At 62.7% G+C, this 57671-nt stretch carries 48 protein-coding genes and 1 pseudogene (2 of these 49 cut by a window edge); 32 read left to right on the forward strand and 17 right to left on the reverse strand.

Annotation, left to right across the window (positions count from 1 at the left end; genetic code table 11):
- The 6 genes from rseP to ACFOOL_RS13780 all read left to right on the forward strand — a co-directional run.
- Positions 1-677: the 3' portion of an RIP metalloprotease RseP gene (rseP, locus tag ACFOOL_RS13755; protein ID WP_380097772.1), read on the forward strand. 460 nt of this gene lie to the left of the window's left edge; only the last 677 of its 1137 coding nucleotides appear in the window; its start codon lies beyond the left edge, outside the window; its stop codon occupies positions 675-677.
- Positions 678-860: 183 nt separating this feature from the next.
- On the forward strand, positions 861-3026 hold the full coding sequence (gene bamA / locus ACFOOL_RS13760) for an outer membrane protein assembly factor BamA (protein WP_380097774.1): 2166 nt from the start codon (positions 861-863) through the stop codon (positions 3024-3026).
- A gap of 71 nt (positions 3027-3097) precedes the next feature.
- Positions 3098-4129 carry a UDP-3-O-(3-hydroxymyristoyl)glucosamine N-acyltransferase gene (lpxD, locus tag ACFOOL_RS13765; RefSeq protein ID WP_380097775.1) on the forward strand — a complete coding sequence of 344 codons (1032 nt, stop codon included), beginning with the start codon at positions 3098-3100 and terminating at the stop codon, positions 4127-4129.
- Entirely contained in the window at positions 4126-4602 is a 477-nt protein-coding gene (fabZ, locus tag ACFOOL_RS13770) for a 3-hydroxyacyl-ACP dehydratase FabZ (RefSeq protein ID WP_380097777.1), read from the forward strand. Before lpxD ends, fabZ begins: the two co-directional genes overlap by 4 nt.
- Positions 4599-5408 (forward strand): acyl-ACP--UDP-N-acetylglucosamine O-acyltransferase, encoded by an 810-nt coding sequence (gene lpxA / locus ACFOOL_RS13775; RefSeq protein WP_380097778.1) that lies wholly within the window; start codon positions 4599-4601, stop codon positions 5406-5408. Before fabZ ends, lpxA begins: the two co-directional genes overlap by 4 nt.
- Positions 5409-5430: 22 nt before the next feature.
- A complete protein-coding gene (locus ACFOOL_RS13780) occupies positions 5431-6579 on the forward strand; it encodes a lipid-A-disaccharide synthase (RefSeq protein WP_380097779.1) in 1149 nt (382 codons plus the stop codon).
- Here the strand turns inward: ACFOOL_RS13780 and gltA are convergent.
- Both gltA and gltX read right to left on the reverse strand, forming a co-directional pair.
- Positions 6555-7844 (reverse strand): citrate synthase, encoded by a 1290-nt coding sequence (gene gltA / locus ACFOOL_RS13785; RefSeq protein ID WP_380097781.1) that lies wholly within the window; start codon positions 7842-7844, stop codon positions 6555-6557. The genes ACFOOL_RS13780 and gltA overlap by 25 nt on opposite strands.
- Positions 7845-8026: 182 nt before the next feature.
- Positions 8027-9442: a glutamate--tRNA ligase gene (gene gltX, locus ACFOOL_RS13790; RefSeq protein WP_380097782.1), complete on the reverse strand. Its 1416-nt coding sequence runs from the start codon at positions 9440-9442 to the stop codon at positions 8027-8029.
- 108 nt (positions 9443-9550) lie between these two features.
- Between gltX and ACFOOL_RS13795 the strand changes: the two genes are divergently transcribed.
- On the forward strand, positions 9551-11665 hold the full coding sequence (locus tag ACFOOL_RS13795; protein ID WP_380097784.1) for a ComEC/Rec2 family competence protein: 2115 nt from the start codon (positions 9551-9553) through the stop codon (positions 11663-11665).
- 8 nt (positions 11666-11673) lie between these two features.
- On the opposite strand, the gene ACFOOL_RS13800 is transcribed toward ACFOOL_RS13795, so the two are convergent.
- Genes ACFOOL_RS13800 through ACFOOL_RS13810 form a run of 3 tightly spaced genes read right to left on the reverse strand, consistent with a single transcriptional unit; the run spans position 11674 to position 14082 of the window.
- Positions 11674-12546 (reverse strand): SMP-30/gluconolactonase/LRE family protein, encoded by an 873-nt coding sequence (locus tag ACFOOL_RS13800; RefSeq protein ID WP_380097785.1) that lies wholly within the window; start codon positions 12544-12546, stop codon positions 11674-11676.
- Position 12547: 1 nt separating this feature from the next.
- Positions 12548-13153: a 2-dehydro-3-deoxy-6-phosphogalactonate aldolase gene (locus ACFOOL_RS13805; RefSeq protein WP_380097786.1), complete on the reverse strand. Its 606-nt coding sequence runs from the start codon at positions 13151-13153 to the stop codon at positions 12548-12550.
- An 11-nt stretch (positions 13154-13164) separates the two neighbouring features.
- Positions 13165-14082, reverse strand: coding sequence for a 2-dehydro-3-deoxygalactonokinase (locus ACFOOL_RS13810; RefSeq protein ID WP_380097787.1), 918 nt, complete (start codon positions 14080-14082; stop codon positions 13165-13167).
- Between the two features lie 229 nt (positions 14083-14311).
- Here ACFOOL_RS13810 and ACFOOL_RS13815 point away from each other — a divergent pair, with 229 nt between their 5' ends.
- The gene (locus ACFOOL_RS13815) at positions 14312-16120 is read left to right on the forward strand and encodes an IlvD/Edd family dehydratase (protein WP_380097789.1); all 1809 of its coding nucleotides are present in this window, start codon (positions 14312-14314) and stop codon (positions 16118-16120) included.
- A gap of 138 nt (positions 16121-16258) precedes the next feature.
- Here ACFOOL_RS13815 and ACFOOL_RS13820 read toward each other — a convergent pair whose 3' ends face one another.
- Complete coding sequence (locus ACFOOL_RS13820; protein WP_380097791.1) at positions 16259-16606, reverse strand: nuclear transport factor 2 family protein; 348 nt, start codon at positions 16604-16606, stop codon at positions 16259-16261.
- Between the two features lie 260 nt (positions 16607-16866).
- On the opposite strand from ACFOOL_RS13820, the gene treZ reads away from it, so the two are divergent.
- A complete protein-coding gene (gene treZ / locus ACFOOL_RS13825) occupies positions 16867-18714 on the forward strand; it encodes a malto-oligosyltrehalose trehalohydrolase (protein ID WP_380097792.1) in 1848 nt (615 codons plus the stop codon).
- 607 nt (positions 18715-19321) lie between these two features.
- Here treZ and ACFOOL_RS13830 read toward each other — a convergent pair.
- The 3 genes from ACFOOL_RS13830 to ACFOOL_RS13840 all read right to left on the reverse strand — a co-directional run bounded on the left by ACFOOL_RS13830 (position 19322) and on the right by ACFOOL_RS13840 (position 21669).
- Complete coding sequence (locus ACFOOL_RS13830) at positions 19322-19759, reverse strand: CBS domain-containing protein (RefSeq protein ID WP_380097793.1); 438 nt, start codon at positions 19757-19759, stop codon at positions 19322-19324.
- 10 nt (positions 19760-19769) lie between these two features.
- Positions 19770-20531 carry an SDR family oxidoreductase gene (locus ACFOOL_RS13835; RefSeq protein WP_380097794.1) on the reverse strand — a complete coding sequence of 254 codons (762 nt, stop codon included), beginning with the start codon at positions 20529-20531 and terminating at the stop codon, positions 19770-19772.
- A 166-nt stretch (positions 20532-20697) separates the two neighbouring features.
- Positions 20698-21669 (reverse strand): alpha/beta hydrolase, encoded by a 972-nt coding sequence (locus tag ACFOOL_RS13840; protein WP_380097795.1) that lies wholly within the window; start codon positions 21667-21669, stop codon positions 20698-20700.
- 284 nt (positions 21670-21953) lie between these two features.
- Here ACFOOL_RS13840 and ACFOOL_RS13845 point away from each other — a divergent pair, with 284 nt between their 5' ends.
- From ACFOOL_RS13845 to ACFOOL_RS13860, 4 genes are all read left to right on the forward strand, one after another.
- Positions 21954-22715 carry an alpha/beta fold hydrolase gene (locus ACFOOL_RS13845; RefSeq protein WP_380098012.1) on the forward strand — a complete coding sequence of 254 codons (762 nt, stop codon included), beginning with the start codon at positions 21954-21956 and terminating at the stop codon, positions 22713-22715.
- Positions 22716-23074: 359 nt separating this feature from the next.
- Complete coding sequence (locus tag ACFOOL_RS13850; RefSeq protein WP_380097796.1) at positions 23075-24739, forward strand: PAS domain-containing sensor histidine kinase; 1665 nt, start codon at positions 23075-23077, stop codon at positions 24737-24739.
- A 1-nt stretch (position 24740) separates the two neighbouring features.
- Positions 24741-25118 carry a response regulator gene (locus ACFOOL_RS13855; RefSeq protein ID WP_380097797.1) on the forward strand — a complete coding sequence of 126 codons (378 nt, stop codon included), beginning with the start codon at positions 24741-24743 and terminating at the stop codon, positions 25116-25118.
- 5 nt (positions 25119-25123) lie between these two features.
- Positions 25124-25786 carry a response regulator transcription factor gene (locus ACFOOL_RS13860; RefSeq protein ID WP_380098013.1) on the forward strand — a complete coding sequence of 221 codons (663 nt, stop codon included), beginning with the start codon at positions 25124-25126 and terminating at the stop codon, positions 25784-25786.
- Positions 25787-26429: 643 nt separating this feature from the next.
- On the opposite strand, the gene ACFOOL_RS13865 is transcribed toward ACFOOL_RS13860, so the two are convergent.
- Entirely contained in the window at positions 26430-27326 is an 897-nt protein-coding gene (locus tag ACFOOL_RS13865) for a sugar phosphate isomerase/epimerase family protein (RefSeq protein ID WP_380097798.1), read from the reverse strand.
- A gap of 24 nt (positions 27327-27350) precedes the next feature.
- Positions 27351-28508: an ABC transporter ATP-binding protein gene (locus tag ACFOOL_RS13870; RefSeq protein WP_380097800.1), complete on the reverse strand. Its 1158-nt coding sequence runs from the start codon at positions 28506-28508 to the stop codon at positions 27351-27353.
- A gap of 47 nt (positions 28509-28555) precedes the next feature.
- Here ACFOOL_RS13870 and ACFOOL_RS13875 point away from each other — a divergent pair, with 47 nt between their 5' ends.
- From ACFOOL_RS13875 to ACFOOL_RS13905, 7 genes are all read left to right on the forward strand, one after another.
- Entirely contained in the window at positions 28556-29236 is a 681-nt protein-coding gene (locus tag ACFOOL_RS13875) for a GntR family transcriptional regulator (RefSeq protein WP_380097802.1), read from the forward strand.
- A complete protein-coding gene (locus ACFOOL_RS13880; protein ID WP_380097803.1) occupies positions 29233-30129 on the forward strand; it encodes an alpha/beta hydrolase fold domain-containing protein in 897 nt (298 codons plus the stop codon). The genes ACFOOL_RS13875 and ACFOOL_RS13880 overlap by 4 nt, the downstream gene beginning before the upstream one ends.
- Before the next feature lie 82 nt (positions 30130-30211).
- The gene (locus tag ACFOOL_RS13885) at positions 30212-31414 is read left to right on the forward strand and encodes an ABC transporter substrate-binding protein (RefSeq protein WP_380097805.1); all 1203 of its coding nucleotides are present in this window, start codon (positions 30212-30214) and stop codon (positions 31412-31414) included.
- 55 nt (positions 31415-31469) lie between these two features.
- On the forward strand, positions 31470-32375 hold the full coding sequence (locus ACFOOL_RS13890) for a carbohydrate ABC transporter permease (protein WP_380097807.1): 906 nt from the start codon (positions 31470-31472) through the stop codon (positions 32373-32375).
- On the forward strand, positions 32375-33211 hold the full coding sequence (locus ACFOOL_RS13895) for a carbohydrate ABC transporter permease (protein WP_380097809.1): 837 nt from the start codon (positions 32375-32377) through the stop codon (positions 33209-33211). Before ACFOOL_RS13890 ends, ACFOOL_RS13895 begins: the two co-directional genes overlap by 1 nt.
- A gap of 23 nt (positions 33212-33234) precedes the next feature.
- Entirely contained in the window at positions 33235-34119 is an 885-nt protein-coding gene (locus ACFOOL_RS13900) for a sugar phosphate isomerase/epimerase family protein (protein ID WP_380097810.1), read from the forward strand.
- On the forward strand, positions 34119-35108 hold the full coding sequence (locus ACFOOL_RS13905; protein ID WP_380098014.1) for a Gfo/Idh/MocA family protein: 990 nt from the start codon (positions 34119-34121) through the stop codon (positions 35106-35108). The genes ACFOOL_RS13900 and ACFOOL_RS13905 overlap by 1 nt, the downstream gene beginning before the upstream one ends.
- Positions 35109-35283: 175 nt before the next feature.
- On the opposite strand, the pseudogene ACFOOL_RS13910 reads toward ACFOOL_RS13905, so the two are convergent.
- Positions 35284-35466: pseudogene (locus tag ACFOOL_RS13910) on the reverse strand (integrase); the annotation flags it as partial.
- Between the two features lie 245 nt (positions 35467-35711).
- Between ACFOOL_RS13910 and ACFOOL_RS13915 the strand changes: the two are divergent.
- Positions 35712-36071 (forward strand): hypothetical protein, encoded by a 360-nt coding sequence (locus tag ACFOOL_RS13915; RefSeq protein WP_380097811.1) that lies wholly within the window; start codon positions 35712-35714, stop codon positions 36069-36071.
- Positions 36072-36123: 52 nt separating this feature from the next.
- Here ACFOOL_RS13915 and ACFOOL_RS13920 read toward each other — a convergent pair whose 3' ends face one another.
- Positions 36124-37164 carry a LacI family DNA-binding transcriptional regulator gene (locus ACFOOL_RS13920; protein WP_380097813.1) on the reverse strand — a complete coding sequence of 347 codons (1041 nt, stop codon included), beginning with the start codon at positions 37162-37164 and terminating at the stop codon, positions 36124-36126.
- A 163-nt stretch (positions 37165-37327) separates the two neighbouring features.
- On the opposite strand from ACFOOL_RS13920, the gene ACFOOL_RS13925 reads away from it, so the two are divergent.
- From ACFOOL_RS13925 to ACFOOL_RS13960, 8 genes are all read left to right on the forward strand, one after another.
- A complete protein-coding gene (locus ACFOOL_RS13925) occupies positions 37328-38362 on the forward strand; it encodes a Gfo/Idh/MocA family protein (RefSeq protein WP_380097814.1) in 1035 nt (344 codons plus the stop codon).
- A 14-nt stretch (positions 38363-38376) separates the two neighbouring features.
- Positions 38377-39273 carry a sugar phosphate isomerase/epimerase family protein gene (locus ACFOOL_RS13930; protein WP_380097816.1) on the forward strand — a complete coding sequence of 299 codons (897 nt, stop codon included), beginning with the start codon at positions 38377-38379 and terminating at the stop codon, positions 39271-39273.
- A 75-nt stretch (positions 39274-39348) separates the two neighbouring features.
- A complete protein-coding gene (locus ACFOOL_RS13935) occupies positions 39349-40383 on the forward strand; it encodes a LacI family DNA-binding transcriptional regulator (RefSeq protein WP_380097818.1) in 1035 nt (344 codons plus the stop codon).
- A gap of 107 nt (positions 40384-40490) precedes the next feature.
- Entirely contained in the window at positions 40491-41726 is a 1236-nt protein-coding gene (locus ACFOOL_RS13940) for an ABC transporter substrate-binding protein (RefSeq protein WP_380097819.1), read from the forward strand.
- Positions 41727-41793: 67 nt separating this feature from the next.
- A complete protein-coding gene (locus ACFOOL_RS13945) occupies positions 41794-42696 on the forward strand; it encodes a carbohydrate ABC transporter permease (RefSeq protein ID WP_380097820.1) in 903 nt (300 codons plus the stop codon).
- Positions 42693-43520 (forward strand): carbohydrate ABC transporter permease, encoded by an 828-nt coding sequence (locus ACFOOL_RS13950; protein ID WP_380097821.1) that lies wholly within the window; start codon positions 42693-42695, stop codon positions 43518-43520. The genes ACFOOL_RS13945 and ACFOOL_RS13950 overlap by 4 nt, the downstream gene beginning before the upstream one ends.
- Positions 43517-44572 (forward strand): ABC transporter ATP-binding protein, encoded by a 1056-nt coding sequence (locus tag ACFOOL_RS13955; RefSeq protein WP_380097822.1) that lies wholly within the window; start codon positions 43517-43519, stop codon positions 44570-44572. Before ACFOOL_RS13950 ends, ACFOOL_RS13955 begins: the two co-directional genes overlap by 4 nt.
- A 9-nt stretch (positions 44573-44581) precedes the next feature.
- On the forward strand, positions 44582-46510 hold the full coding sequence (locus ACFOOL_RS13960; RefSeq protein WP_380097823.1) for a glycoside hydrolase family 127 protein: 1929 nt from the start codon (positions 44582-44584) through the stop codon (positions 46508-46510).
- Between the two features lie 421 nt (positions 46511-46931).
- Here the strand turns inward: ACFOOL_RS13960 and ACFOOL_RS13965 are convergent, their stop codons facing one another.
- Positions 46932-50636 carry a vitamin B12-dependent ribonucleotide reductase gene (locus ACFOOL_RS13965; RefSeq protein WP_380097824.1) on the reverse strand — a complete coding sequence of 1235 codons (3705 nt, stop codon included), beginning with the start codon at positions 50634-50636 and terminating at the stop codon, positions 46932-46934.
- A 695-nt stretch (positions 50637-51331) separates the two neighbouring features.
- Between ACFOOL_RS13965 and ACFOOL_RS13970 the strand changes: the two genes are divergently transcribed.
- Entirely contained in the window at positions 51332-51733 is a 402-nt protein-coding gene (locus ACFOOL_RS13970) for an NADH:ubiquinone oxidoreductase subunit NDUFA12 (RefSeq protein ID WP_449240192.1), read from the forward strand.
- Between the two features lie 49 nt (positions 51734-51782).
- Positions 51783-52169, forward strand: coding sequence for a DUF2155 domain-containing protein (locus ACFOOL_RS13975; RefSeq protein ID WP_380097825.1), 387 nt, complete (start codon positions 51783-51785; stop codon positions 52167-52169).
- A gap of 31 nt (positions 52170-52200) precedes the next feature.
- Here ACFOOL_RS13975 and ACFOOL_RS13980 read toward each other — a convergent pair whose 3' ends face one another.
- Positions 52201-53343, reverse strand: a complete 1143-nt coding sequence (locus ACFOOL_RS13980) for a M23 family metallopeptidase (protein ID WP_380097827.1) — start codon at positions 53341-53343, stop codon at positions 52201-52203.
- A gap of 107 nt (positions 53344-53450) precedes the next feature.
- Entirely contained in the window at positions 53451-53924 is a 474-nt protein-coding gene (locus ACFOOL_RS13985) for a peroxiredoxin (protein WP_380097829.1), read from the reverse strand.
- 233 nt (positions 53925-54157) lie between these two features.
- Here ACFOOL_RS13985 and ACFOOL_RS13990 point away from each other — a divergent pair, with 233 nt between their 5' ends.
- Positions 54158-57541 carry a YhdP family protein gene (locus tag ACFOOL_RS13990; RefSeq protein ID WP_380097830.1) on the forward strand — a complete coding sequence of 1128 codons (3384 nt, stop codon included), beginning with the start codon at positions 54158-54160 and terminating at the stop codon, positions 57539-57541.
- Positions 57542-57586: 45 nt separating this feature from the next.
- Here the strand turns inward: ACFOOL_RS13990 and tyrS are convergent, their stop codons facing one another.
- Positions 57587-57671: the 3' end of a tyrosine--tRNA ligase gene (tyrS, locus tag ACFOOL_RS13995; protein WP_380097832.1), read on the reverse strand. The gene runs 1160 nt beyond the window's last position; the window shows 85 of its 1245 coding nt (coding positions 1161-1245); its start codon lies off the right edge, out of view — the gene reads right to left on this strand; it ends in the stop codon at positions 57587-57589.

A 57671-nucleotide genomic window follows, 5' to 3' on the forward strand; every position in this document is an offset into this window, starting at 1 on the left:
TGGCCGAGGCGGCGGGCTTCGAGCCCGGCGACCGGATCCTGTCGGTCGACGGCTATGAAGTGCGCGGTTTCGAGGATTTCCAGCGCTATGTCGCCACCAGTCCCGAGCGTAATGTCGTCGTCGAGCTGGAGCGGGGCGGGGCCGAACGCACCCTCAACCTGATTCCCGAGGCCGTGCGGATCGAGGATCGGTTCGGCAATGAGCAGCGCATCGGTCGTATCGGGGTCAGCCGCGACGTTTCGGAAACCGATGTTTCTCTCTACCGGCCCGGCCCCGTCGAGGCTCTGGGCATGACGGTGGAGGAGATTCGCTTCATCATCCAGCGCACCGCCGCCTTCCTGGGCGATTTCTTCGTCGGGCGGGGCGATGTCGAGCAGTTGGGCGGCCCGGTCAAGGTCGCGCGGGTTTCGGGCGAAGTGGCGACGCTGGGCGTGGTCGCGCTCATCAACCTCACGGCGCTCCTGTCGCTGAATATCGGGATATTCAACCTTTTGCCGGTTCCCATGCTCGACGGGGGCCATCTGCTGTACTATCTGGTCGAGGCAGTGCGCGGGCGTCCCCTGAGCATGCGGGTGCAGGAGATGGGATTCCGCTTCGGCTTCGCTCTCGTTCTGGCCTTGATGGTATTCACATTGTTCAACGACACGGTGTTCGATCACTTCGGTATTCTGCGCTAACCCCTTGTTAACCTTGGTTCGCAAGGTGTTGCACGAATACAAGGCTGCCAATGAATTGCTAACCGCGTGATCACTCGCGCCTTGTCCCTGGTTAAAAAAACAGTAAAACACTTCAATGGAGTTAGCTTGGGGGAGCGCTGTGCATGGCGATTCTCCGGGCCGGTCGCAGAAGGCAATAACAATATGATCCACCCCAGCAAGCTGATGCGTGGCGCGGTCTCGGCGATCGCCATTATGGGGGCTGCCCCCATGGCTGCCGGGCTTCCCGTCCTTGGCGTCGTGACGGCACAGGCGCAGGAGCAATTGGTTGCCTCGGTCCTGTTCGAGGGTAATCGCCGCTTCCCCGACGCCCAGCTTCTGGGCATGGTCGATATCTCGACGTCCGGCATTTTCAGCCAGCAGCGGCTGGCCGCCGATATCGAGAGCATCAGGCGGGCCTATGACCGGGAAGGTTTCCTGTCGGTTTCGGTGACCGCCAGGACCGAGCAGACGGCGGATGGTCGGGTTCGCGTCATCTTCACGGTCAACGAGGGCGAGCGCGCCGGCATCGCGGCGATCAATTTCACCGGCAACAACGCCATCGGTGCCAACAATCTCAAGGGCACCATGCTCACCAAGGAGTCCGGCATTCTGAGCTGGCTCCTGCGCGACGACACCTATGACGAACAGAAGATGGCCGTCGATCGCGAGCGCATCCGGCTCTACTACGCCAATCGCGGCTATCCCGATGCGCAGGTCAATTCGGTCGCCGAGTACGACGCTTCGCGCAACGCCTATTTCATCAATGTCACGGTGAACGAGGGACAGCGCTACAATTTCGGCAATGTCGGCATCGAGACCAGCATCGACGGGCTCAACACCGACGTGCTGCGCGGCACCGTGCGGACCGGCAAGGGCGCCAACTATTCCGTCGCCGACCTGCAGAAGAGCATCGAGGACATGGCCTATGAGGCCACCGCGCAGGGCTATTCCTTCGCCGACGTCCGGGCGCGTCTCGATCGCGACGTGGCTACCGGTACCTTCAACGTCACCTATCTGGTCGATGAGGGCGCGCGCATCTATGTCGAGCGCATCAACATCACCGGCAACGTCAAGACCCGCGACTTCGTGATCCGCCGCGAGCTGGAGTTCGCCGAAGGCGACCCGTTCAACCGCTCCATGGTGGTGCGTGGCCGCAACAACATCAACGCGCTGGGCTATTTCTCCAAGGTTGACGTATCGACCGCGCCGGGCTCCGCGCCCGACAAGATCGTGCTCAACGTCAATGTGGAAGAAACCTCCACCGGCGAATATGGCGCGACCGCAGGCTATTCGACCGCCGACGGCATTTTGGGCGAGCTTTCGCTCACCGAGCGCAATTTCCTCGGCCGCGGCCAATATCTGCGCGCCGCCATCGGTGCTTCGCAGTCGGGCCGCACCTTCGACTTCTCGTTCACCGAGCCGCGCTTCATGGGTACGAAGATTTCAGCAGGCATCGATGTCTACCATCGGATTTATGACGAGACGTCTACGAATTTTTACGGTTATGACGCTACAGGTGGGCAGCTCCGTTTTGGGGTGCCGCTTACAAGTGCACTTTCTTCGACACTATTCGCGGGCTATGAGCGGAAGACGATCCGCGATAATAAGACCTACGATCACGATAATGATCCGACCACTCCAGAGATTCCGCTTCCTGGACAGACCTCGTCATTGGTTTCCCACGGCGAAGAATTTAACAAGGCATTCGTTGGCTACACGCTGACCTGGAACGGCGTCGACGATATCAAGAAGCCGACCGAAGGCATCTACGCCACCTTCAGCCAGCAATATAATGGCTGGGATCACAACCTGCTCCGGACCGAGGCCCGCGCGCGCTATTTCATGCCGCTCATCCAGGACTCGGGCATTGTGGCCAGCGTTCGCGGCCAGGCCGGAGTGATCAACAGCCTCGATGGTGGCGCCGTTCATGCGATAGAGGCGTTCTCGCCGGGCTCGCAGCTCATTCGCGGCTTCGAAGGCCGTGGCCTTGGCCCGCGTCTGACTAGCGGCGAATATCTGGGCACGACCATGTATGCCGGTATTTCGGGTGAAATCGAATTCCCGATCCCGGGCCTGCCGGAAAACTACGGCCTGAGCGGAGCGGTCTGGGCCGATGCCGCCTGGATCGGCAGCGACAACCTGCCCGGCATGGGCTCGGGGAGCTTCGACGCCGGCAGCAATGACGAGCCGTGGCGTACCTCCATCGGTGCCTCGCTCATCTGGGCGTCGCCGTTCGGCCCGCTGCGGGGCGATTTTGCCCATGTGCTCAACAAGTCGACCGAAGATCGCACGCAGGTGTTCCAGTTCACCATTTCCACCTTGCTTTAATCCGCGTGGACAGGTGAACCTTCGAGCCGCGGGGCGCCAAGCGCCGCGGCTCTGTGTTTTCAAGTGACATCATGGTCGATACCCGTTTCCACCGCTTCGCCGGCCCGATTGCCCTCGGTGCGCTTCTCGTCCGGGCGGGGCGGAGCGAGCTCGCCGGGGCGCTGGCCGCGCCCGGCCAGGTGATCTCGGGAGTTTCGGAACTCGAGCTTGCCGGACCGGACGATCTGGCCCTGGCCGCCCAGCAGGGTTACGCGGAAGATCTGCGCCGCACTGGCGCCGGTGTCGTCCTCGTCTCGCCGGCGCTGCGCGAGGATGTGCCCGCCGGGGCCATCGCCGTGGTCCTTGATCGGCCGCATGAGCTTTTCGCCGATATTCTCGATCTCCTCTATCCTGCCAGCACCCGCGCCGTCATTGCGGCGGCGGGGCGCGACGATCTGGGGGCGCCGATCTTCGAGCGCGACGTGACCCTGGGTGCCAATGTCGTCATTGGCCCCGGCGTCGAGATTGGCCGGGGCACGGTCATCGGGGCCAATACGGTCATCGGCGCGGGCGTGACCATCGGGCGCAACTGCACCATTGCGGCCAATTGCACCATCGATTGCGCGCATCTTGGCAATGACGTGGTGCTGCATTCGGGCGTCCGCATCGGCACGGAAGGCTTTGGCTGGCTCGATTTCGGTCGCGCCAACCGCAAGATCCCGCAGCTTGGCCGGGTCATCGTTCAGGACCGGGTCGAAATCGGCGCCAACAGTACCGTCGATCGCGGCGCGCTCGGAGATACGGTTCTGGGCGAGGGCACCAAAGTGGATAACCTGGTGCAGATCGGGCACAACTGCCGGATCGGCCGCAACTGCCTGATCGCCGCGATGAGCGGCCTGTCGGGCTCCACCATAGTGGAAGACGGCGTGCTGCTGGGCGGCGGTGTCGGCACCTCCGGCCATCTCACCATCGGGGCCGGCTCCGTGGTTCATGGCCGCGCCGCGGTCACCAAGGACTGGCCCGCCGGCTCCAAGCTTGCCGGGGCTCCGGCACAGGATATAAGAGATTTTTGGCGAGAACTCGCCGCCATGCGGAAACTGTCGAAGGGGGAAAAGCGGGGATGAACGAAACCATCGCCAGCGTAACTGAGCTCAATGCCATGAGCCTTGCGGAAATCCTCGAAGCCCTGCCGCATCGCTATCCCTTCCTCATGATCGACAGGATCGTCGATATCGACGCCGACGAATCGGCCGTCGGCATCAAGAACGTCACGTTCAACGAGCCGATCTTCCAGGGCCACTTCCCTGGCAACCCGATCTTCCCGGGCGTGCTGATCATCGAAGGGATGGCCCAGACGGCCGGGGCCATCGTCATCAAGCACGACTCGACCAGCGGCCGGAAGAACATCGTGCTGATGCTCGGCGTGGACAATGCCCGCTTCCGCAAGCCTGCGGGGCCGGGTGACACGATCGAGTTCCACATCACCAAGATGCACCGCCGCCGCAATGTCGGGCGTTACGAGGCGAAGGCCAAGGTGAACGGCACCGTCATCGCCGAGGCGGAAATCACTGCCATGATCGTCGAGGCGGCTTCGTGAGCGCGCCTGTCGTTCATCCGACAGCCATCGTAGCCAATGGGGCCCGTCTGGGCGCCGGCGTCCGCATCGGCCCCTACTGCATCGTGGGCGACAATGTCGTGCTGCATGACGATGTCGAACTCGTATCCCATGCGGTGGTCGAGGGGCGCACCACCGTCGGCGCGGGCACGCGCATCTTCCCCTTCGCGTCGGTCGGCCACCAGCCGCAGGACCTCAAATATCACGGCGAGCATTCGCGGCTCGAGATCGGCGAGAACTGCACCATCCGCGAGGCGGTGACCATCAATCCCGGTACCGAGGGTGGCGGCATGCTCACCCGTATCGGCGATAACTGCCTCATCATGGCCAATGCCCATGTCGCCCATGACGCGATCCTGGGCGACAATGTCATCATGGCCAACTATGTCGGCATCGCCGGCCATGTGCAGGTAGGAGACAACGTCATTTTCGGCGGCACCTGCGTGGTCCACCAGTTCACCCGCATCGGTGCCCATGCCTTTATCGGCGCCCAGTCCATGGTGGATGGCGATGTCATCCCCTATGGCATGGCCGTCGGCAACAGGGCGGTGCTGACCGGGCTCAATCTCGTGGGGCTCAAGCGCCGCAAGTTCGACCGCGATGCCATCCATCGCCTGCGCACCGCCTATCGGCAGATTTTCGCCAGCGAGGGTACGCTGCGCGAGCGCGTGGAGGATGCCGCGGTGCTGTTCAAGGACGATGTGCTGGTGCAGGACGTGGTTCGTTTCATCGCCGAAGCCTCCGACCGGCCCATCCTGTTGCCGCGCAATGGGCACGAGGGCGAATAATCCACCAGCCCGGGAGCCGCCGGTGACCCGGAAGCTGCGCCTCTTCATCCTGGCCGGCGAACCGTCCGGAGACCGCATCGCCGCCGATCTGGTCGCGCGTCTGCGCCATCGGGTCGAACTCGAGCTTGCCGGCGTCGGCGGGGATGAATTGGCGGGGCAGGGGCTTCGCTCCCTCTATCCCATGAACGATCTCGCAGTGATGGGCGTCACCGACGTGATCCTCAACCTGCCCCGACTGCTGTGGCGCCTGGAGCAGACCGCCCGCGCCATACTCGCGGCGCAGCCCGATATCGTCGTGCTCGTCGACGCACAGGACTTTTCGCGGCTGCTGGCTGGCCGGCTGCGGCGCGGCGGCTATCGCGGCAGGCTGGTGCTTTACGTGGCGCCGTCCGTCTGGGGCCGCAATCCGGAACGCGCCGCGGCGCTGCGGCCGCTTTTCGACGCGGTTCTGGCGGTTCTGCCCTTCGAGCCGGCGGTCATGGAGCGGCTGGGTGGTCCACCGACCTGCTATGTGGGCCATCCGGCGCTGCGCGAACGGATCGAGAGAACCGGCGCGCGCGACAGCGGCTCGCTGCTGTTGCTGCCCGGCAGCCGGGCCGGGGAATTGCGCCGCCATCTGCCGATCCTCAAGGCCCTCTCGCCGCGCCTCGCCGCCATGCCCGGCGTCACCGGGATCGCCTTGCCGACGCTGCCCAGGCTGCGCCCGCGCCTCGAAAAGGAACTGGCCCTCTGGCCGGTGAGCGTGCGTCTGGTCGACCGGCGGGAAGAGCGGCGTGATCTTTATGAGGGTGCTTTGGCTGCAATCTGCGTCTCTGGCACGGCGACGCTGGAGCTGGCGCTTGCCGGCGTGCCCATGGTGGTGATCTATGCGCTCGACCGTCATCAGGCGCGCGTCTTCAGGCGGCTGGGCCGCCCGCCAGTATCCCTGCCCAATATCATTCTCGGCCGGCCGGTGCTGCCCGAAATCGTCGCCGCCCCGCTGACTGTCGAACAGGTCGGCGGCGGCGCGACGGCTCTTCTGGGCGACAAAAAAGCCCGCCAGAACCAGGTTGATGCCTTTGGCGAGCTTGCCCGTCTCATGGAAGCGGGGCAGGCGCCCCACGAAAGGGAGGACCCGGCGGTCCGGATCCTCGACCTCTGGCGCGATCAGCGCTTGCCGATCGGCTCGTAGTCGCGAGCGGCGGCGCCGTTGTAGAGCTGGCGAGGGCGGCCGATCTTCTTCTGCGGATCGCCGATCATTTCCTTCCACTGGCTGATCCAGCCCACAGTTCGCGCCACCGCGAACAGCACGGTGAACATCGAGGTGGGGAAGCCGATGGCCTCGAGGATGATGCCCGAATAGAAATCCACGTTCGGATAGAGCTTGCGGTCGATGAAATACTGGTCCTCGAGCGCGATGCGTTCGAGTTCCTGCGCCACCTGCAGCGTGGGATTGTTCTCGACGCCGAGAATGGCCAGCACTTCCTTGGCGGTCTGCTGCATCACCGTGGCGCGCGGATCGAAATTCTTGTAGACGCGGTGCCCGAAGCCCATCAGGCGGAACGGATCGTTCTTGTCCTTGGCGCGCGCGACGAATTCGGGAATGCGGTCCACCGTACCGATTTCGCGCAGCATGTTGAGCGCCGCTTCATTGGCCCCGCCATGCGCCGGCCCCCAGAGGCAGGCGACGCCCGCCGCGATGCAGGCGAAGGGATTGGCGTCGGACGAGCCCGAAAGCCGCACCGTCGAGGTCGAGGCGTTCTGCTCGTGATCGGCATGGAGCGTGAAGATGAGGTCCATGGCGCGGGCGATTTTCGGATCGACCTTGTATTCCTCCGCCGGCACCGAGAAGCACATATGCAGGAAATTGGAGGCGTAATCGAGATCGTTGCGCGGATAGACGAAAGGCTGGCCCACCGAATATTTATAGGCCATGGCCGCCAGGGTCGGGATTTTGGCGATCATGCGGATCGAGGCGATCTCGCGCTGTTCGGGATCGTTGATATCGGTGGAGTCGTGGTAGAAGGCGGCCATGGCGCCGACCACGCCGGTCATGATGGCCATGGGGTGGGCGTCGCGGCGGAAACCCCGATAGAAATACTGGATCTGGTCGTGCACCATGGTGTGGCGCGTCACCAGCTTTTCGAATTCCGCGAACTGGGTCTGGGTCGGCAGTTCGCCATAGAGCAGCAGATAGCAGACTTCGAGATAGTTCGACTGTTCGGCCAGTTGCTCGATCGGATAGCCGCGATAGAGCAACTCGCCCTTGTCGCCGTCGATATAGGTGATGGCACTGTCGCAGGCGGCGGTCGAGGTGAAGCCGGGATCGTAGGTGAACAGGCCTGTCTGGGCATACAAAGACCGGATATCCATGACGTCCGGTCCCACCGATCCGCTCAGGATCGGGAAATCATAGGTCTGGTCCCCGATGACGAGTTTGGCGACTTTATCGGTCATTGAGCTCTCCTCGCTTCACCCGCGCGACCCGCAGGGAAGATAGAAATTCCGGGCTTGGGCTGGCGCCCCGGGGGGCGCCGAATGTCGTGGTGAGAGGTATCAGGTCTTGGGCGGGACAGGCAACCGATAGCTCAGTATGACTTATCGCTGCGCCTCTGCAGGGGGGCAGGCGCGGCGAGCGGTCAACGGGGGATCTGGTCGCCGAGCCGGGCCATGCTTTCTTCCCGGCCGATCAGCACCATGACCTCGAAAATGCCCGGAGAAACGGTGCGTCCGGTAAGCGCGGCGCGCAATGGCTGGGCCAGCTTGCCCAGCTTCAAACCCTTTTCTTCCGCCAGCTTGCGCATGGCCGCGTCGATGGCGGGCACTGACCAATCGGCAAGCCCCCCTAACGTTTCGGCAATACCCGCCAGCACCAGGCGGCTTTCATTAGTCAACAGTGCGGCGGCGGCCTCGTCCGCTTTGATCGGGCGCTCGGCATAAATGAATTGCGCCAGGTCGATCAGCTCCAACACCGTCTTGGCGCGGGGCTGCAATTCCGGCAGCGCCGCCAGCACGGTGTCGCGATTGGCCTCGAGCCCCACGGCGTCCGCCTCGCGGCCGGTTTCCCGCGCCGTCTCGATCATGACCCCATAGAGATATTCGGGCGCAGCCTCCCGGATATAGTGGCCGTTGAGGTTTTCGAGCTTGACGAAGTCGAAGCGCGCCGCGCCCTTGTTGAGCGCCTCGAGGCTGAACCATTCCACCATCTGCTCGGTGGAGAAGATTTCGTCGTCGCCATGGCTCCAGCCGAGCCGGGCGAGATAATTGCGCAGCGCCTCGGGCAGATAGCCCATCTGCCGATAGGCCTCGACGCCCAGCGCGCCGTGCCGCTTGGAGAGCTTTGCACCGTCCGGGCCGTGGATCAGCGGGATATGGGCCATCTCCGGCACGGTCCAGCCCATGGCGTTGTAGATGACGATCTGCCGGGCGGCATTGGTCAGGTGATCGTCGCCGCGAATGATATGGGTCACGCCCATATCGTGGTCGTCCACTACCACCGCATGCATATAGGTCGGCGAACCGTCCGAGCGCAGGATGATGAAATCGTCCAGATTTTCCGTCTTGAACACCACGTCGCCCTGCACATGGTCGCGCACGACGATCTCGCCGCTCAGCGGCGTCTTGATGCGGACGACGGGCGAAACGCCCTCGGGCGCCTCGGAAGGGTCGCGGTCGCGCCAATAGCCGTTATAGCGCGGCGGTTTGCCGGCGGCGCGGGCGTCTTCGCGCATCCGGTCCAGCTCCTCGGGGGAGCAATAGCAGTAATAGGCATGCCCCTTCTTCACCAGCTCATGCGCCACTTCGGCGTGGCGGGCGGACCGGGCGAACTGGCTGATCGGCTCGCCCTCCCAGTCGAGGCCCAGCCACTTGAGCCCGTCGATCAGCGCGGTCACCGCTGCCTCTGTCGAGCGTTCCCGATCGGTGTCCTCGATGCGCAGCAGCATCTTGCCGCCCTGGTTCCTGGCATAGGCCCAGCTGAAAAGGGCCGTGCGAGCGCCCCCGATATGCAGATAGCCGGTGGGAGAAGGAGCGAAGCGGGTGACGACCTGGGACATGGAAGACCGGAGGATTTGAGGAATTGCGGGCTGTGTGTAGCATAGGCGGGCTTGAGCGCAAGGGTGGGGGCGTGCGTGCAGGGCGGCAAGGGGATATCGGAAAAGCCGTTGGCGTGGCGGGACCGGCCGGCGCGCAAGTCCTGGCCGCCGGATACCGGGGGCACCGGCTGGATACTGGCGGCCTTTTCCAGCCTCGCTTCCGCCCTCGCCGAGGCGGCATATCGGCGGCGGCTGTTCGTTCTTTTGCCATTTCACCTGATCTTCGGTCTTGCCCTGTATGCAGCACTGCCGGCGGAACCGGCCGGTCTGGTTCTTGCCGGCGGCGCGATCCTGGCTGCGGCGCTCATCGTTCTTGCCGGCCGGCGGCGCTCCCTCGGGGGGCTGCGTCTCGGCGTACATCTGGGAGCATTCTGGTTCGGGTTTTGCCTGTTGCCCCTTCATGCCGCCTTCTTCGGTACGGCCATGCTCGCCTATCCCACCTTCGGCACCTACGAGGCGCACGTGGATGAAGTCATCTCCGCCGATGACCGCCAGCGGCGCGTGCTGGTTTCGCTGTTGCAGCCGGTCGATGGGGCGAGGCCGGTCGATATTCGCCGCGCGCGCCTGCTGCTGCCCTCGGAAACTGATTTACAGCCGGGAGATCGCCTGCGCGCCGCCCTGCGGCTGGCGCCGGTGCCGGGACCGGTGCTGCCGGGCGCCCATGATGGTCAGTTCCATTCCTTTTTTATCGGCGTCGGCAGTTATGGCTCCGCTACGGGAGCCGTCGAGCGGATCGCCGACGGCGACGCCACCGATATGGCCCGGAACGTGCAGGCGCTGCGAAATGCCATTGGCAAGCGCATCGATGCGGTTCTGGACGGAGACACTGCCGCCATCGGCAAGGCCATGGTGGTGGGTGACCAGAGCGGCATTACCGATGCGGCGCGCGACGTCATGGCCGCTTCAGGCCTTGCCCATATCTATTCGATTTCGGGCCTGCACCTGTCCATCGTCGCGGGCGGCATCTTCTGGCTGGTGCGTCTCGGCCTCGCCAGCGTTCCAATTCTGGTCGCCTGGCCGGTCAAGCAGATTGCCGCCATGGTCGGGCTGGCCGCGGCCTTCCTCTATCTGCTGCTGGCCGGCGGGGTCGGCAATGTGCCGGCCTTCCGCTCCACCCTCATGCTCGGATTGATTTTCGGCGCCGTCCTTGCCGGCAGGCGGGCGCTGACCATGCGCAATGTCGCCATCGCGGCCATCCTGATCATCCTGATCGATCCGGCCAGCGTCTTTCGCCCCAGCTTTCAGCTATCCTTTGCTGCGGTCGTCGGGCTGATCGGCATTTACGAGCTGCCCCGCCCGCTGGCGAACGGAAATCCCGGCCGGCTCGCGCGGCTCCTGCGCGTCGTCGCCGTCACCGCCTGGACCAGCTTCATCGCCGGGTTCGCGACGCTGCTGTTCTCGGCCTATCACTTCCAGCAGACCGCGCCGCTTGGCGTTCTGGGCAATGTGCTGGCGCTGCCCTTTGTCAGCCTCGTCATCATGCCCTTCGGCGTGCTGTCGGTACTGGCCATGCCGCTGGACCTGGAGGCGGCTTTCATCTCGGTCATGGGCTGGGGCATCGATCGCATGGTCGATGTGGCTGAACTGGTCGCCGGGTGGAGTGTCGGGCTGACGGGCAATCCATTGCTTGCCGGCTGGACCCTGGGGGCGGGCCTCGTGGCTCTCGCCTGGTTCGCTTTCATCGAGACGCAGTGGCGCCTGCTGGTGCCGGCTCTGGCCGTTGTCGTGATCGTCGCCTTCGGTTCCGAGCCGCGCCCCGACGTGCTGATCGCCGATACCACCCAGGCCGTCGCCATTGCCTCGGGCGACGGCATGGCGCTGGCCAGCGGCCGCACCGGCAGCTTCGCCGTCGATGTCTGGAGCCGCCATTACCAGACCGCAATCGCGGCCAGGCACCCCGATGCGCGTTGCGACGCGCTGGGCTGCATCGTGCGGACGGCAGATTTTTCCGTCGCCATTATACGCAATGCCGCTGCCTTTGCCGAGGATTGCGGCCGCCACGATCTGATCGTCGCCCGCATCCATCCCCCGCAACGCTGCTTCGAGGAGGGCCTGGTGATCGGTCCGGCGCAACTCGCCGCCGGCGGCGTGCATCGGCTGGGCTGGGATGCGGGTGCGGGGCGCTTTGACGTTCGCCCCGCTATCGGCACGCTCGATCGGCCTTGGCGGATTCCGTCGCGCTGATGCGGGCGTCAGGGCCGGATTCGGGCTTCGGGCAGGCCGGCAACGTCGAGGTCGATATAGAAGATGCCTCCGGCCTTTTCAGCCTCGGCCTGCTCGGCCGGGAGGGACCGGCTCGCCGTGGTGAGAAACAGGCGCTTGAGATCCTTGCCGCCGAAGGCCGGGCAGGTGACCTGGCCTGTCGGAACCTCGACGATGCGGTCGAGCGAGCCGTCGGGCGCATAACGGATGACGCAGGAGCCGCCCCAGCGGGCGTTCCACAGATAGCCTTCGCTGTCCACCACAGCGCCATCGGGATGGCCGCGATGCTCCGAAACATCGGCGAACAGCGTCCATTCACCGATCGGCATGCCGGTTTCCGGGTCGGTCTGGCATTTGAGGATTTTCCGATCCGGCGTATCGGCCCAATAGGCCGTGCGCCCGTCCGGCGAGAAACAGGTGGCGTTGGGTATGGCCACGTTGGAGATTATCGTTGCCAGTGTCCCTTCGCGATAGTGATAGACCGCGCCCTGTTTGGGGCCTTCCTGCTTTTTCATCGTGCCGATCCAGAATGCGCCGGAGGGGTGGACACGGCTGTCATTGGTGCGGTTGGCCGGAACGTCCCGCTCGATATCGACCAAATGCTCCAGTGTGCCCGATCCTATGGTGAAGCGCTTGAGGCCGGTTTCCGCCGCCAGGATCAGATGATCGTCATCGACGATGGCGGCAGCGGCGACGATTTCATCGAAACGCCATTCGCCCTGTTGTTCGCCCTCTTCGGTGGCGGCGAACAGCGTACGGTTTTCGATATCGAACCAGAACAACTGGTTGCGACCGTCATGCCAGATCGGGCCTTCTCCCAGGGAACACCGGCTGTCGATGAGGAGGCGGGCGGTATCGGTCACGTCAAACTCCCTTGTCATAGGCGGCGACCGCCAACGCGGCCCGTTCGGCCACTTCGGCCACGGTCGTGGCGGGCTTGAAGATATAGGTTCCAAGGCCGAAACCGGTGCAGCCGGCGGCGAAGAACTCGTGGAAATTGTCGGGATTGGCGCCGCCCACGGCATAAAGGGGCAGGGCGGGCGGCAACACCGCCTTCATCGCCTTGATGCCCCTGGCTCCCAGAACCTCGGCGGGGAAGAATTTCAGCCCCGTGGCTCCGGCGCGGATGGCGGCGAACGCCTCCGTGGGCGAGAACACGCCCGGGTAGGATTTGAGCCCCAGGCGCACGGTTTCGGCGATCACCGCGACATTGGTGTCGGGCGAGACGATGAAGGTTCCGCCTACCCCGGCCACCGCCCTGGCGTCTTCCGGCGTCAGCACGGTTCCGGCGCCGATCTCGGCCTTTCCGGCCAGGGCCTCCGCCGCGCGGGCGATGCTGACGGTGGCATCGGGCGAGTTGAGCGGCACTTCGATCAGCGTGATGCCGGCTTCGGCAAGGGCGGTGCAGACGGGAACCGCCTCGTCCGGCGTGATGCCGCGCAGGATGGCGATGATGTGGCGATGGTTCATGTCGGAAAGCCTCATTCCATGGAAGCGCGTGCCGCCTTGAGCCCGGCCAGCACCACTTCGGTTGCATCGACGGTGCGTCCACTGGCGCCGTCCATCTCCAGCACTTTCGCATAGAGCCGGCAAAGCGGAGCCGAGCCGATCAGCGGCACGGGCTCGGCGCCGATCTGCCCGCGATGCGCGGCGATCTCGGTGCCGATCAGCAGGCCCGATAGATAGCCGGCGCACCAGTCCGGCTCACGGCCCGAAAGCAGTGCTCCGGCCCGCACGCGAAACAGCCGGCCGAGCAGGTCGCCGGGCGCGTCGAGCCCATCCTGCGCCCCCGCCGAAAAACCCTCGTCGCGTCCCGGGCCATCGAGCGTCCCCTGCAGCGAATGGCGCAGCACCGAATGGGTCTTGAGCAGGTCGAAAAGCTCGCCGGTCATGGCGGTGGTGAAGCGCTGGATGCGGGTTCCGTCCAGCAGCGCCCATTTCGAATGGGTGCCGGGCATGCAGACGAGGCCCCCATAGCCGGGCGAAAGCACGGCCAGTCCCAGCAACTGGGTTTCCTCGCCCCGCATCACATCCTCTCCGCCCTGCTTCTGGCAGACGCCGGGAAGGATCGCGGCCGTAAGCGTTCCATCCGGCATCGTCGGGCGAACGGCCCCCGCGCCGAGCTGGCGCAGATCGGTCGGGGCCTCCAGATAGGGCGCTTCCATCCAGCCCTGCCGCGCTCCTGCCATCCCGCAGATCAGGACCTCCAGGCTCGACCCGGACGGGTCGAGCCGTGCAGCCACTTCCGCCAGCGCCGCCGGAAATTCCACGCCGGACAGTTTTCCCATGCCTTTTTCGGAACTGGCCGAGCCCGTGACCGTGCCGCTCGCGCCAATCCCCCATGCCCGCAGATTGGAGGTGCCCCAGTCCACGGCCATCCATGCAACGGTCTCAGTCAAACCAGTTCCCGCCTTTTCTGTCCCATGCGCGGCGCGACCCTAGAGTGTTTTCGCCGCCGCCGGAAGCGCGAGCCGACAAATTCCCTGCGGTGGATTTTAGGCATTGGCAGAGCGCCTTCCGATTTGTATGATTTATTCACAGGCCCCGTTCGCAGCGCCTTCGGCGCACGGACCGGGACCCGGAAAGGCCCTCAGATCCGCAGGTGCGGATTCAGCAAGGATAGGCAAGATGACGGCAGACAATGGCGGCTCCGGCGGCCGCAAGCTGCGCTCGCGCGCGTGGTTCGACAATCCCGACAATCCGGACATGACCGCGCTCTACCTCGAGCGCTACATGAATTTCGGCGTGTCGCGCGAGGAGTTGCAGTCCGGCAAGCCGATCATCGGCATCGCCCAGACCGGGTCCGATCTCAGCCCCTGCAATCGTCACCACATTGTGCTTGCCGAGCGGGTGCGCGAGGGAATTCGTGAAGCCGGCGGCATCGCCATCGAATTTCCGGTGCATCCGATCCAGGAAACCGGCAAGCGCCCTACGGCGGGCCTTGACCGCAATCTGGCCTATCTTGGCCTCGTGGAGGTGCTTTACGGCTACCCGCTCGATGGCGTCGTCCTGACCATCGGCTGCGACAAGACCACGCCGGCCATGCTCATGGGGGCGGCGACGGTCAATATCCCGGCCATCGCGCTGTCGGTCGGCCCCATGCTCAATGGCTGGCACAAGGGCGAGCGCACCGGTTCGGGCACCATCGTGTGGAAGGCCCGGCAGATGCTGGCCGCCGGCGAGATCGACTACCCCAAATTCATCGAGCTCGTGGCGTCTTCCGCTCCTTCCACCGGCTATTGCAACACCATGGGCACGGCCACGACGATGAACTCGCTGGCCGAGGCGCTGGGCATGCAGCTTCCCGGTTCCGCCGCCATTCCCGCGCCCTACCGCGACCGGCAGGAAATCGCCTACCGCACCGGCAAGCGTGCGGTGGAGATCGTGCATGAGGATTTGAAGCCCTCCGACATCCTCACCAAGCAGAGCTTCCTCAACGCCATCGTGGTCAATTCGGCCATTGGCGGCTCCACCAACGCCCCGATCCATATCAACGCCATCGCCCGTCATATCGGCGTCGACCTCGGGATCGACGAATGGCAGGCCCATGGCCATCAGGTGCCGCTGCTGGTGAACCTGCAGCCGGCGGGTGAATATCTGGGCGAGGATTACTATCACGCCGGCGGCGTGCCCGCCGTGGTCAACGAATTGATGAAGCAGGGCCTCATCCACGAGGATGCCCCCACCATCAATGGCCGGAGCATCGGCGAAAATTGCCGCGACACGCCCATCCAGGACGAAAAGGTCATCCGTCCCTTCGGCGAGCCGCTCAAGGCGGAGGCGGGCTTCCTGGTCCTGCGCGGCAATCTGTTCGACAATGCCATCATGAAGACCAGCGTGATCAGCCAGGAATTCAGGGACCGCTATCTCAGCGATCCGGCTCATCCCGGCATGTTCGAGGGCAAGGCGGTCGTGTTCGACGGACCCGAGGATTATCACCACCGCATCGACGATCCGGCGCTGGAGATCGACGAGAACACGCTGCTGTTCATGCGCGGTGCCGGCCCGGTCGGCTATCCGGGTGCCGCGGAGGTGGTCAATATGCGGCCGCCCGACTACCTCATCAAGAAGGGCATTCATTCGCTCGCCTGCATCGGCGACGGTCGCCAGTCGGGCACCTCGGGCTCGCCCTCGATCCTCAATGCCTCTCCGGAGGCGGCGGCGGGCGGCAATCTCGCCATCCTGCGCACCGGCGACCGGGTGCGGATCGACCTCAACAAGGGCGCGGCCGATATCCTGATTTCCGACGAGGAGATCGCAACGCGCCGCGCAGCGTTGGAGGCGGACGGCGGCTACAAATTTCCCAGGCATCAGACGCCCTGGCAGGAAATCCAGCGCGGCATCATCGACCAGTTGGGCGATGGCGCCGTGCTCAAGCCGGCGGTCAAGTACCAGCGCATCGCCCAGACCGAAGGCGTGCCGCGCGACAACCACTGACGCCGCTTCGCCCTTCGGGTTGAAACGACATGGGCCCCGGTGGAAGCCGGGGCCCTTTTCGTGAGGACGTCTATGAATGGCAACAGCCGCCGATAAAGCCTGGTGTTGAGAAAGGTGCGCCCGCGCTCCCCACGGGCGCTATACAGGCGTTTGCTGGTGGCTGATCATACGCCACCCCTCGGGACGCTTCACATAGGTCGAGATACAGCGAGCCCGGTACGGCTCGGCGCCCTCCCGCCTGCCTTCCGCTGCGTAGGCCAGCACGGCCGTTGTGCCGGCTGTGATCGCTCGCTGGTCGGACATCTCCAACTGGGTCCATCTGGGAGCGTGGCGAATACTGTCGATGATCGCTTCGCGGTCGAGGATGCCGAGGCCGGGAAACACCATCACCGCTTCATCGTGAAGATTGGCTTCGTAGGCTTCCACACCATCGAGCCAGAAGGCCCGCTCCACCATCCAAAGCCCATCCATATCCATTTTCGCCATCCCTTGACTGCTTGGGGCAGCAGCCCCGCGAAACCCCCGGCGGCCTGCGCAGAGAACGCCCGGAAAACAGCAACGCTTGATGGCATCCGCAAGGCAACGCCTGGTCCGGGTCTGAGACCAGCTTAGGTCTACATCCTCGGGCTGTCGGCTGGCGCTGGAGCTGCCGCTCCACATGTCTCCGAAGGAACGATTCGCTGTCCGGTGGCTTGAGGCCATGCGCAGGATTTCGCGCCATCTCCGGAGCCGTCAAAGGAAACGACATGTCGTCGATCGCAGCCGCCAGGGTGCGGCCTACTGCGCGCTGGGAACAGGAATCCAAGTTCGGAACCCAGATCACCGCCGAGGGCGTGCGCTTCCGTCTTTGGGCGCCATATAAGACGGCGGTCTCGCTCAAACTATTCGATCCGCGACGGACCTTGCCGATGCGCTCGCTTTCGCGGGGATGGTTCGAGTTGGAGGTTGAGGGGGCCGGCGCTGGTACGCGATATCTTTATGTCATGGATGACGGCACCGAAGTGCCGGACCCGGCGTCGCGCTTCCAGCCGCGAGACGTGCATGGTCCCAGCGAGGTCATCGACCCGCAATCTTTCGAATGGACCGACCGGGGCTGGCGCGGGCGCCCATGGGAAGAGATGGTGTTCTACGAAGTTCATATCGGCACTTTCTCCCGGGACGGCACGTTTCGCGCAGCGATCGACAAGCTCGATCATCTCGCCGAGCTGGGCGTCACCGCGATCGAGCTGATGCCGCTGGCCGATTTTCCCGGGCGCTGGAACTGGGGTTATGACGGAGCCTTGCTGTTTGCTCCGGACTCCTCCTATGGCCGGCCGGACGACCTCAAGGCGCTGATCAATGCGGCCCACGAGCGCGGCATCATGATGTTCCTCGATGTCGTCTACAATCATTTCGGCCCTGAAGGAAATTACCTCAAAATCTATGCTCCGGCCTATAGCAGCAAGCACGAAACGCCTTGGGGGCCGGCCGTCAACTTCGACGATGAAGGTTCCGCCATGATCCGCGAATTCGTTTTCGCCAATGCGCGCTATTGGCTGAACGAATTCCGGTTCGACGGTCTGCGTTTCGACGCCGTTCACGAAATCCAGGATACTGGCCCCAAGCATATGCTGCAGGATCTGGCCGAGCAGATTCGCGGCGCCACCGACGGTCGACATATCCATTTGGTGGCGGAGAATTCGTGGAACCAGGCCAATTGGCTCAAGCGCAAGGAGGATGGATCGGCGTGGCTCTACAACGCGCAGTGGAGCGACGACATCCATCACAGCCTCCAATCGGCGGCTTCGGGCGACAGTGCCTGGTATTATGCCGACTATCATGGACGGACTGATCTGCTGGCGCGCGCGCTGGCGGAAGGGTTTGCCTTCCAAGGCGAACGGATGGAACACCAGGGCGCCACCAAAGGTGAGCCCAGCGCCTTTCTTCCTCCCACCGCCTTCGTGTCATTTCTGCAAAATCACGACCAGGCCGGAAATCGGCCTTTCGGTGAACGCCTGCCTGACCTGATTGGGCCCCAGGCCCTCCGCAGCCTGACCGTGATCAACCTGCTTTCCCCACATATTCCGCTGCTGTTCATGGGTGAGGAATGGGGAAGCACCAATCCTTTTCTCTATTTTTCCGACCTGGAAGGAGACCTTGCGGATAAGGTCAGGGCGGCCCGCAAGGAGCAATTGAAGCAGTTTTTGGACAAAGGCGATCAGGGGCGCCAACCGCTGGACCCATTGAGCCGAGAGGCTTTTTTGGCCTCCAAGTTGCCGTGGGAGGAGCTCCAGCGCCCCGCCTCGAAGGACCATGTCGCCTTCGTGTGCGCCCTTCTTCGCCTGCGTGCCGCTGAAATAACACCTCGTCTCGCCTTGGCGCCGGGCGATGGTTCCGACTACCGCGTGCTGGGCCCGGGTGCGTTCACGGTCCGCTGGGCGCTGGGCGATGATGCAATGCTTGCGCTCACGGCCAATCTTTCCGAGACGCCGCTTGACGATCAGTCGATCGGGAAAGGGCATGCCCTGTGGACCGAAGGCAGGGTCACGCATGATCATCTCGGCCCTTGGTCGGTCTTGTTCGGGCTTGAAGGAAAGAAGGCCGAAGCCCGATAGGGGCCAACGCGCCAGGAAATCCGCGGAAAAGAGAACGGCCCCGCTTCCGGGGCCTTTCGGTCGATTGCTTCAGCCTGAGGCGGTCTGTCGGGCCCACTGTACGGGACCAACTTATGTGGGCTGCCTATCGCCGACGGTCGGTTTGCCTCAGGGTATGGAAATTCTCTCGTTGAATCAATGGGCTAAGAATTTGGTTTGCCTCAATTTGGCAACGAACCACCCAACAGTTCGCCTCACTTCGAAAATTGCAGGCAACAGTTCGCCTCAACTCACATTTTTGGCGGCGGTACAGGCTTATCCACCTCTGCGAAGGAGCAAAGACTGGCGGAGCGGGTAGGGCGTCGGCTTCACGAGTGCGGGGCTTCTGCGGTCGCTGCTTAACCGAAGAGGTGGCCAGGAGGGCAATGGCGTTTAGCTTTTTGTGTAGTCGACTCGTCCATTCGGTGCGCCCCCCAAATCCCGGAAACGAGACGCCGATGCCAAAAGCCGCCCTAACCTCTCGAATGATTTCTGACTTTTGCCGCGTACGCTTGGTGAATGTCCTCGAGGAAAGTGATCGATCTGCAGTGTGCCAGTACCTAACCGATCTCCTCGAACTCTTCTCGTTTCAACGATAGCCGTAACCGGCGATGTAGTTGATGAGCTCATTCTCCTGGCGCTCCTCGCTCTGCAGGATGGCTTCGAGAGCATCTCGGATGTCGAGCATGCCAACCGGTTTGCGGTTGGCATTGAGGAGAGGCAGATTCTGCAAGCGTTGCTGGGCCATGAACTGCCAGGTCTGCCGGAGGTCGGCCTTGGGCGAGGCGGACACGACGGATTGGGACATGACCTCGAGCAGGGGCGCTTCGCCATATGTCCAGCGCGCCAAATGGCGAACGAGATCCGACTTGCTGACCACACCTCTCGCCTCGCCTTTGCTGCCGAGAACCACAAGCAAACCGACTTGGGTATCGGAGAGTGCTTCTGCCGCATCCCGAACCGAACGATGTTCGTCAAAGGTTCGTAGGCGGGCGAGGGCCGCGGGCATAACGTGTGAGATAAGCATGGCCATCTCCTCAGGCTGTCTGCAGATGGTTGCGGGCCAGCCAGTCGTCGAGACCGATGGCGCCGATGAATGGCTGGCCCGGTCCGGGGATCAGGGCGCGTTCGTCGATGCGGATGCCGAAATAGGTCGCGGAGGGGTCCGAAATCACCAGCCGTTCGTCGTGGTTCACCGCCAGCACGCGGTCCACCACGTCGCTCAGCCGGTAAGGCTGCGGGCCGGCAAGTTCCAGCCGCCCATTGGCAGGCGGGCGAACCGCTAGTTGCGCGAGCGTTTCGGCCACATCATCGGCCGCGACCGGTTGTGTGAGCGCGGGCGGCAGGCGGACGATCTGGTCCTGCGTGCTTGAGGCTGCGATGCCGCCCATGAATTCGAAGAACTGCGTGGCGCGCAGGATGGTGTAGGGAACGCCGGATTCCGCGATCAATTGTTCCTGCAGGTACTTGGCCCGGAAATAGCCGCTATCGAGCAAATGGCCGGTGCCGACGACGGACAGCGCCAGATGGTGGCGGACACCGGCCGCGCTCTCGGCGGCGAACAAGTTGTGGCACGAAGTGAAGAAAAAGTCCCAGGCGACGGCGCCATCGAAGGAGGGCGAGTTGGCGACGTCGATCACCACCTGTGCATCTTCCATGGCTTCGGGCAGTCCATCGCCCGTGACGGTATTAACACCTGTGGAGGGGGAGGCGGCGACAACAAAATGCCCGCCCTGGCGTAACCGTCCCACGAGTCTCGAGCCGATGAACCCGCTGCCGCCGATGACCACGATTTTCATGATGTTCTCCTGTGTTTGAGAAGTTGATTGGCCTGGAGAGCATCGCTGGTCCGGCAAGGCCGGAACATTGTTCGGAGGACTTGATGTCCTATGTCGAAGGTGTAGGGACGGTAGGCAGTGTGGCCATCAGGCCCCACGCGGCGGGCATCGGCCCGCCGCCCGAGACTCAGGCCTCTGAGAAGACAAAGCGCAGATAGCCAGTGGCCTGGCCGATGGCGCCCCGTACCGCGGGGGTGGCGGCAAGCGCGTTGAGCATCACGAAGTCATGGACGGTGCCGTTGTAGCGAACCGAGGTAACACGAACGCCCGCGTCGGCGAGCTTGCGGCCATAGGCCTCGCCCTCATCGCGCAGCACGTCGTTCTCATCGGTGATGAGGAGCGTCTGGGGCAGCCCCACGAGTTCGTCCTTCGTGGCGTTGATCGGCGAGGCGTGGCTCTGTGCCCGCTGGCCGGCCTCCGGAATGTACTGTTTCCAATACCAGGCCATTGCGTCGGCGGTGAGCCAGGGGCCGTTGGCGAACTGCTGGTAGGAGCGGGTCGACATTGAAGCGTCGGTGACCGGGTAGAACAGCAACTGTGCCTTGAAGGCCGGCCCTTTTCGTTCCTTGGCAAGTAGCGCGATCACCGCGGCCATGTTGCCGCCGACGCTGTCGCCGGCGACAACGATGCGGTTGCCGTCGATCATCAGCTTTTCGGCGTTGTCGGCAACATGCTTGGCCACGGCATAACCCTGTTCGACGGCGACCGGATAGCGCGCTTCGGGCGCGCGCTCATAGTCGACAAAGATCAGTGCGGCATTGGCGCCGGTTGCCAGCTCGCGGATGAGCCGGTCATGCGTGTCTCGATCGCCAAGCACCCAGCCGCCGCCATGCATATAGATGATGGCGGGCAAGGCGCCGGTCGCGCCGGTGGGCCGGATGACGCGGATATTGGTGCTGCCGGTCGGGCCGAGAGGCAGGGCGACGTCCTTGACTAGCACATCGGCGAGCGTGAGGTCCTCGGCCTGCTGCACGCTGGTGAGGACGCCACGCGCATCGACGGGTGCGAGGGTCTGGATCGGCTTGTCGGAGGGAAGCCCCTCGAGGAAGGCCTGTACGGCCGGGTCGAGGACGGGGGTGGGCGGGATTAGCTTGTTCACTTTCGAATCCTTTCGTTCAGGTGAGAGAGCGTTGGTCGCTCGATCTCATCTCCTGCCAGTCAATCCCATCCGGCCATTCAGCCTCGGAGCCGGTTCGCCAGTGCAAGAGGCGTAGCCACCTCTCTTTCGGAAGGGTTGGAGGTGGCGGGAGGCGGAGGCCCGTCTATCCATTCGTGCAGCCCAAGCTCGCCCCAAGCGTGAATGGCTGCCGCTCCCGAACGCGCCATGTTCGGCCACGGCCAATCCCGGCCGATTGGAGAACAACAATGCACAAGACACTCGGAGTGATCGCCCTTGCCGCCGCGGCGGCGTTTGGCGGCGCCGGTGGCGGCGTGGCGCAGGAAGCGGCAAAGCCGACCATTATTCTCGTACACGGCGCCTTTGCGGATGCCTCGGGCTGGAACGGCGTGATTGCCAAACTGAACGAGGATGGCTACCAGACCATCGCCGCCGCCAATCCTCTGCGCACGCTTTCGGGCGACGCCGCCTCCGTTTCGGCGGTGGTGAAGTCAATCCCTGGCGATGTGGTGCTGGTCGGCCATTCCTATGGCGGGCTCGTCATCACCGAGGCCGCAAACGGCAACGCCAACGTCAAGGCACTGGTTTATGTGGCCGGGTTCATCCCCGAGGCCGGCGAGTCGGCCTTCTCGCTATCCACCAAATTCCCGGGCTCGACGCTGGGCGACGCTTTGCAGCCGATGCCGTTGCCGGATGGCAATGTCGACCTCTACATCCAAGCGGCGAAGTTCCACGATCAGTTCGCCGCTAATCTGCCGGTGGATGTCACCGCGCTCATGGCGTCGACGCAGCGTCCAGTGACGCAGGCGGCCCTCGAGGAGCTGACCACGGTCGCCACCTGGAAGGATATTCCCGCCTTCACCGTTTATGGTTCGGCCGACTACAACATCCCCGCCGCCGTACAAGAGTTCATGGCCGAGCGAGCCGGTGTGGTGAAAGCCGTGGCGATTGAGGGAGGCTCGCACGCGCTGATGATCTCACATCCCGACGAAGTGGCCGCGCTGATCGTCGACGCGGCTGCGAATTGAGCAAAGAAGGGCCGGTGGTAACGCCGGCCCACTTGCCGGTATCTTCGAACGAGCCGTGTCAACCGGACATGACGGCAATGGCGAATGTGGCGATTTTTTCGGTTTCTCCCCGCGGCCGAAGAAATAGCAGACGAGTGCTTTTCCCGTCCGGCTCTACCCGAAGGATGGATGATCCTATACCCTCGTATAGGTGCCCTGGGGCCTCATGTTGGCTATTGATGGCGACGGGGAGCATCAGAGAGGAGGCCATCACGGAACCCTCATCATCAACGGCTGCCGGCTCGGACCCGGTGGGCCATATCCATCCGGAAGATCGGCCTGCCGCTCTGCAGGCGCTTTCGCGGGCTTTCCGTCACGGAGTGCCACAGATCATCTTCTGTCGCCAGTTGCAGGACGATGGAGGCTACGCGCTCGGCAAATTCCAGGCCGAGCCTGGCTATGATGCTGCCGTCCCCGTGGAGCCATTAGTGCAGCGGCCGGACGAAGCGTGGACCGCCACCGACGACATCGGAGAGACCGATGCAGCCGTGAGGGCAGCGAAAATCATCGAGCAGATGCACGGCGCCGCCTTCGCCTTCGACGCGAATGGGCAGTTCACCTATGCCACACCTGTGGCGCAGACCTCGATCGGCATGACGCTCGACGATCTCAATCGCCCACTCGGTGACAGGAGTTTCCTCGACGGCGGCGATCTTGGCTGGAAGCTCGGCGTGCACCCCGACGACTATCCCGCAGCCGCCGAACACCTGCGGATGTGCATGCGCACCGGGCAGGATTTCAACTTCGACTATCGCGTGCTGCGGTCGACAGGCAGCTATGTCTGGCACCGTTTCACCATTCGCCCCACGCTTCGCCCTGATGGCCGGATCACCGGATGGTACGGCATCGGCATCGATATCGACGTCCATAGGCGAACCGAGGATGCGTTGCGCGCCAGCGAGCAGTCGTTGCGGGAATTGATCGAGACCTTGCCGGTAATGGTATACTGCGCCGACTCTCAGGGCCGACCGACTTTTCGCAGTCGACGGCTTCGCGAGTATCTGGGACTTGGCGGCAACGGTGAGATCGGCGCGGGGTTGGGCGCAACGCTGGAAGGCATCATTCACCCTGATGACCTTGAGGAGGTACGCCAGCACTACGGGCGCTCGCTCGACACCGGAGAGCCCTATGCCCGCAGGCATCGGCTGCGTCGCTTCGACGGCGTCTATCGCTGGGTCGAAACCCGAGCCTCGCCAATGCGCGACGAGCGCGGACACATTGTCCAATGGAACGGCGCATGCGTCGACATCGAGGACCAGGTGCGGGCGCAGGATGAACTGCGGGCTTCGCAGGATCGCCTCTCACGTGCAGCACAGGCTGCAAGCCTCGCCGAATTGTCCGCATCGATCGCGCATGAGGTGAACCAGCCCCTTGCCGCCATTGTTGCGAACTCGCACGCGCTTGAACGCTGGCTTTCCGCCGATCCGCCCAATCTGAACCGGGCCGCTGCGACCGGGGGTCGTATCGTGCGCGATGCCAATGCAGCGGCCGACGTCGTCAGCCGCATCCGGGCCTTGTTCAGGCAATCGAACGAGACGCGGATCTCCACCGATGTTGCCGAAATCGTGGTCGAAGCCCGCAATCTGCTCGCCGAAGACGCTCTGCGCCGGGGCGTCAGCATCGTGCTGGACTTTTCGCCGGGCCTGCCACTCCTGCGTGTTGACCGTGTCCAGATTCAGCAAGTGCTGGTCAACCTGATGCGCAATGGTCTTGAGGCCATGGCGGCATCACCTGGGCCCGTGTTGAAGGTCAGGGCGCTGGAGACTTCCGGCGCTGTCCAGGTCGAGGTTTCGGACAACGGTCCCGGGTTGGGTTCTCCCGAGACGGTGTTCGAGCCCTTCTTCACCACCAAGCCCAGCGGCATGGGGATGGGGCTCGCCATCTGCCGGAGCATTGTGGAGGCCCATGGCGGACGACTGTGGGCCGAGACCAATATGGGCGGCGGAGCACGCTTCTGCTTCACCCTGCCGAAAAGCGAGATATGACGTGACCAAGGCCAGAGCCACGATTGCCGTGGTGGACGACGATATGCGAATGCTGGAATCGCTGAGCGATCTGCTGGAGGCGAGCGGCTATCATGCAATTTCCTTCCAGTCGGCGACGGCACTGATCGAGGAAGGCCTGCGTGAAGTCGACCTGATCGTCGCCGATATTGGCATGCCGGGGATGGATGGATTCGAACTGCGCGATATTGCGCAGCGAGAACGGCCCAGCTTGCCGGTCTTCCTCATTACGGGGCGACATGAACTAGCAGAGCGGGGGCGGATAAGGGGGGGATCCCAGGTCTTCCGCAAGCCGTTTGATACGGGGGCTCTTCTGGCGGCTGTCGCCGGCGCGCTTCACCCAATCGAACAGGGAGAATGACCATGATGACGCATAGAGCCGCCCAGCCTGCCTCCATGTCAGTCGCATCCGCTTCGGGCGTGCCGCTGGTGATTGTCGTCGACGATGATGCCGCTATACGTGAGGCGATCACCGATCTCGTCCAGTCGGCCGGCTACGAGACGACAGCCTTTGGTTCCACCGCGGATTTGCTCGTTTCGAATGCCGTTGACGCTCCTGGATGCCTAATCCTCGACGTCCGCATGCCGGGCGCGAGCGGGCTCGATCTGCAGCGCCAGCTGATGCGCAACGGCAATCCGAAGCCGGTGATCTTCCTCACGGGTTTCGGCGATATCCCCATGACCGTCGAGGCCATGAAGGCAGGAGCAGTCGATTTCCTCACCAAGCCGGTGCGGGACCAGACACTGCTCGATGCGATTGCTGTCGCGCTGACCCGGGACGCGGAGCAACGTGCTGCCGGCGCCGAGCGCCAGCGGATGCTCGATCACCTTGAGGCGCTCACGCCGCGCGAACTGGAAGTCCTGCGTGAAGTCGCGCGGGGCAGGCTGAACAAGCAGGTCGCCTTTGATCTGAGCATCAGCGAGGTGACCGTGAAGCTCCATCGCAGTAACGCCATGCGGAAGATGGACCTTCATTCGGTGAGTGAGCTGGTTCGTGCCTGGCAGCTCCTGCCGCAGGAACTCCAGTAGCGCGGGGCGAGGAGCAGACGCGGGCGTAACCGATGCGGGCCATGTGTCATCAAAGTTTAGGCTCAAGGCTCGCATGTCACAAATAGTCGGTGTCAACCCAGAAGTTATAGGTGAAGGGTGGGGGCTGTTACGTCGCGCCAGGGTAAATCCTGATGTAGCAGACTGCTTTGCACACATCATTTAGGGCAGCCAGGTAGTCGATTGTCGCGAAGGGGGGCGTATTCAGACAGGCAGCTCTTGGACGCAACCTGGCGATAGCGGACAATTCTATGCTCAGAGCCCCGACAACCTGTCGAGTCGTTGCCGCAGTTGCGGCAAAAATGGGCTTGTCGTCAGCGCGTGTGCATCGGCGAGGGGTTTGGACGCCGATCGGCACGATAAATCTTTGAAATTCCAATCATCGGCGGGGTCATACTAGGGTGCCGAATAACACCTGACCCCTGATCGGCCAGTTTGGCGCGCTTTGGAGAATGGCGACGAGGCGTTCTTGAAAGCGATCGAACGGATCAGGACAGAGACGCTGCACGAGTGCCCATAGCGGCACGATAGGGGCGATCGCGCTGAAACGCGGGCCGGCCCGCAGGGATCAGAGCTAGGCGCTGATTGCGCCTAGCATGGTGCCGAACGAAACGCTGGCTGGCTGTCAGCTCAGCTTGTAAAGCGACGCGTTGGCGGCATTCAGCTCCACGACTATGCGGTCAAGCGCTTCCTGCGCCGCTGCGTCGTTATCGGTCCACATGGTACGCCATGTCGCTAGATTGGCGTTGAGCTGCGGATTGGACGTGCCGGCCGAGAAAGCTTCGTATCCGAGGGGACCGGAATAGCCCGCACGCACGGCGGCTCGCACAGCACCAGCAATATCGACGCTGCCCGTGCCCAGGCGCCCGCGATGGCTCTCGCCGATCTCCAGATAGGCCAGGCGCGGCATGCAATACGCGATGGCAGCAGCCATGTCGCATTCCTCGATATTCATCGCATAAGTGTCGAGATGGACCCAGAGATTGGAATTACCGATCTTATCCAGGAAGGCCATAGCCTGAGTGCCGGTATTGATCATGCTGGACTCGTAGCGATTGAGCACCTCGATGGACAATTTTATACCAGACTTGGCGGCCTCGGTCGCGCATATGTCCAGTCCACGCATGGCATTTTCGACGCCCTGGGGATCGACGGGGCCGGCATGCTTAGTCAGCGCCTGGTGGATTGGGCCGCCCAAAAATGTCGAGCCCATGTCGCGAGCCTTGGCAATAGCCTCCAGCAACCTGCTGACGCCGCGCTCGGAAACCGTCTTGTCGTTAGAGGCGATGTCGTCTTCAAGCGCGAAGACGAATGTGTTGACCGGGCTGGTACCGCATTCCGCGAATACCCGGGCAGTCTTGTCTGGGTCGACGGCAGCCAGATTGCGCAGGGGCACGCAGATCAGGTCATAGCCTTGCTCGGAAGCCTTGCGGATGGCCGGAAAGCCCTCCTCCTCACCCCAACGCGAGAGATAGACGCAGGGGTTGATGCCAATTTTATTGGTGAAGTCACGCTTGATCACAATAGAACTCCGGGGGTGAAAAGATCAGGCTGATTGACGGGGCAGATGAAGGCCGGTTTCGGCGTCGAAGACGTGGAGGCGGTCGAGATTGAGTTCGAGATCTATGCGCTGGCCGGGTGCGGAGATGCGCCCGGGGGTTAACCGTGCCATCAGGCGCAGGCTGCCAATCGCGCATAGCGCGAACGTATCCGACCCAAGCGTCTCAACGAGTTCACTTGTTCCGGTAAGAGCGAAGCTATTGGGCTTTTCGCCGTGCCGGGGCTGCTCGAGATGCTCGGGACGGATTCCGATCATGACACGATGGCCTGCCCGAAGGTCATAGGCGTGCAGCGGCAGTTCGATGTCGTCATCAAGTCGGATAGAAATGTCGCGCCCGCTGCCGATAACGACCCCCTCAACCACATTCATGGCCGGGGAGCCGATAAACTGGGCGACGAACAGGCTGTTGGGCTGATCGTAGAGTTCGGTTGGGGTACCAACCTGCTCGATGAGCCCGTCCTTCAGCACGGTGATGCGATCAGCTAGGGTCATCGCCTCAGTCTGATCATGGGTTACATAAATGGTGGTGGTGCGCAAAAGCTGGTGCAGGCGCTTGATCTGCAGCCGCATTTCGACCCGCAGCTTGGCATCCAGATTGGATAGGGGCTCGTCGAACAGATAGACCAGTGGCCGGCGCACGATGGCGCGGCCCATGGCGACGCGCTGGCGCTGACCGCCCGACAATTCGCTCGGCCGCCGGTCGAGCAGGGCGCCGATTTGCAGTATCTCGGCAGCTTCGGCGATGCGGGAATCTATTTCGGCCGGCGCAGCCCTTCGCATCTTGAGCCCGAAGGCAAGATTTTCACGCACCGACATATGCGGATAAAGCGCGTAATCCTGAAAGACCATGGCAATGTCACGATTGCGCGGCTCGATATCGTTGATCCGGCGCCCAGCAAGCGTCATCTCGCCTGATGAAATGGTCTCGAGGCCGGCAACCATACGCAGCAGCGTGCTTTTACCGCAGCCGGATGGGCCGACGAAGACCATGAATTCCTCGTCCGCAATCTCGAGATCGACGCCACGTACAACCGGAAAGGCGCCGAAGTTTTTGTGAATGTCCCTGAGGCTGATTGCCCCCATGGCTTCTTCCCTCTTGCGTCGTTTTAGGAAATCACTATCAATATCGATATTGATAATCATAGTAGGCAATTCGGCGCAAGCCCCGCCGAATAGGATTGGAGACCGCAGTGCCGCTGGTGCAGCCCGATGAGATGTTGAGACAAAGCAAGAGTGCGAGTGTGCTTGAAACGCTCAAGCGGCAGATCATGCTGGGTCAGCTTCTTCCTGGGGAGCCGCTGATCGAGATGGAAGTGGCGCGCAATTTTGGATGCAGCCAGGGCACCGTCCGTGAAGCGCTGCTGAAATTGCGCGACGAGGGACTCGTCTATCGCCAGGGCCACAAGGGCACGCGGGTATCCGAATGCGGGCACGACGAGGCGATTGAAATGTTTCTCGTGCGCCGCGGCATCGAGACGCGCGGCATGATGCGAGCCGTGGGAAGCGGCGACGCTACGCTGGTCAATGACATAAAAGATCTTGTGCGGGCCATGGAGGATGCATCCCGCCTGGGCGACGAGTATCGCCAAACGCAATTCGATCGTGCGTTCCATCAGCGCCTATTCAGCGCCGCGCAACTGCCGGCGCTGGAGCCGATCCTCGACCGCTGCCTGCTGCACAATCATCGCTACAAGATCGTGATTGATACCGGCCCGCGCGATCTCAAGGTGCAGGCTTCACGACACTGGTCCATCGTCGAGGCGATAGAAAGCGGGGACGTGGGCCGCGCAGTGGCCGCCATCGGCCACCACATCGAAACCATTATCGATCTCGGGCCGGCAATCTTCGAAGTCCGGGGCGCAAGCGCATGACCGGGTTGAAGATGTCGCGCGCTTATGTCTTCGGGGAGACAATGCAGCCCGAAATGGCTACCATCGTCGCGCGGCTCGCCGAGGAGGATGCGGGCCTCCCCGATCCAACGCTGATCGCACCGAAGGAAGCCCGCCTCCTGGCTGAACAGACCAATAGCCGTTGGAACCGCGACCTGCCGGCAATGGAGGCCCGTGAGGTTTCCGACCTTGCCGGGCTCGGCTTCCGGTGCCGGCTGGTTGCGCCCCCCGGCGCAGCGGGCCTGATCCTCCACCTGCACGGGGGCGGCTGGAGCCTGTGTTCGATCGATACGCATGAACGCACTTGCCGATGCCTCGCCGCCGCAACCGGCATGGCGGTGCTTTCGATCGACTATCGACTTGCGCCAGAGCATCCCTTCCCCGCCGGCCTCGATGACTGCCGTCTTGCGCTGGCGGCATTGCCGGCGCTGGCGGATCTGTTGGGCCTGCCGCACCGGCTGGGGATCGCCGGCGATTCAGCGGGCGCCAACCTAGCGCTGGCGGCCATGCTCGCGACCCAAGCCGAGGGCGGCATGCTGCCCGATTTCGGCCTGCTGTTCTATGGCGTCTATGAGAACAATCCATCGACACCGTCGCACCACCGCTACGGCGTGGGCTACGGCCTCACCACGGAGCGAATGGGCCGCTATTGGTCCTGGTATGCTCCCGAACCCGCAGATCGGCACGATCCGCTGGCGGCCCCCCTTCATGCCAGCACCGACGCCCTGGCGCGACTACCCCCACTTTATCTCAACGCGGCGGGGCTCGACCCCTGCTATGCGACAGCCTCGCTCTTGCAGCCAGGCTCGACATGTTGGGTCGTAAGGACACCCTGCATGTTCATGACGGCGTTATCCACGGGTTCATGCAGATGACTACGGTCCTCGGCGAAGCCCGGGACGCCTTCACCAAAGCCGGCGACTGGGTTGCCGGATTGCGCAAAATGGGAGGAAAAACATGAAAGCGCTCAAGACTGCCCTATCCATCGCCATGCTGCTTGGCACGACAGCAATGGCTTCGGCCCAGGAGGTTCACTTCTGGTATCACTTTGACAATCCTGAAAATCCGATGGACGAGCTGATCGCCAAGTTCGAGGCGGAGAATCCCGGGATCACGGTGGAGGCCGAGAACATTCCCTGGAACAGCTATTTCGACAATATGTATACGGCGATCGCGGGCGGAAATGCCCCCGATGCCGCGCAGATCAGGTTGTTCGCGCAGCCCCGCCTGCTCGAAATGAATGCCCTCGAACCGCTCGATGGCTGGATCGAAAATTGGACCGGCAAGGCCGATCTGCTCGACAACCTGTTGACTATGACGGGGGCGCCGGACGGCAAGCAATATTTGCTGCCCGTGCAGTATGTCGTGCTGTATCTGTATTATCGAGCGGACCTGTTCGATGCTGCCGGGCTTGAGCCGCCCGCGACCTGCGCCGCCTTTATTGATGCCGCGCGGGCGCTAACCGCCGACACCAATGGCGATGGCCAGATCGACCAATATGGATTTGGTTTCCGGGGCGCTACGGGCGGACATGACGTGTGGGGGCCGTTCGTGCTGCCCGGCGCCTCGTTCGATAATCTGGCCACGCCCGAGACCATCGCCGCCAACCAGGTGATGATCGACATGTTCAAGGAAGGACTGTTTCCACCGTCCTCTCCCAATGACGGGTTCCAGGAAATCATCGGGGGCTTTCAGCAGGGCCTGACCGCCATGACCGTGCATCATATCGGTTCCGCCAATGCCATGGTGAACGCGCTGGGCGACAAGGTGTCCGCAACCGTTGTTCCCGAATGCAATGATGGCCGCTGGACGGCATTCGGTGATGACAACTTGGCGGTGCTGTCGTCAGCACGGGACAAGGAAGCTGCCTGGAAGTGGATTTCATTCCTATCCTCCAGCCAGAACAATGCGTTGTGGAATCAGGCGTCCGGCCAGTTGCCGATCACCAAGTCCGATACCGAGAGCTGGGACGGCCACGAACAGCGCTTCGTTCAAGCCACAGTTGACTCGCTGCCCTATGCCACATCGCTGCCGTCAGTTCCGGCCACGTCGGACTTCGTAGGCACCGCCTGGCCAACGGCCATGCAGCGCGCGCTGACGGGCCAGATCAGTTCTGAGCAGATGATGCAGGAATTGGCGCGGCTTTATGCGCAGAACTGAGTGAATGCAGGGGGGCACCAGCCCCCCTGTACCCTGTTCGAGAGAGGCTTTGACAATGGCGAGTGCGCCCATCACTCCCCCTGCAAACAGGACACGCTGGCAGATCCTGCCCTATGTGCTGGTATCGCCGACGGTCCTGATCATCCTGGTCATCATCTTCTGGCCCATGGCAGAGGCGATGTTTCTCAGCCTGCACGACTATGTGCTGTTCAGGCCCAACCAACTGACCTTTGTCGGGCTCGGCAATTTCATCGCCGCCATGCAGGATGAGGTATTCTGGATTTCGGTGGGCAATACCGCCTTGTGGATCGGCCTCACCGTGCCGCTGCAACTGCTGCTGGGGCTGACCACCGCCGTACTTCTCAACCGCGATTTCTTCTGGCGTCCTCTGGCCCGGGCGCTGATCATCATTCCATGGGCGCTGCCAAGCGTCGTGATCGCGCTGATGTGGCGCTGGATATACGATCCCAATTCGGGGGTACTCAACGACATCCTGTTTCGGCTCGGCCTGCTGCAAACCACCATTCCGTGGCTGTCCGATCCGAGCCTTGCGCTCCACGCCATTATCCTGACGATGACCTGGCAGGGCTTTCCTTTCTTTGCCGTCATGCTGCTTGCCGCCTTGCAGGCGGTGCCCAAGAGCCTCTACGAGGCGGCCGCTCTCGATGGCGCCACCAATTGGCAGCAATTCGTGCGCATCACGCTGCCTGCCATCGCACCGGTGATGGCGACGGCGGTGTTACTGCGGATCGTGTGGACGGCCAATTCGATCGACGTCATCTATGTGATGACCGGCGGCGGCCCCGGCTATGCCACCCATACGCTGCCGCTCTACGCCTTCATTAAGGCCCGCTCCAACCTCGACTTCGGCTATGGCTCGGCGCTGGCGCTGCTGTTTACCGCGATGCTGGCAGTGGCCGTCTATTTCTATATTCGACGTAACGCAAAGGCGATTGGCTGATGGTCAAGCACACGCCGCTGTGGCGCAAAATCGCTGGTACGCATGTGCCCATGCTGCTGATCGTGGCCTTCGCATTAGCGCCCTATGTCTGGATGTTCATGACCTCGGTGACGCCCGAGAGCCGCTTGCAGCAGGTCGGCGTCCAGATCGATCCGGGCGGCTGGACATTTGACAATTTCGTACGCCTGTTCGCCCGCACCAGCTTCCTGGGCAACATGGTCAACAGCCTCATCGTATCAGTGGGGACGGTGGCCGTGGCGCTGGCACTGAGCATCACCGCCGCCTATGCCTTCTCGCGTTTCAACTTTGCCGGCCGGCGACTACTGATGGCACAGTTCCTGATGGTGAACATGTTCCCCATCGTGCTGCTGATCCTGCCGCTGTTCATCCTGATGCGCCGGCTGGGGCTGCTCGATACGCATCTGGCGCTGGTTGTGGCCAATGCGACCATCGCCATCCCTTTTTCGGTCTGGATGCTGACCAGCTATATCAACGCCATTCCCAAGAGCATCGATGAGGCCGCCATGAGTGATGGCTGTACCAGGCTGGGTGCATTGTGGCGGGTGATCCTGCCGCTCTGCACGCCGGGCATCATCGCCACCGGCATCTACATTTTCATCACGTCGTGGAACGAATATATTTACGCGCTGACCCTTGGTGGCCGCAGTGTCAGGACCATTACCGTCGCCATCCAGACGCTTATCGGCGAATACCAGATCGAATGGGGATTGCTTACCGCCGGCGGCGTTGTCGGCGCGCTCCCTGCCACAGTGCTTTTCCTCATCATCCAGAAACGCCTGATCGGCGGGCTCACCCAGGGCGCCGTTAAGGGCTGAAGTCAACCTCCCAGAGAATTCCTATGCTGAATCCTATCGGACTGATATCGATGCAGGTCGCCCGGCCTTTCACCCCCGAGCACTTCGCGTGGTTCGCAAAGATCAAGGCCCTTGGCTATGATTTTATCGAACTGCTGGTCCCCGAACCCGAGGACCTCGACCTGGCTGAAACGCGCAAGGCAATCGAGGGCAGCGGACTGGGCGTGGTGCTGGCGGCGCGTGTCTCCATGCAGCGCAATATCACGAGCGATGACCCGGCGGCGCGCGCTACGGGGCTCGCATATCTCAAGAGCGCTGCTGCGGCCAGCGCGGCGCTCGGCGCCCGCATCCTGGGAGGGCCGCTCTATGGCAACCCGCTGGTCTTTGCCGGCCGGCCGCCAGCGCCGGTCAGCGAGGACCTGCGATTGCGGCGCATCGAATGGTGTGTCTCGGCCCTGCGGGAAGCTGGCGCGGCTGCGGCGGAGCATGGCGTAACGCTTGCGGTCGAGCCGCTCAACCGCTTCGAGACCGATTTTGTTTCGACCACCCGGCAGGGGATTGAGCTGATCGATCTCGTTGGGCATGCCAATGTCCGCCTGATGCTCGATACATTTCATATGCACATGGAAGACGCCTCCCTGGCTGAGGCGATCCAAGTGGCTGGCCCACGCATCGCACATTTCCAGGCCAATGAGAACCATCGCGGCTTTGTGGGCACCGGATCAACCGATTGGGTGGCCGTTGCGCGGGCGTTGCACGCGGCCGGATATGAAGGCCCGATCTCCCTCGAGCCGTTCCGGCGCGACGACCAGCGTATCGGTATTCCCGTCGCCCAATGGCGGCCGCCCCATGAGGACGAATCCCCCAAGCTGCGCGATAGCGCTGCACTGTTACGCGGCGTTCTGGCGATGGGAGCACACCGGCTATGATGAATATTGGATGGATCGGCTGCGGCACGCATGCCACCCAGATGCTGCTACCCCAATTGCTGCGCCAGGACGTCAGGCTTGCCGCGATCTGCGATGTCGACACGGGCAATCTGGCGCGGGCGGCGCGGCAGTTTGGGGTGACGACCGTCACCTCGGACTATCGCGACCTGTTGGCGCGAAAAGATATCGACGCCATCGGCATGGCCATCGGCCCCGCCGCGCATCTTGAAATCGGTCTGGCAGCGCTGGCGCGCGGCCTACCGGTCTTTATGGAAAAGCCACCGGGCGCAAATGCTGCGGATGCCGAGAAACTGCTGGCGGCAAGCGAGGCGGCAAAAAAGCCGCTTATCGTCGGCTTCATGAAGCGCTATTCAATCGGCAACCGCATCGCCCGGAATGTCATCGCCGGAGGCCAGTTCGGAAGGGTGCTCGGGCTTTACGGGTCCTACATGACGGCGCCCGGCTATTTCAAAGGCTCGGTCGACTATAGCGGATTTTTCCTTCACCATTGCGTGCATTACATGGACCTGCCAGCCTTCTTTGCCGGCCCCATCCGCTCGCTTGAAGCCCGTGAGGTAGAAAACGGCGCCGGGCGACTGCTCATACATGTTGCACTCGGCTTTGAAAGCGGCGCGCTGGGCACGATCGTGATGGGCACGGTGCAATCGCGCGGCACCCCGATGGAATTCATCCAGATCATGGGCGATCACACGCGGCTCGAAGTCGACAATGTAATGAAGGTCACCTTTTTCCGCGATCCGCCCTTCAAGGTGCAGGACAAGGACGCAACTCTGGATCCCGAAGTCGACGCGCTGACCTGGACACCCAACCTAACGGCGGCAGCCAACGAGGATTACAAGGGTTATGACACTCTGCTCGCCGAAACGGTCCGCGCCTTTCGGGGGGAAGCTTCAAGCGCGCCGGATATCGTGGACGGCGTGACGGCGATGCGCCTTCTCGAACAGCTCAGAAGCCAGTTGGGCCGATAATCCCGGCTGCCACGAGTCGTTGATACCATCAATGCCGGCGAAAAAGCCTGATGAAGCGGGCCGGGAGCGTCAATTGCGTGGGATGTGCATCGGCGAGGGGTTTGGACGCCGATCGGCACGATAAATCTTTGAAATTCCAATCATCGGCGGGGTCATACAAGGGTGCCGAATAACATCGAAGCTTGCCGTCTATCGCAAGATCAAAAAGTGCTCGGTCTCTCATCCTTCCTTCTCGGTCAAGGAAGAAGCGGATTGACCAAATTTGCCTGATCTTCAATGCGCGTTTGGCGCCAACCTGTCTGCCAGCGTTCCACGCAGGTCTCCCCGCCGCAGCAGGGTCATACTGTGAGATACCCATTACATTTCTCCTTCGGCCAAAGCGGCCGTGGAAGGAACGATTATGGCAACTTAATCTGCGGCAGGTGCCGACGTCATTTCGGTCGTAGTGGCCGTGCTGGCGGGTTCCCTAAAGCTGCCGTTCATTCAGACGAACTGTTGCTGTCGAGGTAAAGACCGCCTGCGGGCGTGGTATCATGAAGACCTCAGCCTGACCGCTAGCCAGCCAAACGTCTCCCGGGTACAAATGTCTCGGGGGGTTATTCAATGACCGAAGTCGTTTGTACCGGTATCGCGTGGCTTGGCCTGTGCAACTATGATCCCGCGTCTCCGTCCCCCAATTACTTCACGCTCGGTAACGCGGTAACGGCGCTCGCTTTCACGTTGACTGTTCAGAACTTCCTGAAGCCCATCTACATCTTTCGCCTGGCGATCCGCCACGTGACTATCTGGCGGCTCTATGTCTTGGTGTTCGCTGGCGCCTTCTGCTGCGTGATTGCCGCCTTGGTGCCACGCATGCAATTTCTCCACGGCTTCCCGATCGGCACGGCCCTGAGAAAGGGGCACTTTCCGACAGTTGCGAGGCCGATCGAGTGTCAGGTGGCGCCGTATTCACTACGCCTATAATTCTATGGGTCGCGACGATGCTCTTGTGAGATTGCGACCCTCTTGACGCCGCTTAGGCGCCCCCGCGGTTCCTGTCACTTTGGCCCTCAAACAGTTCGAGTGGAACGACCCTGCGGACGGTGCCGAGCGGATATTGTTGCTCATAGCCGGGCATGGTCGCCAAGAGTGATTCCGCCAGTGCGATACCGAGTTCTCGCAGAGACAAGGTGAAGCAGGTGAGTTTAGGAACTAGGAAATGCGCCTGCGGGCTATCGCGGCCAATGACCGCGATGGCCTGGCCCGGCGGTAGACCAACTTCATAAAGGCCATTGTAGAGGCCGAGTGACAGGGCTTCGTTGGCCAGCAGGAAGCTGGTTGGTCGCCGCTCCTTCGGCATTGCTGCGATCGCATGGGCAATGGCATGACCGCCACGCTCGTTGGGATAGCCGCGAAATACGAGGTCAGGGTCGAAGTCAATACCATGCCGGTTCAGTACGTCGCGATAGGCACTTATGAGTATGAAGCCGAGATTGGCGTCGTCGAGCGGAGCAAAGATGCCAATGCGGCGGTGACCTTTCTCGACCAATCGGGTGATACCCGTTTCGGCCATGCCCTCGAAGTCGAGGTCAAGCCAGGGGTGGCCGGCGTCGGTCTCGGAACGGCCCAGTGCGATAAACGGAATTTTCCGATTGGCGAGGAAATCGATCCGGTGGTCTTCGCGTTTAGTGGCAGAAATGATCAGTGCATCGGCAAAGCCGCGGGCCACCACCCGCTGAAGATAGGCGTCCGGATCTTCCTGGGATGAGCAGAGCAAGGCGACAAGGTCGAGCTGATGCCGAGCAAAGACGGTCTGAACGCCGTCGAAGACGCTCATGAAGAACATGTCGCCCTCGCCAGTGATTTCAGAACCAGTCTGCATCATGAAGCCGACCACGCCCGTCGAGCCTTTGCGCAAGGCCCGGCCCGCCTGATTGGGCACATAACCCATCGCGTCGGCGGCATCTGAAACGCGCTTGCGTGTCTCCTCGTTGACGTCCGGCTTACCGTTGAGCGCCCGCGAGACCGTGCCGATCGAGAGGTTCAACCGCTGCGCCAAGTCCCTGATGCCGACCATTTTTATTCTTCCCTTCTACGGCGGCAAGCTGCATCCGAAAACGTTTACGAAATTCTATTGACAGCAGCAAGGCCGTAAATATAGCGTCGTAAACGTTTACGGGACTGACTGCCCAAGGTCGCAAAAGACGGCAGGGGGGCGCAAAGTCCAGTGGGAGGAAATCTTGGTCTATTCTGCGGTTCTCGCCGGATGCGGAGCCATGTCCAAGGGCTGGCTGTCGGCGCTTTGCGAGCATCCGCTGCTCAAGGGGCGCGTGAACATCGTCGGGCTGGTCGATCTGGATCGGGCCAAGGTTGAGGCACGCGCTGCCGAATTCGGCCTTCAGGGTGCACTCATCGGCACAGTCCTGGATGCCGTCCTCTCCCAAACAAAGCCCGACCTTCTCTTCGATGTTGTGGTGCCAGCGGCTCGCGCCGACCTGGTCGAAACCGGGCTGCGCTATGGTTGCCACGTGCTGACCGAAAAGCCCATGGCCACCACTCTTGCAGCCGCTAAGGCGATGGTTGCTCATGCCAAGGCCGCCGGAAGAGTGCATGCCGTGGTGCAGAACCGCCGCTTCATTTCCGGCATCCGACGTATTCGTCGTCTTATAGAAAGCGGCGCGCTAGGTGAAATCACCAGCCTCAATTGCGACTTTTTCATCGGTGCGCATTTTGGCGGCTTCCGCGAAGATATGGACAATGTCCTGCTGCTCGACATGGCCATCCACACGCTTGATGCCGCCCGCTTCCTGGCCGGCAAGGCGCCGCGCGCCGTCTATTGCCTCGAAACCAATCCGCGCGGCTCCTGGTATCGCCATGGGGCCGCGGCCAACGCGATCTTTGAATTCGAGGATGATATTGTCTTCAACTATCGCGGCTCCTGGGCTGCCGAAGGCGCCAATACCAGTTGGGAAAGTGTCTGGCGCATCATCGGCACCAACGGCACGCTGATCTGGGACGGCGAGGATCGTTTCGAGGCGCGTGTGGTTGCAGGCGAGACCGGCTTCTTCCGCGATCTCAAGGACATTGAGGTCCCTTCACCGGCCGATGAAGACCAGACCCATGGTCATGCCAGCGTCATCGCGGAATTCCTGTCGGCCATCGAATCCGGGCGCGCGCCGGAAACGGCCGGCAGCGACAATATCAACAGCCTCGCCATGGTTCTTGCCGCAATAGAAAGCGCCCGGACCGGCCAGCGCGTCACCATTTCAGTTTGAGGACTTTTTCCAAGATGAGCGATCCGGCCAAATTCATTCGCATCGGCACGATGATTTCGGCCTCCGCAGGCAGGGCTGCCGAGCGCATCGGCGAAATCGCCGACGCTGGGTTTGAAAGCTTCGAGCCCTTCTTCTGGCAGACCACCAATGGTCAGGACATTGCCGAACTGGGCAAGCGCTGTCTGGACGCCATCGGCGACCGCGATATCACCATCTCGACCCTCGGCATGTTCGGCAATCCGCTCGAAGACCAGGAAATTGATCGCCAGACCCTGCAGGGCTGGAAAGATTGCATCGACAATGCCCATCATTTCGGCGCGACTTGCGTGGCAGGCTTTACCGGCCGCATTCGCAACAGACCGCTGCCCGAAAGCCTGCCGCAATACAAAAAGGTCTGGTCGGAACTGGCCAAGCGCGCTGCCGACAAGGGTGTCAAAATCGCCTTCGAGAACTGCGCCATGGATGGCAATTGGCAGACTGGCGACTGGAATATCGCTCACAATCCCGATGCCTGGGAGCTGATGTTCAACGAGACGCCGGACGACAATATCGGGCTTGAATGGGAGCCCTGCCACCAGATGGTCTACCTCATCGACCCACTGCCGCAGATCCGCAAATGGGCACACAAGTTCTTTCACGTGCACGGCAAGGATGCGACCATCCGCTGGGACGTGATCAAGGAACACGGCATTTTCGGCAAGGAGAAGTTTGTGTTCATGCGGACGCCCGGTTTCGGCGACAGCAATTGGACCGACATCATCTCCGAACTTCGCCTCGGGGGCTGGTCCGGCTCAATCGACATCGAGGGCTGGCACGATCCTGTCTATCGCGATGCACTAGAGATGACCGGGCAGATGCATGCTCTGAACCACCTCAAGGCGGCCCGCGGCGGCACCTACGTGAATATATAAGTATGACTATTGACCGTGATTGAGAAACCGTTTTATCAAGGGTGAGAAAAGGGTTTACCAGTGAGGTACACTGACTTGGCCAAGGCAGAGCGCATTCGCATCTACGATGTCGCCCGCGTCGCTGGCGTCAGCGTGGCCACGGCTTCGAAAGCGCTCAACGATACCGGACGAATGACCGAGGCGACGCGCCTGCGGGTCAAGCAGACAGCGGCGGCGCTGGGTTTCCGCCCCAATGCGATGGCGCGGGCGCTGACCCAGAACCGCAGCTTCACTGTGGGCCTCCTGACCGACGACACCTATGGCCGCTTCACCCTGCCGGTCATGGCAGGCATCAACGAGGCCCTGGTGGATCAGGGCGTTTCGGTCTTCCTTTGTGGCATTGAAGACGACGCGGCGCTTGGGGAGGTGCATGTCAATGCCATGCTTGACAAGCAAGTGGACGGGATCATCGCCACGGGCAAGCGCATCGACCGCCGCCTGCCCATTGACCTTTCGGGCCTCCCGGTGCCTGTGGTCTATGCCTTCACCCAGGGCCCCGAAGACGCAGTCACTCTCGTCTCCGACGACGCGCAGGGCGCGCGCGAGGCTACGCAGCATCTGGCCGCCATCGGACGACGCCGGCTTGTCCATGTCACCGGCCCGGAGAGCTTTGCCTCGGTAAGAACGCGTGCGGACGCATTCCACGCCGTCGCGGGGTCCGCAACCCCGGTGTTCCACGGTCCCTGGTCCGAAGCATGGGGGCATGAGGCCGTCACCCGGCTCTGGGGCGCTCCAAACCCTCCAGATGGTATTTTTTGCGGCAATGACCAGATCGCGCGCGGGGTCATCGATGCGCTGCGCGAGCGCGGCGTGTCGGTGCCGGGCGCCGTATCGGTCATCGGCTTCGACAATTGGGAAATTGTCGCCGCGGCAACGCGACCGCCGCTTACCACCATTGACATGAATCTCAAGGAACTCGGCCGCGAAGCCGGACGCCTGATCCTGGATCTTGCCGAAGGCAAGCCAGTCGAGCCGGGCATCCGCACGCTGCCGTGCAAGCTCGTGGTGCGCCAATCCTGTGGGGGTGCAGTGCCCGTCGCAGGCAAGCTGGAGGTGCAGCAGGAGACCTGAGGAGTGCTGCTACAGGCATTGGCGTGCCCGTAGCAGCGAGGAAATAGCCGCAAGGGAAGAGGAAACCCAAGCGGCGCAGCGCGGCCGAGGCCGCAAGGGAGGATATAATGCAGTTCACCAAGCACGGTCTATTGGCCGGTCTCGCTTTTGGCACATTGGTCGCAGCCACAACGGTACAGGCACAGGAAGACGTCACAATCACCGTCTGGTCGATTGACGGTGCCAATCAGGTTGGCCCGTCCGATACGTTCTCGGCCGAGTTCGACGCGATGGACAACGGAATTAAGGTTGACTACCGGATCCTGCAGTTTGACGAGATCGTCAACGAGACGCTCCGCGCCTATGCGACTGGCAATGCCCCGGACATTGTCAGCCTGGACAATCCGGATTTCGCGCTCTTCTCGTCTCGCGGCGCTTTCCTCGACATCACCGACATGGCCGCCAACAGCGACATCATCAATCCTGACGTCTATTTCGAAGGTCCGCTCAATTCGGTGAGCTGGGATGGACGCCTCTATGGCGTGGGCAAATATACCGACACGATCGGCGTGTTCTACAACAAGGACATGTTTGCAGCCGCCGGCATTGAGAACCCGCCACAAACCTGGGCTGAGTTCGAGGAATATGCTCGCAAGCTCTCCAATCCCGACACAGGCGTGTACGGCGCGACACTGTCCGCGCGTGGCAATGAGGAAGGCACGTTCCAGTTCCTACCCGTCATCCAGATGTCCGGCGGCGGCTATGAAAACGTCAACACCGAAGGTGCCCGCAATTGGCTCTCCATGGTCAAGGGCATGATCGACGACGGCGTACTGAGCCAGGACGTGCTCTCGCTCGGACAGTGGGATTCTACCGGCACGTTCAACTCGGGCAATGCTGCCATGGCCATTTCCGGCCCGTGGGAAATCGACCGCATGGTCGAAGACGCTGATTTTGATTGGGGCGTGACCCTCCTGCCGACCTTCGGCGAGGGCGATGCGCGCTCTTCGGCTCTCGGTGGCTTCAACCTGGGCATAATGTCGACAACCAAGCATCCCGAAGAGGCCTTCAAGGTGCTTGAATATTTTGTCAGCCAGGATGACCGACTGTTCCCGGAATTCGGCTACTTGCCGACCCGCGGAGACGTCGAGCTCCCGGCCTTGGGCATTGCCAAGAAGGATGCCGCCCTCGCGGTGTTCCAGGAGCAGCTTAAATACGCCCAGCCGCGCGGTCCGCACCCGGAATGGCAGAAAATCTCCAAGGCCATCTATGATGCCGAGCAGGCAGCACTCACCGGTCAGATGACGCCGGATCAGGCGCTGAGCCAGGCTCAGGCAAGCATCGACACGATCATCAAGAAGTAATCCTCCCGGACTGACCGGCCGGGGTGCGCTCCGGCCGGCATCTTCTTCAATTGCGCTGGAGGGTCCGGTGACACGATTTTTCAACACCCTGCGCGACGGGGTGGGCTTCGATATTCTGCTTGTCGGCGCGGCCTTGCTCTTTTTGCTCGCTCTTGCAGGCGCCCCGCTTGTCTATAATGTGCTGATGAGCTTCCAGCAGGTGGACATGTTCACTCTGGGTGTTTTGTTCCGGCCCTTTGTCGGCTTCGACAATTATGTAGCCGTGGTGCAGCAGTCAGAATTCTGGCTGGTCACGCGCAACACCTTGATTTTCGTATTTGGCTCCATGAGTGGCCAATTCGTTCTTGGTTTCGCCCTTGCCCTGTTCTTCGCCCAGAATTTCCCGGGCGCAGCCACCATTCGTGGCCTCTTCCTCGTGTCCTGGGTCATGCCAGGTCTGGTCGTCGGCGCCATCTGGAGTTGGATCCTGGCCGGTGACTTTGGCGTGCTCAATGTCATCCTCAAAAATCTGGGCATCATCCAGTCCAACATATTCTGGAAATCGGACCCGAACTTTTCTATCTGGGCCGTGATCATCGCCAATATCTGGCTGGGTCTGGCCTTCAACATGTTGCTGCTCTCGGTGGGACTGGCGGCTATTCCACGTGACCTCTACGAGGCCGCCGAGCTTGATGGCGCCAATGCCTTCCAACGATTCTGGACGATCACCCTGCCGATGATGCGCTCCACCATTGGCGCGGTTTTATCGCTCGGCCTCATCGGCACCTTGCAGCAATTCGACCTGTTCCCGGCCCTGACCGAGGGCGGTCCGGCCAACACATCCAACGTCGCCGGGTTCTGGTCCTGGCAATTGAGCTTCCAGCTCTACGATTTCGCCAAGGGGGCCACCGTGTCTGTAATGATGTTCCTGCTGGTCCTGTTCGCATCCGTCATTTACGTGCGCTCGACGCGCCATGAGGTGCGCGGATGACCCGGACATACACACCATGGTTCCTGCTGGTCGTCGCCCTGGCGCTGGCCGCAATCTACCTCTTCCCGCTCTATTGGATGTATGTGACCAGCCTAAAGACCGGCTCAGAAATCTTCGCTAATCCGCCCACTTTCTGGCCCAATTCGCCCAATCCCGACATCTATCCGGAAACCTGGTCACGGCGGACCATGCCGGTCTTCCTGCTTAATTCTGTAATTATTGCCGGCGGCATTACTGCCATCACCGTTATCCTGGGCACAGGTTGCGCCTATGTGCTGGCGCGCTATCGCAATGTGTGGATCGATATTGGCCTGTTCTGCGTGCTGATGCTTCAGGTTTTGCCGGCTTCGGTCATGGTCACGCCGCTCTTCGTCGGCTTCAACCAGATCGGGCTGCTTAACTTCCCGCGCACGGCCGTCGTTCTGGCCGCCGCCGCCAAGGCCATGCCCTTCTTCGTAGTTCTGGTCCGCGCCACGTTTATGAGCGTGCCGCGCGAGCTTGAGGAAGCGGCCCTGGTTGACGGCAATTCGCGGGTCGGGGCGTTCTTCTCCATCGTCCTGCCGCTGGCGCGCAATGGCATTCTCGTCTGCGCCATCCTCACCTTCATGAGTGCGTTCGGCGAATACATCTATTCCAAGTCGATCATCCAGAGTCCGGCCCTGCAGCCTGCCAGCGTTGGCCTCAGCGGTTTCCTCGGACCCAATTCGACCGACTGGAGTTCGATCATGGCCTATTCGGCAATCTATGTGACGCCGATCCTTCTCGTCTTCGTCATCCTGCAGCGCCGCATCGTGTCCGGCCTTACCTCGGGAGCCCTGAAATGACCGCACAGATCGGGCTGGTCGATATCGACAAGCATTATGGGAGCTTCCACGCGCTCAAGAATGTCTCCCTGGCCATCGAAAAGGGGAGCTTTGTCGCCCTGGTCGGACCATCTGGTTGCGGCAAGTCCACTCTCCTGCGCTCCATTGCCGGGCTGGAGACCATTACCTCGGGCCGCATCACCATTGCGGGCAAGGAAATGACGGGCGTGCCACCGCGCCACCGTGACATTGCCATGGTATTCCAGTCCTATGCGCTCTATCCGCATATGACCGTCGAGGAAAACCTTACCTATTCGCTGCGTCTGCATGGTGCGAGCAAGGCCGAGGCAAAGCGCAAGGCGGCAGAAGTGGCCGCCACGACGGGACTTTCGGAGCTTCTGACGCGCTATCCGCGTCAGCTCTCGGGGGGGCAGCGTCAACGCGTCGCCATGGGTCGGGCGATCATCCGCAATCCCAAGGCGTTTCTGTTTGACGAACCCCTGTCCAATCTCGACGCGGCCCTGCGGGTGCAGATGCGCAAGGAAATCCGTGCCCTGCACGATCGGCTTGGCGCCACCTCGGTCTATGTCACCCATGACCAGATCGAAGCCATGACCATGGCCGACTGGGTGGTGGTGATGCGCGCCGGGATCATCGAACAGCAGGGGCGGCCGCTCGATCTTTATGACAAGCCGGTCAACCGCTTCGTTGCCGGTTTCATCGGGTCACCCGCTATGAATTTCCTGCCCGGCCGCATTGCCGATAGCGGCGATGCGGTCGTTCTGGAAAGCGGCGGAACCTTGCCCCTTGCGCGTAAGGCGGAGCCGAGAAAGTCCGTGACAGCCGGCATCCGTCCCGAACATCTGGCGGCCCGGGAAGAGGGCGCCACATTCCATCTTGAGGTCGGCGTGGTCGAATCCACCGGATCGGCAACCTACCTCACCTCCCGCGACGGCAATCTGCAGTTGGTGCAGTCCGAGCGAACCCTGTTCAACGGGGGTGATCGTGTCGGCCTCAGCATCGACCCCGCCCGCGTCCATCTCTTCGATCCCGAAACCGGCATCGCACTCTAAGGCACACCCATGTCCCGTTATGCTCCCGTTCCCTTTCCACAGGTCAAGCTCGAAGGCCAGTTCTGGCACGAGCGGCTCGATACCGTTCTCGACCGGACTGTTCCCAGCCAGCACAGGAAGCTCGCCGAAGTCGGCATTCTCGACTCCCTCAAACTCCCCAATCCACCGCCTCCGCTACGCTTTCCCCGCCACTCAAACGGCTTTACCGTCCAGGTGTTCTGGGACAGCGACGTCGGCAAGTGGATCGAGGCCGCCAGCTACGCCCTCGCCCACCGCCGCGACGCCGAAATCGAGGCCAAGATCGAGGCTGCCATCGATGATCTGGAAAAGGCCCAGGCGCCGGATGGCTATCTCAATTGCTGGTATCTGGGTCGCGAGCCCGACAAGCGCTGGACCAATCTGCGCGATAACCACGAAATGTATAATGCCGGGCATCTGCTCGAAGGGGCCGTGGCCTATTTCCAGGTCACCGGGCGTCGGCGCTTCCTTGATGTGATGGAGCGCTATCTCGACCATATCTATGCCACTTTCGGCACCGGTCCCGGCCAGCGCCGCGGTTATGACGGCCACGAGGAAATCGAGCTGGCGCTGATGAAGCTCTACTACCTGACCGGTGAGCGCAAACATCTCGATTTCGCGACCTACATGATCAACGAGCGCGGGAACCAGAAGCCGCACTATTTCGACATTGAGCGCGAGCAGCGCGAAGGCAGCGGCGACAAGCGTCAGCCTTATGTCTTTCCGAATTACGAATATTCGCAGTCACACAAGCCGGTGCGTGAGCAAGACAAGGTGGTCGGCCATGCCGTGCGCGCCATGTATCTGTATACCGCCATGGCGGATCTGGCCGCCGAGCTCGAGGATGAGAGTCTCAAGCGTGCCTGCGAGGTCCTCTGGGACGACGTCATGGAAACCAAGATGTATGTGACCGCAGGTCTCGGCCCCTCGGCGCATAATGAAGGTTTTACCCACGACTTCGACCTGCCCAACCAGACGGCCTATGCCGAAACCTGCGCGTCGGTGGCGTTAATCTTCTGGGCGCAACGCATGCTGCATCTCGATCTCGACGGCAAATATGGCGACATTCTTGAACTCGCCATGTTCAACGGCGCGCTTTCGGGTCTCAGCCGCGATGGCGAGCATTATTTCTACGCCAATCCGCTGGAAAGCGACGGCACGCCGACCCGTTGGGAATGGCATACTTGCCCCTGCTGCACCATGAACGTGTCGCGTCTGGTTGCGTCCGTGGGGCAGTATTTCCTTTCGACTGCACCCAATGGTGTCGCGTTCCACCTTTATGGTGGCATTGCTTCGGACGTTGAAATTGCCGGAACCCGGGTCAGTCTGCGCGAAGTGTCGACCTATCCATGGTCCGGCGACATCGCAATCCATATCGATCCGGAAACGCCCGCCGCGTTCGACGTTAAACTGCGCATTCCGACCTGGTGCAAGAGCGCCAAGGTCGCGGTCAACGACCAGGCTGTCAATGCCGCGGCAACCGAAAACGGTTATCTGACCATCCACCGGACCTGGCAGAAGGACGACAAGATCACCCTTGATCTGCCTATGCCGCCCGAGCGCCTTTACGCCCATCCGGGCGTCATCATGGATGCCGGCCGCGTCGCGCTCAAGCGAGGGCCGCTGGTCTATTGCGTTGAGGAAGTCGACAATCCCGGTGGCCGGGTGCAGCGCCTGAAACTTCCGCGCTCATCTCAGCTGCGGGCCGAAAACCGTCCGGATCTGTTTGACGGCATTGTCACCCTCAAGGCCGCCGCGACCGCAATCGACGAGAGTGAATTTGCTCAACTCTATCGAACTGCCCCGCCCAGGGAAACGGACTCGACGCTAACCGCCATACCTTACTTCCTATGGGCCAACCGCGAACGGGGCTCGATGGTGGTCTGGATTCCAGAAGGACAGAGTGCCCCCCAAACGTAACATGTGCGGCCGCCGAAATGTGGCGCTGAGTGCACCATTTACCGCGCGCGTCTGCAATACTGGCCGTTCCCTCGAAACCCGCCAGTCCGTTCCCCCCCCCCAAGTCTGTCGCCCAAGCGGGAGGGGCGGACCGACAGCTTTCAAGAAATTGAAAAGGTCGTTTGAACACAGAAATGGGGCGCCTAACTGACGTCCCGTTGCCAAAGCATTTAGCCGATATTTCTGGTTTCGTTGTCCGGCTCCATAGGATGATTTTCCTGTCCACCTCGTCAGCAAAGTTCATCATCGTCGAAAAGCAAAAGGCCCGGATTTCCGGATCTTTTTGAGTTGATGGAAAAGCTATCCGTTCGTGAATGGTAACGCATCCCCAAATAATGGAAATTCTATTGGGGGGGCACCTCACCTCACCAGGGGCCTTGTATCAGCTACAGCCGGTCGTCGTTCCGCACGTGTCGCATTTCAGGCAGGTGCCGTTCCGGACCATCGTGAAATTATGGCATTCGGTGCACTGGTCGCCGGTATAGCCCTTCATCTGCGCCTCGGCCCGCAGCAGGCTCGCGTCCCGGCTCGGCGGGGGCGCCGGGATGGGGCTGAGTTCGGCCGTGTTGAGCGCGGTCGGGGTGGGCTCGATCTTGAGCGCCGTGGCCGAACGCAGGGCGGTGACGGTCGAGGTCTGCATGGCGCTGACCGGCGGGCTGTCGACTTCAGCCCTGGGCACGAGCATGAGGGCGGAGTTCGCCGTCTTGCCGCGCGTCATGCCGCGGGAGACAAAGCGCTCAGCGGGCACCGGGGCGGGCGCTGGCGCATTGCGCGCGCCTTGCTCCTCGGCAACGCCCTTGCTGAGCGAAGTGGGGCTTTCCGGATTGACATGGGCGAGGTCGTTCCGGTCGAGATAGCTGACGGCCAGCTCGCGGAACACATAGTCCAGGATCGACGTCGCGTTCTTGATCCGGTCATTGCCCGCGACCATGCCGGCCGGCTCGAAGCGGGTGAAGGTGAAGGCCTCCACGAACTCCTCCAGCGGCACGCCATATTGCAGGCCGATCGAGATGGAGATGGCGAAATTGTTCATCATCGCCCGGAAGGCGGCGCCTTCCTTGTGCATGTCGATGAAGATCTCGCCCAGGCGCCCGTCCTCGTATTCGCCGGTATGCACATAGACCTTGTGGCCGCCCACGATGGCCTTTTGCGTATAGCCCTTGCGGCGGTCGGGCATCTTCTCGCGCTCGCGCATGCGCTCGACCACGCGCTCCATCACCTTCTCGACCACGCGCTCGGTACGCGCGGCGGCGGGCATGGCCGCAATGGTCTCGGCCACGTCCTCCTCGTCTTCGTCGTCGGCGGCGGCGAGCACGGAGGAATTGAGCGGCTGGGAGAGCTTGGAGCCGTCGCGATAGAGCGCATTGGCCTTCAGTGCCAGGCGCCAGGAGAGCATATAGGCGTTCTTGGCGTCCTCGACCGTCGCGTCGTTCGGCATGTTGATGGTCTTGGAGATGGCGCCCGAGATGAAGGGCTGCGCCGCCGCCATCATCAGGATGTGGGATTCCACCGACAGATAGCGCTTGCCGATCTTGCCGCAGGGGGTGGCGCAGTCGAAGACGGGCAGGTGTTCTTCCTTGAGGAAAGGCGCGCCTTCGAGCGTCATGGCGCCGCACACATGGATATTGGCGGCCTCGATGTCCTTCCTCGAAAAGCCCAGGAACGGCAGGAGTTCGAAGGAGAAATCGTTGAGCTGCTCGTCGGTGACGCCGAGCGACTTGAGGAAGTCGGTGCCTAGCGTCCACTGGTTGAAGACGAACTTGATGTCGAAGGCGGATTTCAGCGCCGCATTGAGCGCCTCGATCTTGTCGTCGGTAAAGCCCTTGGCGCGCAGGGTCGAGGGGTTGACGCCCGGGGCCTGGTTGAGATTGCCGTGCCCCACGGCATAGGCCTCGATTTCCGCGATCTGGTCCTCGCCATAGCCCAGCGTGCGCAGGGCAGGGGGCACGGCGCGGTTGATGATCTTGAAATAGCCGCCGCCGGCGAGCTTCTTGAACTTGACCAGCGCGAAGTCGGGCTCGATGCCGGTGGTGTCGCAATCCATGACGAGGCCGATCGTGCCGGTGGGCGCGATAACGGAAACCTGCGCGTTACGGAAGCCGTGCTTCTCGCCCAGCGCCAGCGCTTCGTCCCAGGCGCCCTTGGCGCGGGCCGAGAGATTGGCGTCCTGGAGATTGGCGTGATCGAGCGGGACCGGATTGATCGACAGGCCCTCATAGCCATCGGCATGGCCGTGGGCGGCATGGCGATGGTTGCGGATGACGCGCAGCATATGCTTGGAATTGCGCTTGTAATCCTTGAAGGGGCCGAGCTCCTTGGCCATTTCGGCCGAGGTGGCGTAGGAGATGCCGGTTAGGATGGCGGTGATGGCACCGGCGATGGCGCGGCCTTCGGCCGAGTCGTAGGGAATGCCGGAGGTCATCAGCAGGCCCCCGATATTGGCGTAGCCGATGCCCAGCGTCCGGTATTCGAACGAGCGTTCGGCGATGGCGCGCGAGGGGAACTGCGCCATCATCACCGAGATTTCCAGCACGATGGTCCACAGGCGCACCGTGTGCTCATAGGCGGCGGTGTCGAAGGAGCCGTCCTGGTTGCGATAGGGCAGCAGGTTGACCGAGCACAGATTGCAGGCCGTGTCGTCGAGGAACATGTATTCCGAGCACGGATTGGACGCCACGATCGGGCCGGCCGCCGGCGAGGTGTGCCACTCGTTGATGGTGGTGTGATACTGGATGCCCGGATCGGCCGAGGCCCAGGCCGCGTAACCGATCTGTTCCCAGAGGTCGCGGGCCTTCAGGGTCTTGGTGACGCCGCCGGTGATGCGCCCGATCAGGTTCCAGTCGCCGTCCTCCTCCACCGCATTGAGGAAATCGTCGGTGACGCGCACGGAATTGTTCGAGTTCTGGCCCGAAACCGTGAGATAGGCTTCCGAATCCCAGTCGGTGTCGTAGATCGGGAATTCGATGTCCTTGTAGCCCTGCCGGGCGAACTGGATGACGCGGAAGATGTAGTTTTCCGGCACCAGCGCCTTCTTGGCGGCGCGCACCTCGCGCTTGAGGGCCGGGTTCTTGGCCACGTCGAAGCAATCGTCGTCATTGCCTTCGCAATTGACGGCGGCCTTCATGATGGCCTTCAAATGCTTGGAGACGACCTTGGAGCCGGTGACCAGGGCGGCGACCTTCTGCTCCTCCTTCACCTTCCAGTTGATATATTGCTCGATATCGGGGTGGTCGATGTCGATCACCACCATCTTGGCGGCGCGGCGCGTGGTGCCGCCCGATTTGATGGCGCCGGCGGCGCGGTCGCCGATCTTCAAGAAGCTCATCAGGCCCGAGGACTTGCCCCCGCCCGAGAGCTTTTCGCCTTCGCCGCGCAGCTTGGAGAAATTGGTGCCGGTGCCCGAGCCGTACTTGAACAGGCGCGCTTCCCGGACCCACAAATCCATGATGCCGTTCTCGTTGACGAGGTCGTCGTCGACGGACTGGATGAAGCAGGCATGCGGCTGGGGATGCTCATAGGCCGATTTGGACTGGACCAGCTTGTGGGTGAATGGGTCGACGTAGAAATGCCCCTGGCCGGGGCCGTCGATGCCATAGGCCCAGTGCAGGCCGGTGTTGAACCATTGCGGGGAGTTGGGGGCGACGCGCTGGGTGGCGAGCATGAAGGCCAGTTCGTCGAAGAAGGCGCGGGCGTCCTCCTCCGAATCGAAATAGCCGCCCTTCCAGCCCCAATAGGTCCAGGTGCCGGCCAGGCGGTCGAATACCTGGCGGCTGTCCATTTCCGGTCCGTAGCGTTCCGCCTCGGGGAGCTTGGCGAGCGCCTTCTCGTCCGGCACCGAGCGCCAGAGCCAGGAAGGAACGTCGTTCTCCTCGACCTTTTTCAGCGCCCGGGCGACGCCCGCCTTGCGGAAATATTTCTGCGCGATGATGTCGGTGGCCACCTGCGACCAGTTGGCAGGCACGGCGATGTCGTCGAGCTTGAACACCACCGAGCCATCCGGATTGCGGATTTCGCTGGTGGCCGAACGGAACTCGATGGAGCCGTAGCGATCCTCATTGGCCTTCGTAAACCGGCGTTCGATGCGCATAGTCGTCGTATTCCCCAAGTGTTGGGCACGAGCGTGCCCGTCAGCCGCAACCGGCCTCTACCGTCTTCTGTCGTTGACGCTTTTACCAACCGGCGCCCGCGGGAGGGTGCGAGCTCCGAAATTTGCCCCGTGCCCCGATCCTGCAACGGTCTTGTGCCGCTGCCTGGTTTCGAGGTCGTGCCCGGCCCCGTCGAAGGGATGCCGGACCGTCGATGAGACTTCCCCGATTCAGCCGGCGCGTCAACGTCAGAAATCACAACACCTAGTGCCTCGGCGTTCTACCGAAACAAGGGATGGTATGGGTAATATGTGGATTATGGGGACAAATGGCAAGGAAAACAGCACGCTTGCGACGCGGATTTGAACGCCGGATGAGGTCCGGCGCGGACATTGTAGATTGCACCCGCACCCGCCTCTAAATCGCAGAGATTCAATGTGGTTCGACGCGCCGCCCGGCGTGGTTTACCGATGCTTCACCATAAGGCGAGGTGGCAGAATCAGGCACCGGCATTGGCTGTCAAGCGAACTATTTTAGACGGCTTTGTGACGATCGGGACCACCATATCTGGTGTCGCCATCCGCCGGACGCCGCCGGTCAATTCGTCGCCCCCCAAATCCTGGCGCGAGGTCTAGGTTCTGCCGGCGAGCCATGCTAAACCGCAGCCGAACGACGTCCAATTTCTCGGAATCGACCCGTGGCCCAATCCGGTATCAAGCAGTTTCTGTCCGAAATCTTCTCCTGGTGGGGTGGCAACACCTGGGGCACGCGCCTGTGGATCCGCCGCTTCGGCGACTATGTGGGCTCGGACGAGTTCGGTAATCGCTATTACCAGGACCGCAAGGCCAATCGCCGCTACGTCACCTATGCGGGCGGCTATGCCGACGCCTCCACCATCCCGCCGGGCTGGAACGGCTGGATACATCACCGCACCGATGTGGTGCCGGCCGAGGCCGGCTACGAGCCGTATTCCTGGGAATTGCCGCACCAGCCCAACCTGACCGGCTCCGCCGAGGCCTATCGCCCCGATGGCAGCCTGCTCAACAAGGGCGAGCGTCCGCGGGTGACCGGCGACTATCAGGCCTGGTCGCCTGAATAAGGGCGCGGTGGGCTTGTCCTTCCTCCGGCCGGCATGCTGGCGGTCGCTGTTGCTGGCCGCCATTCTCGCGCCTCTTGCCGCCATCTCCGCCCAGGCGCAGCCGATCGCCCATCCGGTGGCGACCTTTGCCGGGCTCGACAAGATCACCGGGCGCATCACGCGGTTCGACGTCTATATCGACGAGACGGTGCTGTTCGGTGCCCTCGAGATCACCCCGCGCGCCTGTTACGACCGCCCGGCCAGCGACACCCTGCAGCGTACCTCGGCTTTTCTCGAGGTGAACCAGCGCAGTCTGGATGGAGAAAGCCAGCGCATCTTCACCGGCTGGATGTTCGCCGACAGCCCGGCGCTCAGCGCCGTCGACCACGCCGTCTATGACGTCTGGCTGATCGAGTGCAAGACCTCGACCAATGTGCCGCCGCCCGATGAACGCTGATCCGGCCTGTTCGGAACCGGGGTAAGCCGATCTACCCCAGCATCGCCAGGATGCGCCTGCCGGCCTCGATGAAGGGCTTGGGGTCGAGGGGCTGGTCGGCGCGGCGCACTTCGAAATGCAGGTGCGGGCCGGTGGAGCGTCCCGTCGAGCCGACCCTTGCGATGGGGGTGCCGGTGCCGACCGCCTGGCCTTTGCGGGCGATATAGGCGCTCAGATGCGCATAGCGGGTCACGAGGCCGCTGTCATGGCGCACCTCCACCACCTTGCCATAGCCGGAGCGTTCGCCCACGAAGCTCACCACCCCGGCCGCGGCGCTCACCACCACCGTGCCGGACGGCGCCGCGAAGTCCAGCCCGGAATGGAAGGCCCGGCCGCCGGTAAAGGGGTCCTTGCGGTTGCCGAAACCCGAACTCTGGCGGAAATTGCCGCTGATGGGCATGTGCACCGGGGCCAGTTCCAGGCCGTCCCGCGCTGCCTTATAGCGCAGCAGCGCGTCCATCGCCGCATTGGCGTCTTCGATCATGGGCGAGCCTTCGGCCGTGTCGATCGCCGCCAGCAGGGGGCCGCCCACCCCGTCGAGGCCCTGTTCGGGCAGGTCCAGCCGGATGCCCAGCTTGCCCAGTTCGCTGACGATGCCCTCCGTCCGCTGCTCGGCTTCCGTGGCGATGCCGGTCATGGCCTGCTGGGTTTCGGCCATCATCAGGGCCACTGTTTCCGCTGTCGCCGCCACGTCCGGATTGCCTGAAGCGGTGGAAACGGCCCTCAGCTCGCCCTCGATGGCTGCCGAGGGGACAAGGGCCGCTATGCCGAGCTTGTCGGCCTTGTCCACCAGTGCCCGCACCAATTGGTGCTGTTCGAGCAATACCTCCTGCTGCTGGGACAGTTCCTGCAATTGCAGGTTGATGTCGCCGGCCTGGGCGTAATTGCGCGAATGCAGGCGGTCGATCTCCACCCGCATCTGCGCCAGCCGGTCCTCATAGGCGGCGACGACCATGTCGTTCCGCCCGCCCATCAGCCGGGAAATGTCGGGTGCCATCAGCAGGGCGGTCGCGGTCAAGGCATTGGCGCCCAGCAACAGGGCGAACATGCCGTAGAACAGGCCCGGATGGACGCCCCGCCGCACGGAGCGCTGCTCCCGGCGGTCCCGGGCGCCGAAACTGGCAGACTGACTCAACGCAACATCCCCGCCGCACCGATCATGGTTACCCGATTATGTCCCGGCTTGGTTAAGGAAAGCCGAAAAGGCGGGCGGGCCGGTTGTCCGGCGGGCGCTGGCCGGCGCTATGCGAGCACCTCGTCCAGCGCCTGCAGCATCTTGGCCGCATGCCCCTTGATGCGGGTGGCGCGCACGATGCGGGCGATGCGGCCCTCGGCGTCGATGACGAAGCTGGTGCGCACCAGCCCCATGAATTCGCGCCCATAGAGCTTTTTCAGTTGCCACAGGCCGAATGCCTCGATGGTCCGGCGCTCCGGATCGGCGCCCAGCGGCACGGTGAGCCCGTATTTGGCGCGGAATTTACGGTGGCTGTCGATGTCGTCGGGCGAGATGCCCACCAGCACGGCGCCCCGCGCCGCGAATTCCGGCGCGAGCGCGGAAAATTCCTTGTTCTCGTCCACGCAGCCGCCCGAATCGTCCTGGGGATAGAAATACAATACCGCCGGGCGCCCCTTCAGCGCGGCGGGGCTTATCGTGGTGCCGTCGTCGCGGGCCAGCGTGAAATCGGGCGCCGGATCGCCGGGTTTGAGATGGGTCATTCGAAAGCTCCAGTGCAGTGGGGATGAATAGAGGCTGTCGGCGCCACATTCCAGCCGGTATCATCCGCCAATGGACCGCCCAAGTGGATGATTCTGTGGGGGAAGGGCCTGGGGTGCGGGTCGCCCCCGGCGTGGCAGATTTGAGCGAAGCGACACTTTCAGCAGAACCAGCGCCGTCGCCAGCGCCCTCGAAACGGCCGCCCGCGCGACACGCCGCGAAAATCGTCGTCTGGTTGCTCGGCATTCCCTGCGCCCTCCTGGTCCTGCTCTATCTTGTCCTGCTGGTGACGCCCATCCGTTTGCCCTTCACCGGCCCTGCGATCCGCAATCTCGTGCAGACCTTCGTTCCGGAAACCGCCGAACTGGAAATGGGCGACATGGCGCTGGCGCTCGAGCGCGGCATCTGGCCGGTTCTGCGCTTCGCGCCGGTCGAGTTCACCGACAGCAAGACGGGCGCCCATATCGCCATCGAAGCGCTCGAGATCGGGTTCTCGCCGGCCCGGGCGCTGTTCGGCCAGCCGGGAACCACCGTCACCGTGGTCGGCCCGCATGTGCAGATCGTCCAGGATCTTTACGGTCCGCGCATCGGTACGCTCGAGATCGAGGAGGCGGACGGCGTGCCCGCGACGGTTCGGGTGCTGGAGGGCGACGAGGCCTATCCCGGCGTCGAGATTTCCGCCTCCGGCATCGCCTTCGGCACCGATGCCGCGCCCCCGATGCGCTCCGACAACGACTGGCTGATCTACAATCTCGAGGCTGGCGAAGCCGCGCTGGCCGAGCTTGTCGAGCAGACCGCCCAGGGGCGCTTCTCGCGCCTCGTGGTGCGCGACGGCCACGTCGATATCGCCGACCCGGTCTATGGCCTGTTCCGGCAATTCGAGGCCGTCGCGCTCGAAATCGGCACGGTGCCGGGCGGGCGGCGCACGGTGGGCGAGTTCAGCGCCCTGATCGGCGGGCGCACCATGATCGGTTCCATCGAGCGTTCCATCGATGAGGACGGCACGCGCCGGCTCCAGGCCGATGCCACCAATCTCGATTTTTCCGCCTTCCTGCCCTTTATCGATAACAGCGACAGCATGGCGGCGATGCGCGGCGCCGGCGCGGTATCGGTGGACGTCACCTTCACGCCCGATGCGGGCAAGATCATCGGCGGGGCGTTCAAGCTCGACCTCACCGGCCTCGACCTGCGCTTGGCCGACGACTATTTCCCCGTCGCCAGTTCCATTCTCGACATTTCCTGGCGGCCCGAAGCGGGGCAGTTCGTGCTGTCCGAAGGCGCCTTGCAGATCGGGCAGAGCCGTGCCCGGGTTGCCGGCGTCTTCGCCATGGGGCTCGATCCCGATTTCGGCCCCACCATCGGCATGTCGCTCCATGCGCGGGACGTCGCCATCCATCCCAACGACATGGAGGCCCCCGAAACGCCTTTCGATACCGTGGAGTTTTCCGGCTGGTCGGCGCCGCTCTACGGCGCGGTGGGCATAGACCGGTTCGTCGCGCGCAAGCAAGATGCGGTGGTCGAAACCGTGGGGCGCCTCGACCTGCTGCAATCGGGCCTGGGGCTTTCCATGACGGTGGCTGGACACGGGGTGAGCGCCGACGACGTCAAGCGCATCTGGCCCTATGTGATGGGCAGGGAAAGCCGTGAATGGTTCGTCGCCAACGTCACCGACGGCCGGGTCAAGAGCGGCCGGCTGCGGTTCGATTTCCCCGTCGGCACGCTGAGCCTTTCGGGCGAGGACAAACCCTTGCCCGAGGATTCCATGCAGATCGAGATCGTCGGTGAGGGCGTGGCGGTCAAGCCGACCGAGGCCATGCCCCCCATCGTCATCGCCGGCGATACGCGCCTGCGGCTGGACGATGCGAACTTCTCCGTCTCCGGGGGCGGCGGCACCATCGAGACCGCCGCCGGCACCGTCAGCGTCGCCAATCCGGGCCTGGTCATGGACAATTCCGTGCCCTCCGAAAGCATCGTCGAGATTTCCGGCGACCTCAGCGCGCCGATTCCGGCTTTGCTGGCCCTGGTCGAGGAGCAGCAGCCGGACGCGCTGGGCGGAGTCGAATTGCCGGTCGACCTGGAAAGCCTCACCGGCACTGTCGATCTGGGGCTGGTGGCGACCATCGCGCTGGGGGACGAGGCGACCGGGCGGCCGGTGCACGTCGATTACGTGGCCAATGGCAAGGTGCGGGATTTTGCCAGCAGCCAGCCGATCGAGAACCGCCGGATCGAGAACGGCCAGCTATCCTTTTCCGTCTCCCAGAACGGCTATCTGCTGGGCGGCACCGCCGAGGTCGATGGCATGGAGGCGGAAATCTCCGTCGAGGGAACGCCCCAGGGCGAGCCGGTGGTCCGGCTGGCCTCCACCGTCGCCGTCGCCGATCTGGCCGCCATGGGCTTCGATGCCTCCGAATTCCTCAGCGGTCGGGTGCGCTTCATGGCCCAGCCCCTGGCGGAGGGGGCGATGCGGATATCGGTGGACTTGCAGGAGGCCGGGCTCGATATCCGCGATCTGGGCATCGCCAAGCGGGCCGGGGTCCCCGGAACGCTCAGTGCCATCGTCCGGCCGGACGGCGAGGTGACGCATCTGGAGGACGTGGCGCTCGCCTTCGGCACGGTGCGCCTCAACGGGCGGATCGACTACCACGCCGTCAACGGCCTTGTCGGCGCCGATTTCGGCACCTTCCAGCTCAGCCAGGGGGATAGCGCCTCGGTCAGCCTGGCGCCGATCCAGGGCGGCTATGCGGTGCGCATCCGCGGCGCCCAGCTCGACCTGAAACCGGTGCTCAGCCGCTTCTTCAGTCTGGGGCAGGGGAGCGGGGGCGTGCAATCGACCCAGCTCGACGCGGCCATCGCCCTCGATGTCCGGCTGGATCGGGCCATCGGCTATTACGCCACCACCGCCTTCAATCTCGAGCTCGACCTGGCGCTGCGCGGCATGGATCTCAGCCGGGCTACCCTGTCGGCCCAGTTCGGCGAGGGCAACGCCATTTCCATCGCCACCAATCCCGCGCCAAATGGCCGCACGCTTTCGGTGGCCTTCAACGATGCGGGCACGGTGCTGCGCCTGCTTGGCATCTATTCCCAGCTCGCCGGCGGCACGGGCAGCCTGGTCATGACCACCGACCGCACCCGCAATGTGGAGGCGGGCCAGCTCGTCATGCGCGATTTCGCCATCGTGGACGAGGAGAACGTCATCCAGGTGCTGGGCAATCACTCCGATTCGCGCAGTGCCATCGCCGCCGCCAACCGGCTGGATTTCTCCGCCGGCCAGGTGGATTTCCTGCGCCGCAGCGATCGGGTCGAGGTGACCGACGCGGTGCTGGCCGGCAGCAGCGTCGGCGGCACGCTGCGCGGCTTCATCTATACCGACCGCCGCCAATACGACCTGACCGGCACCTATGTGCCGCTGTTCGGCCTCAACAATATCTTCCAGCAGATCCCGCTGCTGGGGCCGCTCTTGGGCGGGCGCGACGGCGAGGGGCTGGTGGGCGTCACCTTCGCCGTGCGCGGCCCGCTCGATCAGCCGCAATTCCTCGTCAACCCGCTCTCGCTGCTGGCCCCCGGCGTGTTCCGGGAGCTGTTCGAATTCCGCTCCCGCGAATTGCCGCCCGGCCAATAAAAAGGGCGCCCCGCGGGACGCCCTTCTTGATCCGGTCACTGCAGCTTAGACCGGCTTGAGCAGCGCGTGGCGCTTCCGGCCCACCGAGAGCTTGATCACCCCCTCGGGCAACAGGGCGTTTTCCCCCAGG

The sequence above is a fragment of the Devosia honganensis genome (genome assembly GCF_042648785.1).
In the GTDB taxonomy this organism is placed as follows: domain Bacteria; phylum Pseudomonadota; class Alphaproteobacteria; order Rhizobiales; family Devosiaceae; genus Devosia; species Devosia honganensis.

Excerpts from the sequence above, each read along its gene's own strand:
- bamA (WP_380097774.1), top strand. The coding sequence starts at position 861 with ATGATCCACCCCAGCAAGCTGATGCGTGGCGCGGTCTCGGCGATCGCC.
- lpxD (WP_380097775.1), top strand. The coding sequence starts at position 3,098 with ATGGTCGATACCCGTTTCCACCGCTTCGCCGGCCCGATTGCCCTCGGT.
- fabZ (WP_380097777.1), top strand. The coding sequence starts at position 4,126 with ATGAACGAAACCATCGCCAGCGTAACTGAGCTCAATGCCATGAGCCTT.
- gltA (WP_380097781.1), bottom strand. The coding sequence starts at position 7,844 with ATGACCGATAAAGTCGCCAAACTCGTCATCGGGGACCAGACCTATGAT.
- gltX (WP_380097782.1), bottom strand. The coding sequence starts at position 9,442 with ATGTCCCAGGTCGTCACCCGCTTCGCTCCTTCTCCCACCGGCTATCTG.
- ACFOOL_RS13805 (WP_380097786.1), bottom strand. The coding sequence starts at position 13,153 with ATGAACCATCGCCACATCATCGCCATCCTGCGCGGCATCACGCCGGAC.
- ACFOOL_RS13815 (WP_380097789.1), top strand. The coding sequence starts at position 14,312 with ATGACGGCAGACAATGGCGGCTCCGGCGGCCGCAAGCTGCGCTCGCGC.
- ACFOOL_RS13820 (WP_380097791.1), bottom strand. The coding sequence starts at position 16,606 with ATGGCGAAAATGGATATGGATGGGCTTTGGATGGTGGAGCGGGCCTTC.
- treZ (WP_380097792.1), top strand. The coding sequence starts at position 16,867 with ATGTCGTCGATCGCAGCCGCCAGGGTGCGGCCTACTGCGCGCTGGGAA.
- ACFOOL_RS13830 (WP_380097793.1), bottom strand. The coding sequence starts at position 19,759 with ATGCTTATCTCACACGTTATGCCCGCGGCCCTCGCCCGCCTACGAACC.
- ACFOOL_RS13835 (WP_380097794.1), bottom strand. The coding sequence starts at position 20,531 with ATGAAAATCGTGGTCATCGGCGGCAGCGGGTTCATCGGCTCGAGACTC.
- ACFOOL_RS13860 (WP_380098013.1), top strand. The coding sequence starts at position 25,124 with ATGACGCATAGAGCCGCCCAGCCTGCCTCCATGTCAGTCGCATCCGCT.
- ACFOOL_RS13870 (WP_380097800.1), bottom strand. The coding sequence starts at position 28,508 with ATGATTATCAATATCGATATTGATAGTGATTTCCTAAAACGACGCAAG.
- ACFOOL_RS13880 (WP_380097803.1), top strand. The coding sequence starts at position 29,233 with ATGACCGGGTTGAAGATGTCGCGCGCTTATGTCTTCGGGGAGACAATG.
- ACFOOL_RS13885 (WP_380097805.1), top strand. The coding sequence starts at position 30,212 with ATGAAAGCGCTCAAGACTGCCCTATCCATCGCCATGCTGCTTGGCACG.
- ACFOOL_RS13890 (WP_380097807.1), top strand. The coding sequence starts at position 31,470 with ATGGCGAGTGCGCCCATCACTCCCCCTGCAAACAGGACACGCTGGCAG.
- ACFOOL_RS13895 (WP_380097809.1), top strand. The coding sequence starts at position 32,375 with ATGGTCAAGCACACGCCGCTGTGGCGCAAAATCGCTGGTACGCATGTG.
- ACFOOL_RS13900 (WP_380097810.1), top strand. The coding sequence starts at position 33,235 with ATGCTGAATCCTATCGGACTGATATCGATGCAGGTCGCCCGGCCTTTC.
- ACFOOL_RS13905 (WP_380098014.1), top strand. The coding sequence starts at position 34,119 with ATGAATATTGGATGGATCGGCTGCGGCACGCATGCCACCCAGATGCTG.
- ACFOOL_RS13915 (WP_380097811.1), top strand. The coding sequence starts at position 35,712 with ATGACCGAAGTCGTTTGTACCGGTATCGCGTGGCTTGGCCTGTGCAAC.
- ACFOOL_RS13920 (WP_380097813.1), bottom strand. The coding sequence starts at position 37,164 with ATGGTCGGCATCAGGGACTTGGCGCAGCGGTTGAACCTCTCGATCGGC.
- ACFOOL_RS13930 (WP_380097816.1), top strand. The coding sequence starts at position 38,377 with ATGAGCGATCCGGCCAAATTCATTCGCATCGGCACGATGATTTCGGCC.
- ACFOOL_RS13940 (WP_380097819.1), top strand. The coding sequence starts at position 40,491 with ATGCAGTTCACCAAGCACGGTCTATTGGCCGGTCTCGCTTTTGGCACA.
- ACFOOL_RS13950 (WP_380097821.1), top strand. The coding sequence starts at position 42,693 with ATGACCCGGACATACACACCATGGTTCCTGCTGGTCGTCGCCCTGGCG.
- ACFOOL_RS13955 (WP_380097822.1), top strand. The coding sequence starts at position 43,517 with ATGACCGCACAGATCGGGCTGGTCGATATCGACAAGCATTATGGGAGC.
- ACFOOL_RS13960 (WP_380097823.1), top strand. The coding sequence starts at position 44,582 with ATGTCCCGTTATGCTCCCGTTCCCTTTCCACAGGTCAAGCTCGAAGGC.
- ACFOOL_RS13965 (WP_380097824.1), bottom strand. The coding sequence starts at position 50,636 with ATGCGCATCGAACGCCGGTTTACGAAGGCCAATGAGGATCGCTACGGC.
- ACFOOL_RS13985 (WP_380097829.1), bottom strand. The coding sequence starts at position 53,924 with ATGACCCATCTCAAACCCGGCGATCCGGCGCCCGATTTCACGCTGGCC.